This is a genomic window from Daejeonella sp. (genome assembly GCF_030695525.1).
Lineage (GTDB): Bacteria > Bacteroidota > Bacteroidia > Sphingobacteriales > Sphingobacteriaceae > Daejeonella.
In genome coordinates this window covers 1-57,671 of the sequence record NZ_JAUYSS010000009.1, presented here as the reverse complement: position 1 = coordinate 57,671, position 57,671 = coordinate 1, and the positions used below count along the sequence as shown (strand labels likewise).

Below are 57,671 nucleotides of genomic sequence, written 5' to 3'. Positions count from 1 at the left end.
TATCCTGGGTTTTAAAAAGGAACAGATCCGGATAATTCCAACCGATATGGAATTTAAGTTTTCAATTAATAAATTGAAAAATGCAATAGCCCGCGATAAAATAGAAGGATTAAAACCATTCTGCCTGATCGCCTCTTCAGGCACAACCAATACCGGAACGGTAGATCCGCTGGAAGAACTCGCAGCCATCTGCAAAAAGGAAAATATCTGGCTCCATGTGGATGGTGCCTTTGGTGCTGCTGTTATTTTATCAAAAAATGGCAAGAAGCTTCTTAAAGGTATTGATAAAGCTGATTCATTGACGATAGATCCTCATAAATGGCTTTTCCAGCCTTATGAAATCGGTTGTCTGCTGGTTCGCGATCATAAAAGCTTAAGTGGCACATTTACTGAAAAACCAGTGTATCTGAGGGATATTGAAGGGAATGAATCGGAGATCAACTTTTATGATCACGGTATTGAACTGACCCGGCACTTCAGGGCATTGAAGTTTTATATGTCGATTAAAACCTTCGGGCTCAAAGCTTTCAGGGAGGCCATTGACTACAATATTAATCTTGCTGAGCAGGTAGAGACTGAACTTAGAAAGAGTGACAAATGGGAGGTCGTATCTCCTGCTACTCTGGCCATCATCAATTTCAGATACAATCCGGTAAAAGAGAATTTATCTGAAAAGAAAATAGATCTGATCAATCAAAAAATAGCCGCAAAAATGATGGCGTCGGGCGAAGCGCTATTGGTTACCACCATTCTGCTTGGTCAAGTTGTTTTGAGAATGTGTTTGATCAACCCCAGAACGACACTCGAGGATGTTAAAAGTACGATAGCGCTTTGTGAGAAATTTGCTTTGGAATAAGCAAGGGTCTGCTTCGGAGACACTTTAAATCTCCTATATTTATTTGATAAAATTTTAATGGCCTATGCGCATACTAGCTTTTGATTACGGTACTAAACGCATTGGAATCGCTGTAACTGATCCCTTGCAGATCATAGCTACCGGGCTGGATACCATTCATCCCAAAGACATTATTGATTATCTGAAAAAATACCTCTCAGCAGAGCAGGTTGAACTTTTCGTAGTAGGTGAACCCAGGCAAATGGATGGAAGCCCATCACAGTCCACACCCCAAATAAAAGGCTTCATTACTACACTTAAAAAGCATTTCCCGGAAATTCCCATCGAACGGATTGATGAACGGTTTACATCCAAAATGGCCTCAGCCGTGGTGGCTCTAAGCGGATTTAAAAAAACAGACCGCCAGAATAAGGAACGTCTGGATACGATTTCAGCGACAATTATCCTGCAGACATATCTCGAAAAGAAAAGTCTGGGCTAGGCATCCGGCTCCTTCGGCTAAATGCAATTTCTTATCTTTACAGCATGGATTTACTCAGCGATGAACTTAAAAGCTACCTGGAAAGCTCCTGCGATCCTGAAAGTGATTTGCTTAAACAGATAGACCGCGAAACCCATCTTAAAGTTTCCTTGCCACGGATGCTTTCAGGTCATTATCAGGGCCGGGTGCTTAGCATGCTTAGTAAAATGATCTGTCCAAGAAGAATTCTGGAGGTTGGTACATTTACCGGATATGCAAGCTTATGTCTTGCTGAAGGTCTGAGCGAGGATGGTATTCTGCATACGATTGATATTAATGCTGAGTTGGAAGAGATGGTGCGGGCCAGCTTCCTTAAATCAGGGCTGGGACCAAAGATTAAGTATCACATTGGAAATGCCCTGGAAATCATTCCGAATCTTAATGAGGTATTTGATCTTATTTTTATAGACGCCGATAAAAAAAATAATGAAAGCTATTATAAGCTAACTTTTGATAAACTGAGAAGCGGTGGACTCATAATTGTGGATAATGTGCTTTGGAGTGGTAAGGTGATTGGAGATAAGAAAACAGATTCAGCCACCACATTCATCAGTAATTTTAACGAAATGGTGAGCTCTGACCCCAGGGTAGAGAAACTCATCCTTCCGGTACGCGACGGTATATACTTAATCAGAAAAAAATAATAATCAGATGCAAAACCTTAATATTAAATCTTTATTGCTGCTCTTACCATGTATGATATTAATGATGGGTTCATGCGGCATTCTAAAAAAACAGCGCTCAAGTCCACAGGTTCAGACGCCGGTGACAGCTCCAAAAACCAAAGAGGCAGAATCAACAAAATCCAGAGAAACCCAAATTCCTGAAATTAAAAACTATACTGCAATATCCTACATCGAGCGATTTAAACAAATCGCGATTCGCGAAATGAATAATTCTGGAATTCCGGCAAGTATTACCCTGGCCCAGGGAATATTGGAATCCGGCAATGGAAACAGTCAACTTGCACTTGAAGGAAATAATCATTTCGGAATTAAATGTACACCGGAATGGAAAGGAAAAAGAATGCTTAAAGATGATGATCAGAAAGATGATTGCTTCAGGGTATATTCTTCACCGGAAGAATCCTTTAAAGATCATACCGAGTTTCTAAAAAGAAAGCGGTATGCCCCCCTGTTCGAACTGGATAAAAATGATTATCGTGGATGGGCAACAGGTCTTAAGGATGCCGGTTATGCAACAAATCCCCGCTACGCCGATCTGCTGATTAGTCTGATTGAGCGTTATAATCTCAATCGTTTTGACCGGATGGAAACCGAGACAGAGAAGATCATTCGGGAGGATAGAGTACTTACAGAAATTGCCAAAAATATTCCACAGGAAAAAAAGGAAGAAGTTCCCCGTCCACGTGTAATCATGAAAATTCATGAGGTAAAATCGGGAGATACCCTAGCTTCTATTTCAAAGCAATTCGGGCTAAGCATGGATGAGGTCAAACAGCTAAATGGTCTGGAAGATACAAATTTGAAACCCGGACAACTTCTGGTTGTATCTAAATAAGTTAAAATTGTTAAAAATCATATTTCTCCTGGTTGAAACACTTAGTTTTATTGTATGAAAAAAATCACCCTTGTTTTTCTGTTAATCTTCATTACCGGCAGTGGTTTGCAGGCACAGGATAAAACGGTGCAGGGAATTGTTTTTGATATGGATAGCAAGCAGCGCTTAACTAGGGTATATATTTACAATACCCGAACCGGGGATGGATTCTATAATACCACCAAAGGAGAATTTAAAACGAATGCCCGTGTGGGAGATGTTCTGGTTGCCGCATTACAGGGTTATGGTGTAGATACAATAAGTATTCATTCTGAAAACACCGTGCTTTTTTATCTCAAAAGAAACAGCATTCAGCTACAGGAAGTTGTGGTTAGGGATTCGATACAAACACCTGCCGACCAACTCAAAGCGAGTCAGGAAGAGTTTAATACCGCTTACAGTAAGGGTACTGTGAAGGATGTATTGACAACCGGCGGGAGTAATAGAGGGGGCGGGGCCGGATTAAGTATCAATGCATTATATAACCTTTTAAGCAGAGAAGGTAGGAATGCCAGGCTGCTTCAAAAAATTATAGAAAGAGATTACCGGGATGCGATGATCGATTACCGTTTTACCAATACCCTGATCAACAGGGTAACGGGACTGAATGGTGACAAACTCAGGGATTTTAAGCAGCAATATAAACCCGGATATTATTTTATCCTGGAAGCAAACGATTATGATTTAATCGAATATATCAGGAAATCCTATCAATACTATGTTGAAAATCCGGCTGCATACAGACTGGAGCCATTAAAAGGAAATTAAATTGAGTTATTTTAAAATTATTCAAATGCCCAATTTGCCCGTTCAGGGGATGGCATTGTTTCCATTTTTACTTTTAAAAGAGAAAAAGTTCAGACAAAACAAACAGCTCATGAATCATGAACTCATTCATTTCAGGCAGCAAATAGAATTACTAATCATCCCATTCTATATTCTATATTTCCTGAACTATCTTATAAACCTCATTCGTTACCATAACCACATGAAAGCCTACAGGAATATTGTATTCGAAAAAGAAGCGTACGAAAATGATTCAAACCTTTCATATTTATCTGAACGCAGTTTTGCCGGCTGGACTACCTATCTGAGGAGAATAACGTAAACTCGACATAATATTTTAAAAACCACATAGAAACATAGCATTTTATAGCTTCTAACCTACATTTTAGACACAGATAGCCTTAAAGATTCGCTTCAATCTATATGATTTACAATCTATGTTTACTTTAAAGCATTATAAATTCAATCTATGTGGTTAAATATTAATCTTTAGATAGTTTAATATCTAACTCACGTTAGAATATAACGAAAATCAAAAAACATATCAAAAAGAGGGCTTTTTTGTTTTTATTTGCTGAATGCTTTTCAGATTTTTAACAATTTCTTTTTTAATATTCGGATCTGCCTCATTAGCTTATTCACAAAATACTACTAATGAGAGCGATACTCTTATTTTAAAGGACTTAAAGCAATATCCCCGAAGAAATACACTCCCGGTACGCAGGCCTGTACTCTACCCTGAAACGGTAGCATTAAGTGATGCTTCTTCACTCGATTTAAAAGTAAATTACTGGCGAAACCTCACATCCTTTGGATTAAATATCAATCAGGCTGCTTTCAGTGAGAATTGGGGTGCAGGAGGAGTAAACTCTCTGGCATTGGGCGGACAATTTTCATACAAAACAGATTACACCAAAGAAGATAAAAACTTTGCTTCTGAGCTTATATTTCAATACGGAACATTAAATAATAGAGGTCAGCTGGCAAGGAAAACAATTGACAGAATTTTCCTCGATAATAAGGTTGCGCTAAAATTGTCTAAAAGCTGGTATTTTTTCGGATCCCTTAACTTTGAATCACAATTTGATATGGGATTTTCCTTTTCGAAGGATGCTCAGGGCAATGAAATACGAACCCTGCTATCCAAATTTATGGCACCGGGTTATCTGACAGAATCTCTTGGGTTTGAGTATAAGCCTGTAAAACATTTTTTCGTTCGTATTGGTACAGGAACCGCGCGACAAACTTTTGTACTTGATACCGAACTTTATAAGACGAATCCAAAGAATTTTGGGGTAAGCCACGGTAAGAGTTTCAGAAATGAGCTGGCCTTTCAGTTAGTTAGTTCCTATGATAAAGACGTTGCAAAAAACCTGAATCTCAAAAGCCGTTACTCCCTGTTTGCCAATTACGAAAAACTTTCAAGTATTGATAACAGGCTTGATCTGACATTAACCGCAAGTGTAAACCGTCTTATAAATGTATCCCTTGCAGGAATTGTTCTTTATGACGATGATACAGCCAACAAAATTCAGGGAAGTCAGACCATGGCATTCGGACTAGTTTATAAATTTGCGAACTAAGTTATTTTTTTACAAGTTGCAGATAATCAACGTAATAAAGAATCTTCAATGAAATATTGTTATTCTGCGGTATAGCAGTAACCCGGTCAAAGTTTTGGAAATAGCCGGGTCTGTTATCACTTTCCATATCTTCCGAAAGATTCTTATAAGCCATGCTCAATTCACTTCCCGGAGCAAAGCGCCATGAATAAACCAGATCGATGTTAAAGACATTATAATTCGTATGGGTACCCTTGAACTCAGCGCCATCATGGCTCTGCAATTCCCCGTCATCCCTTAGAAAATAAAAAGCTTTATTATTTCGGTTCGACCAATAATGTCTTCCCCTGATCATAATCCCCATATTACTACTAAAGGTATAGGTGGCATCAAACATACTCTCCATCGTATTCCTGTCAAATCTGGAAAAAATGATCTCCTTTTCTTTACTTAGCCCCAACCATGCAGAATAATCATACTGAGGTTGTGTACTGAAATCTACTCCCAATGAGAGCTTGTTCTTAACCCGAAAATTCTGGTAAAAACCGGTCACATATCCTACGCCATGAAATTGTTCTCTGAGTCGGGCAGAAAAGAATACACCGGCATTATATTTCCTGATCGGGTTAGATCTCAATCTGAAATTAGCATAAGTACTGGCCGGAGTATTGAATTCCTTTCCTGCCACTCTGGGTTCATAAAAATCCTTACCCATAAATTGTCTATAGAAATCCAGATTGAGTGTCCAGAAATTTTTAAACTCGAAAAATCCTCCTCCGGATGCTCGGGACGACTGAAAATCATTTGGCAGAAATCGATGGGTTTGAAAGATCCCGAGATAAGTATTGAAACGATTAAACAGCTTCCCGGGAGTATAAACGTTATAACCTACGTCAAAAGCGTTGAGAATGAAATTATTATTGTTAAAATAGCCAAGATCTGTTGGATCAAATTTATTGTCGGTCAGATTAAAATCGTATCCCCAGGTAAAATTTCCACTTTTCTTTCCTGTCCCGAGTTCAAAATTAAACCCGGAATTGTTTGAGCCGCCCGGAACTTCGGCACCCACATAACTAAACTTACCTGCCCCGGAAATATAATACTTGTTATTACGGTCGTTCAGATTCGTTAAAAATGAACTCACATTCGCATCATATGCCGAACCCTGACGTAAGACATTGGTATTCAAAAAGGTGACAGAACTATTATTTTTTAAGGACTGATCCAGCACCAGAATATTGTAATTACTTAAAGGATGAGCTTCAATAAGGCGTTCTTCCCCTAAACTGTTTTCAACTCTTGCAAATCCGCGTTTAGTAACAGCATTAAAGAAACCCAGACCTAAACCATTTTCTGAACGGCCTGAAATTTTAGTGGCATTGAGTAATTTACTTTCAGGAGGATTTTCGCGGATAGTTTCACCAGGCAGGAGCTTAGAACTTACATTTGCAGTAAAGGCAGGATTGGAACCAATCCTTCTGGAGTAAAAAAGATTTCCCTTGTTAAACAATTCGGTTCCTTCGGTAAAGAACTGTCTGTTTTCATTAAACCTTACTTCAAAAGGACTCAGGTTAAGAACCTGATTATCCGAACGAATCTGACCAAAGTCGGGAACCAGGGTCATATCCAAAGTAAAGCTCTGGCTGATACCATATTTTATATCCATTCCACCATTAAAACTACCGATGGTATTACTCTGTCCGATGATATTATGAGGATAATTATTAACCGTAGATGAGAGGTAAGGCGAGAAAGATAACCTGATGGGTGATTTGATCCCTTTTATTCCGCTTAATATACCTTCCTGATTAATAAACCCGCTGATCTTTGGATCAATAACACTCCAGCTGGTTTGCTGATTACTCATATGTCGGCGACGCGTCATATGTAAACCCCACTCCTGAATGTCATTAGAACCAAACCTGAGCGCAGAATAAGGGATCTTAAATTCAGCCGTCCAGCCCAGACTGTCAATTTTTACCTGACTATCCCATACTGCGTTCCAATTCTTGTCCTCATTTCCCGAATTGGAATATTTAGCATCAAACTGAGTACCGGTAGAACTTACATAAAATCCAAAAGCATTAATCCTGTCTAGGTAGGTATCAAATACAATCCCCAGAAAATCAGAATTTGCCAGATTATCCCTGGGCATTAGCTCCCGGAAAATACTATCGGGCACATCATACATTCTGGCACCTATGTAAATAGCTGTATTATCGTAAACAATTTTTACTTCGGTTCTTCTTTCTTCCGGCTCAAGACGTCCGGGAAGTGGCTTGAATTCAATGAAATTGCTGGCTGGTGCCGTCTCTTTCCAAACCCTGTCATTCAAATCCCCATCTATTTTGGGGGAATGATCTGTACGTTCCGCGTTGAATTTTCTGACAACCTGAGCCTCACAAATATTCCCAAACAGCCAGAAAATGCAAACAATTATTATTCTTAATTTCATTCCTAAATTTCAACGCTGCAAAGGAATTAAAATGTTACAAACTTTAAGTCTTAGCAATGGGAATGTTACTCTTATTATGTACAATTTTTTGATTTTGATCCTTTTTCCTTTGGATTAAACAATTATTTTAGTCCAGTAAGCTAGAAATCATACCTTTGCACCTGCTAAAAGCTGATAAATAAGATGTTTGAAAATTTACAGGATAAACTCGACAGAGCATTTAAGGTTCTTAAGGGTCAGGGTAGTATAACCGAAATCAACGTGGCTGAAACCATGAAAGAGATACGTAAAGCTCTTCTGGATGCCGATGTTAACTATAAAACTGCAAAAGCTTTTACTGATGATGTAAAAGAAAAAGCACTCGGACTGAATGTACTCACTTCCATTTCGCCCGGACAGCTATTAACCAAGCTTATGAATGATGAGCTGGCTGCCCTGATGGGTGGAACGGCAGAGGAATTGAATATTTCTGCAAATCCTACAATTATTCTTATCGCCGGATTAAACGGTGCTGGTAAGACTACTTTCTCAGGTAAGCTTGCAAATTATCTGGTCACAAAAAAGAATAAAAAACCGCTATTGGTAGCTGGTGACGTTTACCGTCCGGCGGCGATCGATCAGCTGGAAGTGCTTGGCGGACAGATCGGGGTTCCGGTATTTACTGATCGTGAATCAAAAGATCCGGTTGGCATAGCCAAAGCTGCGATTGCAGAGGCAAAAAAGAACGGGCAGAATGTGGTGATCATTGATACTGCCGGTCGCCTGGCAATTGATGAAGGTTTGATGAAAGAGATTGCCGAAGTAAAGGCACAAACCAATCCGCATGAAATTCTGTTTGTGGTGGATTCCATGACCGGTCAGGATGCTGTAAACACCGCGAAAGCCTTTAACGACCGCCTCGACTTTACCGGGGTAGTCCTGACTAAACTGGATGGTGATACCCGTGGTGGTGCTGCACTCTCTATCAAATCAGTCGTAAACAAACCAATCAAATTCATTGGTACAGGTGAGAAGATGGAAGCCCTGGATGTGTTCTATCCTGACAGGATGGCCAGCCGTATTCTTGGGATGGGTGATGTGGTTTCCCTTGTTGAACGTGCACAAATGCAGTTTGATGAGAAAGAAGCTGCCGAACTTCAGAAAAAGATCCGCAAGAATAAATTCGATTTTAATGACTTCCTGAGCCAGATTCAACAGATCAAGAAAATGGGTAATATGAAGGATCTGATGGGTATGATTCCGGGTGTTGGAAAAGCGATAAAGGACGTGGAAATTGATGATAATGCCTTTACACCAATTGAAGCCATCATCCGCTCAATGACTCCTTTTGAACGTGAAAATCCGGATTCAATCAATCAAAATCGCCGTACCAGGATTGCCAAAGGTTCAGGTACCAATATTACCGAAGTGAACAAGCTGATCAAGCAGTTTGAGGATATGCGTAAAGTTATGAAGCAGTTCTCTAACCCCGCTGCAGCTGCCAAAATGCTCAAGGGTATGCCGAAAATGCCGTTTGGGAAGTAGAGATTGGTGGTGGTTTGGTTGTGATAACACCAAGCACAGGGATATTGCGCCGAAGGGGGGGTTTACAAGCACAACTTTGGATCGCTTCACCTATTTTAACAAAGCTTAACATTTTTGAATTACTATTTTTTGTAAGTTAGGTAACCTAATCTATGAATTTATGTATTTGAAAAAGCTATTGTTCCTGGCTTTATACGTCTATACGTTTTTGCCAGGTTCCTCAGTATTAGCTCAGCACAATGAATTAAGTTTTCAACTCACTCCTCATTGGCTTTCGCCGCTTAAGTTAGATGAAACTAGTCAAATAGTCCAGGGAAAAGATCAGTTTGCCGGGCTTGGAGGGCTAAGCTACGCCCGTTTTACAAGCTCTGGTCTCGGCATAAGGGCGGGGTTTAACCTTGGTTATTTCAGACCAAAGTTTAGTATCAATCGTACTCCAGATGGTGATTTTAGTGAGCAGTTCCTTGGTTCTGTTGTGATGTATAACAGTTTAAGTTTAGAACCCGTTTACAGATTCAAGTGGCTCAGATCAGAATTTGAGTTCTTTGGAGGTGCTGATCTGCGTTATTTTCATAGCAACGGGTATACCAGCTATGGCTATAATTATCAGTCGGCCAATCCATCGGAATTTTCAACTTTTGAAATCAGTGTTGCGCCATACCAAAATAAATTCCAGTCAAATATCTACGGCGGAATAAGCTACATTAAGTCCATCAACACAAAAAGTCGAATTGGTATCAGCCTGATTAGCAATCTCGGTCTATCCAAACCCGGGGGTGGCCAATTTACTGCTACCGCAGATAATGGGAATAAGTTCCAGACCAATTTCAAACCTGTAACGGACTTTACCGGCATCCGTATCCAATATGGTTACAATGTCCGGAAGAATGAAAAACCCATTGAACCTTCTGATGGACTGATTCGTCAGGCAATTTTTTTGGAAGCTCTTGGCAGTGGAGGTCTGCTTTCCCTAAACTACGATCGGAGATTAAAATCTGGTAATGACGGATTTGGCGTAAGGGTAGGATTCGGAATAGGCACAGGTTATGAAAACAATGAAGATGAATTTATAAGACGTGTGGCTGTGCCCTTAATGGTCAACTACATCTTTGGCAGGGGCCGTAACGGCCTGGAAACAGGCATTGGAATTACTCCGGAATATGCTGTCAGTAAACCACATGATGATCAGAGAATGAACGCCTGGGGAAACCTGAATGTCCTTTACCGCTATCAGCCTGTTAAAAAAGGATTTATAATGCGTATGGGCTGGACTCCAATAATAGGCAGAGGAGGCAGTCTTGACCCATACTTTGCAGGTGTTTCTTTTGGGTATAGTTTTACGAAATAGCATCATGCAGGACTCAATACAGTCGGAAGCAAGCATTCATAAATATGAGTAAATTTTCCTTCGGTTGTGGTTATCACCACACCAATTTACACTGATAGGCTCCCTGCTATCCAGCTAAAATACCGTTCCCTCAATCCTTCCCACCTTTTACTAAATTCTTGCCCCCTTTGCAGCAAATGCTTCCATAACTTAGGTAACCATGCCAGCAAAAACCTTTGGAAGCGCCGTTTTTGGAATTGAAGCGATCACAATAACAATTGAGGTTAATATCAGCGGCGGACTCAATTATTTCGTTGTCGGTCTTCCCGATAATGCGGTAAAAGAGAGTATGCTGCGTATAGAAAGTGCCCTGAATAATTCGGTCTTTCATATGCCCAGACAAAGGATCATCGTCAATCTGGCACCTGCTGATATACGCAAAGAAGGTTCTGCCTATGATCTGCCTATTGCCATTGGTATTCTGGATGCCTCCGGACAGATTTTTAGCACAAAACTGGATAAATACCTTATTCTGGGTGAACTTTCTTTGGATGGAGGCATTCAGGCAATCAAGGGAGCTCTTCCGATTGCAATTCAGGGCAAACGGGATGGATTCAAAGGGCTGCTACTGCCAAGAGAAAATGCCCGGGAAGCAGCAATTGTAGATGATTTTGAGGTTTATGGAGTGAGCCAGCTATCGGAAGTGATTGGATTTTTTGATAACAGCCTTGAGCTGCATAGAACCATAGTCAATACCCGGGAAGAGTTTAAATACAATATCAACAATTATGACAGCGATTTCTCGGATGTCAGGGGACAAGAGAACATTAAACGTGCCCTCGAGATTGCAGCAGCAGGAGGACATAATGTGATCCTGATCGGTCCGCCGGGAGCCGGCAAAACCATGCTCGCCAAACGCCTGCCCACTATCCTTCCTCCTCTCGATCTGTACGAGGCACTCGATACCACCAAGATTCATTCTGTAGCAGGAAAGCTCTCTGCATCCGATTCCCTGATGACGGTCAGGCCCTTCCGCTCTCCCCATCACACAATCAGTGATGTAGCCCTGGTTGGCGGAGGCACCAACCCACAACCCGGAGAAATTTCGCTCGCCCATAATGGAGTGCTGTTTCTGGATGAACTGCCTGAATTCAAACGGACTGTGCTGGAAGTGATGAGGCAACCACTGGAAGAACGGAGGGTAACAATATCAAGAGCAAAGCTAAGCGTAAATTACCCGGCAAGTTTTATGCTGGTGGCTTCGATGAATCCCTGCCCCTGCGGCTTCTACAATCACCCTGAAAAGGATTGCATCTGCGCTCCGGGCGTGGTTCAGAAATATTTAAGCAAGATCTCTGGTCCCTTGCTTGACCGCATCGACCTTCATGTAGAAGTCACCCCGGTAAATTTCAACGAACTCTCTTCAGAACGGCTCAGTGAAAAAAGCGAAGCCATCCGCGAAAGGGTAACTGAGGCCAGAAATATTCAGCTCAAACGATTTGAAGAAAAAGCAGATGTGTTCTGCAATGCCCAAATGAGCCCCAATATGGTCAGAAATATTTGCAGGATCAATGAAAGCGGACAGGTATTATTGAAACAGGCAATGGAAAAACTTGGTCTGTCTGCTAGAGCCTACGACCGTATCCTGAAAGTTTCAAGAACCATTGCTGACCTGGCTGGAAGTGAAGAAATACAATTAGAACATCTGGCTGAAGCAATACATTACCGGAGTTTGGACAGGGAGGGATGGGCGGGGTGATATTTTGCCGTATGCTGGTTCGATCATTTAGCTTTTACCAAATTTAACTCCCATATCTAAGGATTACGACCATTAATTGACTTTCTTAAAGAAATTAAAATAGCCTCATAAGTTAGAAGCAAAGATCTGTATAACCAGTTACTCCTATAAAATATAATCAATACTTCGGTTTGTTTATGCCAAATCCCCCATGCTGTTATAAGGGTTTGTTATGTAACTATTTCTTTACATTAACGTATAACTACCTATCTATCAAAGAAAAACATGAAAACAATCAAACCACTTATGACACGCCTCAGTATGGTATGTCTCCTAGTAATTCTCCTAACCGGAGGATGCAAAAAGGAATTGGCTGATGATTCCACAAAAACTAAGAAACCCGATCTCCTATTGAGTAGCGAGGGAGGGCCAGGGAAAAAGAAGGTGCTCCGCCAAAGTCCTGGACTTAAAATTGAGGTAAAAGGTGAAACCATTGAAAGGATTTCACCAACCTTAAAAAGTATTGATAAAATAACATCCATCCTAAATGAGGAACAAAGCAAGAAAAATCAAGGCGGAGTAATGACAACTAAATCTGCAAACTTTACAGCATCATTGGCCGGAACATATTACAACTGCTATGCAGAGCTCAATGACCCAGGACCCTATGACTGGTACGTAATTAATTGGTATACTGGAGTATACACATATGTTGGATCATCAACAGACTATATTAATTTTAATGTTCAAAAGCCTTTAATGTATGGAAGTTACCGGGTTTGGGGTGAGGGACCGTATAGTGCTGGATTTACGGGGTACCAGTATATGGGTGATCCGTATACTGGTGTCAGTATTAGTAACGGAATTTTAACCTTCGCAGACTATGCAGTATTCGATGCTTTACAGGAGAGAATCAAAAACGCCTACGAGGTCCATCAAACAGTAATTGATCAGTGGGATTCACTTACCGACGACCAAGCTGACGCAGCAGCAATTACTGCCGGATTTGATCAATTCCTTCCATACAAAGAATTTGAATCATATTTCGGATTTAGTTCTCTGCGAGCGAAGATTCAAAGTGAGGTAGATTATTGGCTCACTCAACCCCACGACAACATGGACGATTTCCCGGAAGACAACTATTTCCCATACACCGCTGCAAAGCAAACCTTAATGACAGCTGGAGGTCAAATAGATTTTACCGGCTCCGAGGGCCCAGTCAGTTTATTTACAGATTGGCATTGGACGAATCCTTACAATCCTGGTTCAAACTCTTGCATGTTTCAGGCGAAAAAGAAAGGTCAAGATTCGTACGGATCTAACAGACAGCTAAAGAAAAAGGTGGTTATAGACTCCGAACCGGGCAAAACACTTTTCGTGGGACAAAGTAAAACCTACAAAAAATACTTAGGTTTGTGGAGTCCTGCACTCCAACGCCAACGAACCAAGGTTCATGGAAATCAGTATAGCGGCAATTGTACCCTTGTTACCACTGGCTTCGATACAGGGTACACCAATAGCGGGGATAAAAGACGATATTCAGAAGAACCTCACTTTAAGGTGGGGGCAGACCAAACTTCGAAGTCAAACGAATTACATATGGCAACAGTAATAAGTTCGGTCAGTTCAACACCGTTCACACTAACTTATTCCCATTAATTAGAATCTTGTAGCTATGATAACAAGATGTAAAGCTATATCAGTAATGATAACATTAGCCGCTTTTTTTGCGGCTAATGTTACGTTAGTGGACGCACAAACAACTTCTTTCGGTATTCGGGTCACTCCAACTCTCTTGCCATCTGTCGAGGTCAACAATCCCTCACCATCAAATATTTATGGCCCCCATAAACTGGGTATAAATGCAGGCATTTACGCTTTGAAATATTTCCGGTCTGGTCGTGTCGGAATGAAAGCTGGTCTGGAATATGGTGCACTGCCCTTTATTGTTGGAGTAGATGCACCGAGAAGTGCGTTCGGTTCAGGAGCCGGCGGCGATAGCCAAATCAACGTAAGCTTACAAACGTCTGATCTCGGGTTCGTCGCGTTAACTTTGTCACCGTCTTATAAGCTACCCCTTAAACACAGATTTCTAGAGTTTTCCGTGGGCCCGAACGTCCGATTTTACAATTATCCGCAAGACGGATTCAGTGAAATTGCATTCGCTTTTAATAGAAATGTACCTTATGATCCAGATGACCCTGCAGCAGGGCCACCAGATGTCAGAGCGCGTGTTGTAAATTTGGATAGATTATACCTCAGTCTTCCTATTTCTGTAGACTATGTAGTGCGAACCAGCATGCTTGGCCAAGTGAAATTTGGAATTATGTACAACATCTCGCAACCGCTTCGTGGTGAACTTGATGTTATGATGAATGGAAACATGTTCCGAGGGGCTTATAATCCTCGAACAGGCTTTTGGGGTGTTAATATACAGTACGAACGATTATCAAAAAGGTCTGTAGGATCTTATCAAAAGCGTGTTTTTCCTGCTGAACTAGAAAGGCACAGAAAAGCCCTGTTTGTGGAGGCGTATCTCGAGGGTGACTTTCTATCTGCCAATTACGATATGCGGCTAAAGAAAAACATCAATCATGGCTTTGGATTTAGCGCGGGTGCAGGAATGGGAGGGCACTATAGTACGGAAGTAATCAATAATAATAAAACAACTGACCGACGGATGCTTGCTCTGCCAGTTGCAATCAATTATATCGTCGGAGCAAACCGCCATGGAATTGAGCTCGGAATCGGTATTACACCGCAGATAGCGTTAGACAACGCTAGCGATAATTCATCTAAAAACAATGGGACATTTATCCCTTTACGAATAGGATATCGACTCCAGCCTAAAAAAGAAGGATTTACCGCCCGAGCGGCCTTAATTCCTATTATTAAAAATTCAACCGTTTCTTCAGGTGCATTCAACCTTCTCAATTTCGGGGTGTCATGTGGATATAGTTTTAGGTAGCTAAAATTAGAAATACACACCAATCCTCTTAAACCAAATGTTGTATTCGAGTTTCGTTACAGATCTAATCAAAGGGAAATCCAAGACATATGCGGATAATATAAAAGTGTCAGAGGTTGCTGATTACAACAATAAACGTCCAATCATAGTCAGTTGTATGGATTATTAAAAAAGCTCATCACTAGACTCGCTGGTACGATCCTTTGACTCCGAGCTGGTAAAGGAATTATAAAACAAGGTTATTATTAAACAGTTACCCCATGAGTGGCTTCTTATCTTTTGAAAAAAATAGTAAAGCCGCTCCAATTGAGCGGCTTGCTTGTTTATGAAATACAGATATTTATATCCCTGAGAGTGCTTTCATTCGGCATTGTCTTTCGTGCTTCCCAACTAGCAACCGTTGAGCCATCAACGCCAAGGCGTTTTCCCAGTTTTTTATAAGTCAGTCCGTGGAGGTGCCGGTATTTTGTGAGCTTGCCACTGAATGTATCAGCTTCCTCAAAAGGATAATACCCGAGAAAGGAAATGACCTTTGGAAAGAAGTGAATTTGCGGCTGTGACCTGCCATTTTCCCAAAAGGTAATACAGTCGATGCTTGTGCCGACTATTTCCGCAACATCTTTTTGGAATAGTCCTAAGTCCATACGCCGTTTCCTGATGTGCTGCCCCAGTGTTTCAGGAAATGTGGGATAGCCTGCTTTAAAGGCACTTTTTAGCGTTGTTTTGCCATACTCGGAAATAGGCAACGCAAGAATGCCCCTGCGGCTTCTACAATCATCCTGAAAAGGAATGCATTTGTGCCCCTGGCGTGGTTCAGAAATATTTAAGCAAGATCTCCGGTCCGCTGCTTGACCGCATCGACCTTCATGTAGAAGTCACCCCGGTAAATTTTAATGAGCTCGCTTCTGAGCGGCTCAGCGAAAAAAGCGAAGCCATCCGCGAACGGGTTACTGAAGCGAGAAATATTCAGCTCAAACGGTTTGAAGAAAAAGCAGATGTGTTCTGCAATGCCCAAATGAGTCCGAATATGGTCAGGAATATTTGCAGAATCAATGAAAGCGGACAGGTATTATTGAAACAGGCAATGGAAAAACTTGGTCTCTCTGCCAGAGCCTACGACCGCATTCTGAAAGTCTCAAGAACTATTGCAGACCTGGCTGGAAGTGAAGAGATTCAACTAGAGCATCTGGCTGAAGCGATACATTACCGGAGTTTGGACCGGGAAGGATGGGCAGGGTGATTGGGGTACGAGCCACAGGCTCGAAACAATAGAATATAACACAATAAAAGACGCTACCTGAAAATTTCATGTTCAATTATCCATGGAAGAAGTTGAAGATATGGTATCGCAAAATGCGATACCATCCCGACAATCATCAGGCGGAACCTTACCTTATGCATTTATCCACATGCAATTCTTATGTTTTCTATGTTGTTAAAAAATCATAACATAATTGCATTTATCAATAATTATTATTTACTTTGAAAATCAAAGTACTTTTAAATGGAAGAAAAAGATATACATTCTGAGCTGGCTTCTATCAGAACCCTGATGGAGCGCTCATCCAAATTCCTTTCCCTCAGCGGATTATCTGGAGTTATGGCAGGAATATATGCCCTGCTTGGTGCATTTATCGGATACAGGATCGTTTACGAAAAGTATGGTAGCTTAACTATAAGTAATTCGTATACAGACGATTCTAAAATTTACCATGAGTTGATTTTGATTGCAGTATTAATATTATTCCTCTCAGTAATAAGCGGCATCTTGTTGTCTATCCGCCAGGCAAAGAAAAAAGGCGAAAACTACTGGAATCCGGTAAGCAGGCGTTTGATCAGCAGCATGGCTATTCCGTTATTTACAGGCGGACTTTTTATAATTATTCTATTTTTACGGCTGGAATATGCCCTGATTGCATCTGCCTGCCTGATATTTTACGGATTGTCCTTAATATCAGCTAGCCAGTACACCTTTTCGGATGTGAAATGGCTGGGCTTTTGTCAGATTATTCTGGGTTTACTGGCGGCTTTAATTCCGGCATCCGGACTTTTGTTCTGGGTAATTGGATTTGGCCTCCTGCATATTATTTATGGTACTGTCATGCATTTTAAATACAACCGGTGAAGACATCCCTGGAACAATTTGATAAAGCTTTTGAAAACCGGATACGCCTGCAGATCATGAGCGTATTGCTTGCCAATGAGCATTATGATTTTAATTCCCTCAAAGACTTATTAGATGTAACTGACGGGAATCTTGCATCCCATATAAAAGCGCTCGAAAAAGAAGAATATATCATTGTGAATAAAACCTTTATCGGAAAGAAACCAAATACACAATATTCAGTTTCTGAAAAAGGCCGGAAAGCCTTTATTAAACATCTGGAAGCCCTTGAAAATTTAATTAAACAACAGAAACATTAATATTTTTTTATTCATTTACTTTGAATTTCAAAGTACTTTTAAACAATTAAAAATGAAGATAGAACTAACAACAGAAAACAAGGGATTTAACAACTGGTTCGGCGGATCAGTATTAATCAAATTAGGCCTGATCGGCTTTCTGACCATTCTATTATTAATCCCCTCTTCCCTGATACAGGATCTGATCGCTGAGCGACAGAACAGACAGGAGGAAGTCAACAGGGAAATTTTCGACAAATGGTCGGGCAGCCAGCTTGTACAGGGACCGGTTTTAGTGCTGCCCTATAAAACTACGGTCATCGCAGAAGATCCCAATACCAGCAAAAGCAGTACCAGGGAAATTCTGACCCATATTTATATACTTCCCGAAACCCTGAATATCTCATCAAAAGCAAATCCTGAAATGCTTCACAGAGGGATCTTTGATGCGGTGGTTTATAACAGCAAGATTCAGGTCAATGGTAAGTTCAGTGCGCTGGAACTGGTAAAATCAAACATTAATCCTGCGATGATTCAATGGGATCAGGCAAAAGTAGCTATCGGACTGAGTGACTTAAAAGGGCTTAAAAATAATCCGATCATCAGGCTTGGAAATGAAAATTATGAAGCGGAGCCCGACCTTACCTCACTTAAATTATTCAGCAATAACCTGATCATCCTTCCCAATCTGAGTACAGGGAAGAACACTGCAATAAGCTTTAGTTTTGATCTCGACCTGCGGGGAAGCGAGAAGCTCAGCTTTCTGCACCTTGGAAAGAGCACATCAGTAAAAATTGAGGGTGAATGGAATAATCCAAGCTTTACCGGAAGGTATCTGCCCGATGAACGTTCGGTTTCGGGCAAGGCCTTTTCAGCTACCTGGAAAATGCCCTATTACAACAGGCCCTATCCTCAGCAATGGATCGAAGAAAATACTAATTTTAATAAGGCAGATACACTTGTTAAAGGAAAGAATAACCCTGACACCCGGGCAGTTTTTGGGGTTGATTTTCTCCTACCTGTAGATCAGTATCAAAAGACCACCCGTGCAGCAAAATATGCCATACTGGTTATTTTACTGTCCTTTTTATCCCTGTTCTTTACAGAACTGCTGATCAAAAGAAATGTTCACTTCCTCCAATATATGCTGATCGGAGCCGCAATGACCATTTATTATACCTTATTACTTGCTCTTAGCGAACAAATGGGCTTCAATACGGCTTATATCCTTGCTTCAGCAGCCACAATAGGCCTGATCGGAACATTCATCTGGTCACTGCTTAAAAATAGCAAGGCAGCACTTCTCTTTGCCGGCATACTTAGCATGTTCTATGGATTTATTTTTGTAATTCTTCAGCTGCAGGATATGGCTCTTTTAGTGGGAAGTGTGGGTTTATTTGTCATTATTGCCGCATTGATGTATTTGTCGCAAAAAATTAGCTGGGAGAGTAACAAAGAGGAAGAACTAAATACCATAATTTAATTATGTACAGGTTTCACAAAGGCTATTTTGGATTGACAGCAGGACTATTTTTGACTGAAATACTGATCGCGATGTACGTTCGCGATGATTTTATCAGGCCTTATTTTGGAGATTTTTTGGTTGTTATTTTGATGTATTGTTTCCTCAGGACTTTTACCAAAATTGGAGTGAAACCAACAGTGCTGGCAGTCCTGCTGTTCTCTTACCTGATAGAAGTTTTACAATATCTCAAATTCGTTGAAATCATCGGACTGGGAAATTCTGAACTTGCCCGCACGCTGATTGGAACATCCTTTGCCTGGATGGATATTGTAGCCTATACAACAGGTTGTCTGACCATACTCTGGTTTGAAAAAATGAAACCAATAGTATGGAATTTTAAAGACCAAAGAGTATGAAGTATTTTGTGAGCAAAGATTCGATAGTCCGCAGGATTTGGGGGAATGGCGACACCATCCTGCTGATCTTTGCCGGGGCCTCTGCAGAGTTTGCTTTGAATAAAGCGGTCGATTGGCTTTACTTCACCGGGCGGCTACCTTCCGATCCCCTTAAAAGGTTATTCTCCACAGTAGCCTATGCCCGTCAGATTGTTTTTTATGAACATGATGAAGCTATGCAGGCAATTGATAAAATTTCAGCTATCCATAAGGGTGTAGAACATTCCCGTGGCAAAAACATTCCCGATTGGGCCTACCGGGATGTTTTGTTCATGCTGATTGATTATTCCATACGTTCCTTTGAGTTACTGGAACGGAAATTAAGTGCAGGCGAAAAGGAAGAAGTTTTTAATGTTTTTTACAGGATGGGATCGCGTATGGGTATTAAAGATCTGCCCTTAAACTATCAGCAATGGCTGCAAATGCGAAATTCATCCCTTAATGAAAATTTGCTCAATGGTGATTTCACCAAAGATCTTTACAAACAATATAAAAAACATCTGGGATTATTCAGATACCTGATCTTAAGACAGGCTCAAATTCTGCTTGTTCCTGGTAAAGTAAATCAACTGCTAGGACTTGGTAAGAACCCCCTGTCTGCTCCCATGCTGAATTTGTACAAGCTCAGCCGGATAATTCGATTAAAATCACTGTTAAAAAATGTGATCCTGCCATCAGCATATAAAAAAGAGATTTTGGCTATGGATACCTATACCGGCTAAAATTTGTAATCCCGCATGAATCGGATTGGGACCCGGAGCTCTGGCTCGCACCTTCAGAATGGCCACACAAAAGCTATTAACAATTGCGTTCGAAATTTTATGGACCGGGATTTGCAATAAAAATATCTGATTACCAATTAGTAAAATATAAGAGATAATCTCCTGACATCAGCCTAGAGAAACTCCTATCATTTAACAATAAAGTTCAATTGGGAAAATAAATCTAAATTTGCAAGGTCTTAAAAAGCCAAAATCAAGATTAATCAATACTCATATTCTTAAAGCGAGTTGTCCCGGAATGCATCATAAATATTTTATAACCCTACTTTTTTTCTTTGGTATCCATCAAGCTGCAAAAGCAAACTTTGTATTCAACTCCAATTCAATAACAGCATATCAGGCCATATTTGATTTACGGTTTAATGATGCAAGGAAATACATCCGGGACGAGAAAGTTAATAACCCTCAAAACGGCATTCCGGTCCTGCTCGAGAATTATATCGACTATTTATTCCTGCTTACTTCGGAAAACAAAATTGAATTTGAAAAGTTTAAGAACAGGAAATCAGGCAGGATAGATGCAATCAAAAAAAATGATAAAAATTCGCCCTATTATCTTTTTGCCCAGGCTGAGATTTACCTTCAATCTGCAATGGTTAAGGCTAAATTCGGAGAATACATGTCTTCTACCTATGATTTCAAAAAGGCGAAAGACTTATTAAAAGAGAATAATGAGAAGTATAAAGACTTTTTGCCCAATCAAAAAAGTCTGGGATTGATAGAAGTGATCTTTGGAGCCATCCCAACAAATATGAAAGGAATAGCCAGTGTTTTGGGTATTGAGGGAAATATTACAAAAGGGAATAAGCAATTGGAAAGATTCAGACAGCAGATTCCCAATAGTAAGTTTAGCTACTACAATGATGAAATTGTCTTTTTGCTTTGTTTTACAAATGTAGATGTGATTCAGAGCAGGAATAGTTACAGCTACGTAACACCGCTCTTGAATAGCATGAACGATAAAAGTCTCCTTAAAGCTTATTTACAAGCTTACGCTGCTTTTAGAACCGGGCATGCAGATGCAGCAATTAAATTTATTGAGGCCGCACCCAAAGGCAGTCAGTACGCTGATTTACCACTTATGGACTATCTGATGGGCAATGCTAAACTTTGCAGCATGGATTCGGATGCGAATCAATACCTCAGCAAATTTGCAAATGAGACCCTCAGTACGAATTACATAAAGGATACTTATCTAAGGCTTGCATTTTATTATCTGATAAGAAATAATATTTCGCAATACAATTATTATTTAACATTGGTAAGAATGAAAGGTTCAGTAATTAATGAAAAGGATAAGCAGGCTTTGAAAGAAGCAAATGACGGCAAGCCTAATCTGATTTTATTGAAAGCAAGATTATATTTTGACGGCGGCGATTATAATAATGCACTGGCTCAATTAAAATCAATACAGGTCAACGATTTAAAAAACCTGAAGGATAAAATTGAGCTCTATTACCGATATGGAAGAGCCTATGATATGATGAACAAATTTGATGATGCCATAATGAATTATCAGCGGGCAATTAATTTGGGGAAAAATCAAAGCTATTATTTTGCGGCAAATTCAGCTTTAAAATCGGGTAATATTTACGAGTACATAAAAGACAATAAGAAAGCTGCTGATTATTACAATATGGCTCTGGGAATGAAAAATCATGAATATCAAATTGGTATTGACACTCATGCAAAGGAAGGTTTAAGAAGGCTTAGTGAATAAGAATATTATTAATTTTTTAATCCGGCAGAGTATCTATAATTTAAAAATTATATTTGATTTTATACTTTTACAGGTTTCAGGATCTGTTCAATTCATAAAGAAGAGAATATTATTAAAACTTTAGCTTAATATGCCGGAAAAAAAGATACTGATAACCGGAGCAAGCAGGGGTTTGGGCCTGGCAATATCGAAGGCCTTATCAAAAGAATATACATTGATCTTACACGCCACACGCAAGGAGAGTTTTACCAATGTTGATCCTAAACACCACCTGCTTTGTGCTGATCTCAGCAATACAAATGAACTCAATGAATTTTGTAAACGCTTAAAAAAAGAACACGGAGATACACTTTACGGGGTCATCAATAATGCGGGCATAACATTTGATAAATCCCTGGTTTACCAGCCGGAAAATGAAATAGACAGGATGCTGCAGGTTAATTTGAAAGCACCAATCATGATCTGTAAGGCTGTCATGAAACAATTCCTTTTAAATAAACGCGGGGTAATTATCAATGTAAGTTCATGTGTTGGTGAAAGCGGAAATGCTTTTCAGGCGGTTTATTCGGCCACCAAAGCAGGTTTGGCAGCCCTGTCAAAATCTCTGGCCCGCGAAGTTTCGGCTTTGAGCGAAGAACATTCCATCAGGATCTTAAGCATAGCCCCGGGTTTTATTGAAACCGAGATGACCAATTCAGTACCTGAAAACTTCAAACAGGATTATTTAAAAGCCATACCTGCAAACCGTTTTGGTAATGTGAATGAGGTTGCAGATGTGGTTGCTTTTCTGATGTCAGACAAGGCATCATACATTAACGGAACTAACATAAATATAAATGGTGGGATATTATGATAAGGGCGTTCTTATAGAAAGCCTGTGTTCAATACATCCGAGAGAAATACTTATTGCCTACGGTCCTAAAAAGCTGCTTGTAGATAAATATCATTGGCACTCGCCCAAAAAAGGCGTTGTAGCGAGCTATACTCCCACAGATTATGATGTAGAGGACCATTTTGACATTTTCAGAGGAGTTGACCAGATAGAATCATTTGTTCAGGCTACCGCTGCTTCTTTATCCATGTTTTTGATTTGTCAGAAACATAATTGTGCGCCAATTGATTTGAAAGAAAAATCTGTCCCAAGCTTTATTAGCGTAGGCAATGTCAACTTCATGTCAGCACTTGAGAAGGGCGATACTTTTGTCATTCTGGGTAAAATAACATTTTATAAATTCAGGCAAATGGTTTGCGATGGAAGGATTTTCAGATGCCCTCCGGGATTGAACCTTGATGAGTATTTTGAAGATTTTAGCGAAGAACGTTTACTAAAATATGATCTCTCACCCGATTTTAAACTTATTTCTGATCTCTATGATATAACAGGGCGGGAAATTGACATAGAATATTTTAGAGCAAAAACAAAAAGTAAAATTTAAATGGAAAGACAAGAAATTATTGACGGTTTGATAGAGGTACTTAAAACTGTGAGAATGATAGACCCCGAAAGATTAATTGGAGTTACAGAGGAAACAGATTTTTTAGCAGATTTAAACACACCATCATCTCAAATGATCGCTATCGTCGCAAAAGTCGAGCAAAAATTTGATATTGAATTTGAGGATGATGATATTGATGATATGGGCTCAACAGTTAAGGATGTTGTTGATCTGATTTTAAAAGTTAAAGCACGTGGATAACATCCCTGGCAGAAAGGTGGCAGTAGTAGGTATGGGGGGAGCGTTTCCCACCTGCAAGGATATTTCTGAATTTAGCAGCAAGCTATTTGCTAACAAAAGTCTGATCCGCACTTTCGATGATGCTATGGCTTATGAGAAGCAGGTCAGATCCACTGTAGCAGGTTTTATCACCGAGCCAGAGATGGATCTGGAGGTAATTTGGGACTCTCTTGAAGGTATCTATCCGGAAACCTATGTGGATAAATTGAACCGGATCCCGGATGGGAACCTGGCTACTTCAGACGTAGGCAGCATCTGGTCAATGCTTGCAACACAGAATGCAATAAAAATGGCTGGCTGGTCAACAGATCTGGTCCAGTCAGAGCGAACCGGTGTGGTAATTGGCTCCGGCGGTTCAGCTAATTTGATTCTGAGAACCGGTTGGCAGAATTTTTATGTAAGTGGCAGAAAAACACGGCATTCAGGTGGTCATACTGTCGACCGAACCATGACCTATCGGGAAGCGGCCAATGTCTCGGTTCTGATAAAAAACAAAGGTGTTTGCGAAACCATTAGTTCTGCCTGCGCAACCGGACTCGGAAACATTGGCTACGCCTATCGGCTAATCAAATTCGGGCTGCAAGACCGTGCAATCACAGGCGGGGTAGAAAGCACATCACTTGAAACCTTTATTGGCTTTGATGGAATGATGGTTTTAAGCCGGGGTTTTAGTCCTGAAGAAAGCTCACGCCCATTTGATATGGCCAGAAACGGGTTTGTATGCTCATTTGGTGCAGGAATAGTAGCCCTTGAAGAATATGAACAGGCGGTAGCCCGTGGTGCTGATATCTTAGGGGTGATTGACGAATATTTTAACAATTCAGACGGCGATGGAGATATGTTCTATCCATCATTTGCCGGACAGCAAAGGTTATGGAAAGGAGTACTTGCAGGAACAGACGAAAAACCCGACGTAGTAAAGGTGCATGGTACATCTACCCCTTCCGGAGACGCAATTGAACTATTGAGTGTAGTAGATGCCTTGGGTGAAGAAGGCTATCACATATCTGCTCCAAAATCACAATTTGGTCATATGTTAGGTGGTGCCGGTTCTGTGGAATTTATAACTGCTTTACTGATGCTTAAAGAGCAAAAGGTATTGCCCTGTTTAAATTCTCCAAACCTCAACCCTGAATTGGAAACTTTCCAGAAAAGTCAGGAATGGACAGGTCCGATGAAGCCCCTGGCTGCTTACCGGCACTTACTTCCGCAAGAAAGTTTTTCAAAACCAATTAATAGCATTGTTTGTCTTAATTATGGATTTGGTGGCACCAATAGTGCCTTAAAATTGTCAAGATATGATAAATAATACTGGTAAAGTTGCAGCAATTTTTGGGGTGAGGAATGAAGAATCCATTGCTTATGATATTGCTGTGAAACTGCATCAGTCGGGTTGCAAAATTGCCTTAAGCTATGTTGAAGATACGCGTGATGAGGTGCTGTATCTGCTTGAAAAATTAGGCCTTGATACCCAACTTGCCATGCAGGTTGACGTAAGGGACGAAAATCAAATCAGCAACTTTCTGAATGCGGTATACCATACCCATGGCCCCATTGATTATATATTACATGGCGTAGCATTCGCTAACACCAAAGTACTGTGTTCGAATTTTCTTGGCAGTACAGAGCCTGTACCTGCTTACATTGATATTCCTTTCGAGGATCTGATGGATTCTTTTAATATCAGTGCATATTCCCTATTAAGGATAGCGCGGGTGGCTGAAAGTTTGTTACAGAAAAATGCATCGATCCTAACGCTTACCTATAATGCGGCTAACAGAGTTATTCCACAATATGGAGGAATGGCGATCAATAAGGCAGCTCTTGAAAATATCATGTTATACCTGGCAAACTATTTTCGCAATAAGCAGGTTCGGGTTAACGCCATTTCTGCTGGCCTGGTTATGACTACTTCATCAGGTGGAATCAATGGTGTACGCAAAATGCGTAAATTAGGCAAATACATGGCACCATTAGGGAATATTGATGCGGGTGATGTTGGGGATGCCGCTCTTTACTATTTTTCTGATCTTTCGAAAAAAGTAAGCGGCAATATTCATTTTGTGGATGGTGGATTTAATATCATGGGAGTACCAGTTTTAGATGCAGAGTGAGTTAGAAATATCTGTGAATCAAATCACTGCACAGCGAACTTTTGCTGTGGGCAATGATTTGGTACACATAGAAAATTTTAAACATTCACTATGCGATCTTTTCAAAAAAAAGGTTTACACCCCGGCAGAAATTGCCTATTGCGAAAGCTTTAGTGATTCTTTGCAACGTTATGCATCAACCTGGGCAGCTAAGGAGGCTGTGTATAAAGCCATTAAACAATTAGACGCTTCACCTCTGAGATGGAAAAAAATCGAAATTAGCAGAGCCAAAAAAGCAGGAATGCCGACGGTAGTATTACCGTCACATCTTAAAAAATTCGAGCTAAGCCTGACCATATCACATGATGCAGAGTATGCCTGGGCTTTGGCATTAATTAATGCAATAGTTTAATCCATTGACCTCACATTTTTATAATTCCGATTTTGTTGATCTCCATTATTATAAATATGGAACAGGTGAGGAGCATATGCTCTGTTTTCATGGTTTTGGCATGCATGGTAAACAGTTTCGGGAATTAGAGCCGGAATTAGGGAATAAATATACTTTTTGGGGCTTCGATCTGTTTTTTCATAAAGCCACCAGACTGAAGGATCAAAGCCTGGATGCCGTGAAAACCGGATTAACAAAAAGTGAGTTGGCCGGCCTTATTGTTGAATTTTGCAATGCACACAACATCAATCGCTTTTCGGTAATTGGCTATTCTATGGGTACCCACTATGCCACAACAGTTGTTGAAGAACTTCCCGAAATGATTAATGAATATATCGTAGCGGCGCCATCATCCATTAAACCGGGAAACATTATTAGGTTTTTTAGCAGGAGTAAATTTGGGAATAGGATCATAGAGAAAGTATCTTTGAGTAAAGATGCGATGCTTAAGCTCTTAAATATGTGCAGACGGGTTCGATTTATTGATGCCGAAGGCCATGCAATTCTTTTAAAAGAAATTGAAACACATGAATTAAGGTTTAACCTTTACGCAAGCTTAACTTATTTACGGTTTTTAACAACAGATGAAACAAAACTCATCTATTCGTTAAATAAGTATCCTATACGAAGTATTTTTATTTTTGGGCAGCGTGATAAATCATATCCGCTTAGCATTGGTAAAGCCTTTTTACCCCAAATTAAAAATGCAGAAATATTAAATTTAAATGAAGGGCATGAAATGATCAATAAAGGTTTTGCCAAAGTTTTAGGAGATTTGTTATCATGATCATTAAATCAAAACCCTTATCGCTTTTCTGGTTAAAGGTGGGGGGGTATTGCCTGACGATAATTTTCAGGATTTTTTTCTTCAATAAACTGATTATCAAGCCAGCAGATATAAAATCAGGCCATTCTTATATTTTATCAATCAATCATTTCAGTTTCGGTGATGGTTTTTTAGGGTTTTATCTGGCTTATCAGGTACTTATTAAACAGGGCAAAATGAAACGGCTCTACATAATGTCCTTAAAAAAGCAGATGGAAATGAAGTGGTGGCTAAGGCATCTTGGTTCCTTTTCTATTGAGCCCGGAAAATATTCTGTGAAAGAAAGTATGGCTTATGCTGCAGAAATATTGAATGAGCCGGGGAATTTATTGCTGTTTTTCCCACAGGGGAATCTGGAAAGCTGCCATATCAGGACCATAGAATTTCAAGATGGCATATCAGAAATAGTACCACAGATAAAAGGCAATTGCCAATTGTTATGGAGCAGCAATATTGCTGAATATTTTGAAAGCATAAAGCCATCGGTTTATTTTAATATGCTCGATTGCGGTACCGCAAAGGATTTTGATTTTGACCGGTTTAAACAAGAGATAAACCTGCATCATAAAGAATCGCTTAAAAAAAATGTACGATTCACTAAGGAAAAGGATTAACAAATTATTAAGTATAACGTGAACTCGAGATAATATTTAAAAACCGCATAGAAACATAGCATTTTATAGCTGCCAACCTTCATTTTAGAAACAGATAGCCTTGAAGCTTTGCTTCAATCTATGTTTCCTTTAAAGCATAATATAATTCAATCTATGTGGTTAGATAATTATATATCGAACTAAGGTTAAGTATTGACTTTGTTCAATTAATTAAAATCTATAAGGCTCCCTGTTACGTATCTTTAAAAAAGCAATAAAATGAACCGATATCTAAATATTTTCCCTGCACTTTCACTCATTCTGGTTTTATTCTCATGCGATGCAATTTCCCAGAAAAAAACGGATGTCAGAAAAGTGAAACTGACAGCGCCTCAGGGTAAAGCCATCGCTGCTTTTGCTGAAGGCTGTTTCTGGTGTTCTGAGCATATATTTGAGGCTGTTGTGGGTGTAGATTCAGCAGTTTCTGGGTATGCGGGAGGAAATGTACCGAACCCAACCTACGATTTGGTAAATACAGAGACAACCGGGCATGCAGAAACTGTTTTGGTATATTACAACCCTAAAGTTATCTCCTATGCAGAGCTTTGTAAGGTATTCTTTGCCTCACACGATCCAACCACACCGAATCAACAAGGTCCTGACAGAGGTTCATCCTACCGTTCCATATTGTTTTATACTGGTGCGACGGAGAAAGCTGCCGCTCAACAAGCTGTAAAAGATGCCACCAATTCGGGCAGATTCAAAAAATCAATTGTAACTGAGCTAAAACCGCTAAACGAATTCTATCGCGCAGAGGGATACCACCAGGATTATATCGAACACAATCCAAGTCAGGGATATGTTAGGGCGGTTTCTATTCCGAGATTTGAGTTGTTTAAGAAGACTTATAAGGGGAAGCTGAAGTAGGAGGACGGAAAACTGAGGTAGGAGGACTGAGGTCTGAACTCCGAAATCAGACTTCGGACCTCAGTCCTCAGACATCCCATTTGCTCATTTTCAAATTTACTAATTGATTTCTCTACCTTTGCTGAATGGATTACCAGGTACATCAGTTGCAGAACGGAATACGTGTTTTGCATAAACCAAGCCCTTCCAATATTTCACATGCCTGTATTATAATCAATGCGGGTTCCCGCGATGAAAATCCTTCCAAAGATGGCCTCGCACATTTCATTGAACACCTGCTTTTTAAGCAAACTGAAAAAAGAAATACCAATCAAATCCTTAATCGCCTCGAATTGGTTGGAGGCGATCTGAATGCCTATACCACCAAAGAATATACCTGTATTCATGCTTCTTTTTTGAAACCTCACCTGGAACGATCGCTCGACTTATTTGAGGATATTGTATTTCATTCCGTTTTTCCTGAAGAAGAAATGAAAAAGGAAAAGGAGGTTATTCTTGATGAAATATCTTCCTATCAGGATCAGCCCGACGAGGCCATCAATGATGATTTCGAAGACCTGCTTTTTGAAGGACATCCGCTGGGACGTAATATTCTGGGCACCCCGTCTACAGTACAAGGTTTTGAAAAAAAAGATATAGTCGAATTCCATAAGGCAAACTACCGCACTGATGAAATCATCATTGGTATCTGCGGGGATTATGATTTGAAAACAATTATCCGCCTCAGTGAAAAATTTTTTGGGGGAATCCCGGCCAACCTGCCTGAAAGAAAACGCGAAAAAACAGGAAAATACTCGGCGAAAAACCTGGTTTTCACTAAACCCATCAACCAGTCGCATTGCGTGATCGGTAATCGCTCCTACTCTATGCATCACAAGCATAAAACTGGCTTTCTACTACTCAATAATCTGCTGGGAGGTACCGGAATGAGCTCCAGGCTAAACCTCGAAATCCGGGAAAAATATGGCATCGCCTATACCATCGAATCAAACTACACTCCAATGAGTGACACCGGTATTTTTTCTATCTATTTTGGTACCGACAATGAAAAAACAGGAAAGGCAATAAAACTACTTGAAAAGGAATTGAGAAAACTCAGAGAGCAAAAATTGGGGCCTGTTCAACTAAGACAAGCAAAAGATAAATTTATTGGGCAGATTGCACTTGGTGAAGAAAACAGAATGGGACTGCTGATTTCGATGAGCAAAAGTCTGCTGGATTATGGCCATGTAGATTCACTGGAAGAAATATTTGCGAAAATAAATGCAGTTAGCGATTCTCAGATACTTGAAATTGCCAACGAGATGTTTGATCCGAAAGTACTGAGTTCTATGATCTTTAATCCGAAATGAAACGTACCAGATTATTTAATCATATTCAGATTGATGGGTATTCTGCGACACCGAAATATCTTCAATTAACAAACTCTATTAAAGATGCAATCCTGGCCGGTAAAATTAAAAAGGATGATCTCCTCCCTTCAATAAATGAATTAAGCTGTATTCTCGAAATTTCAAGAGATACGGCTGAAAAGGGTTACAAACACCTGAAAAGCCTGGGTATAGTCAATTCGGTTCCGGGCAAAGGCTATTACATCAGCAATGTTGATTTCAGGCAAAGACTTCGTATCTTTCTATTATTCAATAAGTTAAGTTCGCATAAGAAAATTGTTTACGATGCTTTCGTAGCTGCACTTGGTGAACATGTTGCCATCGACTTCTATATCTATAACAATGACTTTGCCCTGTTCAAAAAACTGCTTGACAATAAAAAGGAAGATTATTCACATTATGTGATCATTCCGCATTTTATTGAAGGAGGTGAAGAATCATACCGTTTGATCAATGAAATCCCTAAAGATAAACTGGTCCTCCTGGATAAATTGTTACCCGGTGTTGATGGTGAATATGCAGCAGTATATGAAAACTTCGAAAAGGATATTTACAATGCTCTGGAACAAGCAAGAGATCAACTAAGCAAATACCATACACTAAAGATCATTTTCCCGGATAAAAGCTATTTTCCCAATGAGATAATCAAAGGCTTCAACCGCTTCTGTCAGCAATATGCATTTTCCCATAAAATTGTAAATGATATCAGCACTGAACCGATTCAGGAAGGAGAAGTGTTCATTAATCTGATGGAAGCAGATCTGGTTACATTGATTGAGCGAATCATCTCTTTAAAACTCAAGGTTGGGAAGCAGGTCGGGGTAATATCCTACAATGAAACTCCCCTTAAAAAAGTTATTCTAAACGGAATTACTACCATTTCAACCGATTTTTCAAAAATGGGTGAACTGGCTGCACAATTAATTTTAAGCAATTCGCATGCTCATGCCGAAGTTCCCTTCCATCTTACGCTAAGGCCCTCACTTTAGAATATTTTAGCCTTATTAAATAATTGTCTAATCTTAACGTTAACTCGACATAATATTTTAAAACCGCATAGAAACATAGCACTATATAGCCTCAAACCTTCATTTTAGACGCAGATAGCCTTGAAGCTTCGCTTCAATCTATATGATTTACATTCTATGTTTCCTTTAAAGCTTAATATAAGTCAATCTATGTGGTTAAATATTTATATATCGAACTAGCATTATATAATTAAAGCTATCCCACTTGCATGACAGTGCATGACAGCTGGGCACTAACTATTCAATAATTTTAGATAAAATCACAATTCCTTAAACCCGATTCATGCAAGCAATTTTAGGTGTTATTTTTCATTTAATTGGGGGAGCCGCATCCGGCAGTTTTTACCTTCCATTTAAGAAAGTTAAAGGCTGGTCCTGGGAAAGCTACTGGATAATTGGCGGTCTTTTTTCATGGCTTATTGTACCCCCGCTCGCAGCCTACCTCACCATTCCTGCATTTGCTGAGATTATCAGCAATACCGAAAGCTCCATTTTAAAGGTTACCTTCATTATGGGTTTGTTATGGGGAATTGGTGGTCTAACCTACGGACTTGGTGTTCGTTACCTTGGTATGTCCCTCGGAAACTCTGTTGTTCTGGGATTCTGTTCCGCTCTGGGTTCATTACTGCCACCGGTATTTTATGATTTGTATCCGCAAGCCGGAAAGGTCAGTTTTACCCAAATGCTTAATGATGAAGGTGGCCGCATCGTACTACTTGGTGTTCTGGTCTGTCTTTTTGGAATTTTCCTATGTGGCCGTGCCGGGATGCTGAAAGAACGGGAATTAAGTGAGGAGACCAAAAAAGAAAGTATTCAGGAGTTCAATTTGGTAAAAGGTCTGATTGTTGCGATCATTTCGGGAGTTTTAAGTGCCTGCTTCAATTTCGGAATTGAAGCCGGAAAACCAATGGCAGATGCTGCAAACACCCTATGGAAAAGCGCCAATCCAACTGAAACAACTGAGTTCCTCTTTCAAAATAATGTAACCTATGTGGTGCTTTTATGGGGAGGTTTAGCAACCAACCTGATCTGGTGTATGATTTTGAATACCCGAAACAAAACATTTGGTGATTATGCCAATAAAAAGACTCCACTCCTCAAAAATTATTTATTTTCGGCAATAGCAGGTACAACCTGGTTTTTACAATTCTTTTTTTACGGCATGGGAGAAAGCAAACTGGGAAACGGAGCAAGCTCCTGGATCCTGCACATGGCCTTCATTATCCTGATTGCAAATATGTGGGGGCTGTTGTTAAAAGAATGGACCGCAGTCAGCAAAAAAACATTTTCAACCTTTATTATGGGAATTATCACGATCATTCTTTCAGTATTACTGGTAGGATATGGAAATTCCATATAATTAAAACCAATTCAATATGGACCAATCAAATTTTAAACACGTCAGTTACCTCTGGGATGATGCTGTAGCAGCTAAACTTGCAGGAGATGAAGTAGGATTACTTATTTACAGATCCAATATTTTAGGTGCAGACCTGCGATTAACCAATTATGGAGGTGGAAATACATCCTGCAAAGTGATGGCTAAAGATCCGCTGACAGGGATAGAAACAGAGATCATGTGGATCAAGGGATCGGGCGGGGATATCGGAACTTTAAAGAAAAGTGGACTTGCAGCACTATATAATGATCGTCTGCGTAATCTGAAAAATATCTACCGCGGACTAGAGCATGAAGATGAGATGGTAGAATTGTTTAACCACTGCATTTATGATCTGAACTCGAAAGCGCCGTCCATTGATACACCCCTGCATGGCTTTCTTCCATTCAAACATATCGACCATCTACATCCTGATGCGGCGATCGCAATTGCTGCAGCAAAAGATGGAAAGAAGATCACTGCAGAGCTTTTTGACAATAAAATTGGCTGGGTTGACTGGAGAAAACCGGGTTTTGAACTGGGTTTAGAGCTTAAAGCCTGCCTGGATAATAACCCTGGAATTAAGGGAATTATGTTAGGTTCTCATGGCTTGTTCACCTGGGGTGATACCGCATACGAATCTTATATAAATACCCTGGAGGTGGTTGAAAAATGTGCAGAATTCATTGAGGAAAGCGTAAGAAAAAATGGAAGTGTTTTTGGCGGGAAGAAAATTGATGGCCTTGCCGGACAGCAAAGGAAAGAACAGGCAGCGAAAATTGCTCCTGTTTTACGCGGACTCTGTTCTTCAGAACGCTCCATGATCGGACACTTTACAGATGATCCGAGAGTTTTAGAATTTATCAATTCCAATGATCTGGATCGCCTGGCTCCAATGGGAACCAGCTGCCCTGATCACTTTTTAAGAACGAAGATCAGTCCGTTGATACTCGATCTTAAGCCTGATACAGACCTTAGCAATCCGAAGGAACTCATCACAAAGCTTCAGCCACTTTTTGAAGCTTACCGAAAAATGTATGCAGAATACTACAATACATGCAAGCATCCAAACTCACCGGCAATTCGGGATTCAAATCCGGTAATTATTCTTTACCCGGGAGTCGGACTATTCTCTTTCTCCAAAGACAAGCAAACAGCCCGAGTAGCTGCAGAATTCTATACTAATGCAATCAATGTGATGCGCGGAGCAGAGGCAATTTCTGAATACACCTCACTTCCAAGACAGGAGGCATTCAATATTGAATACTGGTTACTCGAAGAGGCAAAATTGCAGCGAATGCCAAAACCAAAATCATTAAGTGGCAAAATTGCATTGGTTACAGGAAGTGCAGGCGGCATTGGGAAAGCAATCTCAAGAAAATTTGTTGAGGAGGGGGCAGTAGTCATTCTGAACGATCTGGATCAGGATCGATTGGAAGGTGCGGGAGCTCAGTTCATGAAAGAATTCGGCCGCGACAGCTATACTACAGTACAACTTAATGTTACTGAGGATAGCGATATAAAAAATGCTTTTGCCCAGGCCGCTCTGAGCTTTGGAGGAATAGATATCGTGGTAAATTGTGCCGGTTTGTCAATTTCAAAACCAATCGAAGAACATACCGACAAGGATTGGGATCTGCTTTATGATGTGTTGGTGAAAGGTCAGTTTAAAATCACTCAGGAGGCCGTAAATACAATGAGAAAACAGAGTATGGGCGGAGATATCCTCAATATTGTGAGTAAAAATGCATTGGTTTCAGGCCCGAATAATGCAGGTTATGGCTCAGCAAAAGCAGCTCAATTACACCTGAGTCGTTTGAATGCTGCAGAACTTGGCCCGGATAAGATCCGTGTCAATGTGGTAAACCCGGATGCAGTGATCGCCGACAGTAAAATCTGGGAGGGTGCATGGGCCGAGGGAAGAGCAAAAGCCTATGGCGTTACTGTTGCTGAACTCCCTGCATTTTATGCAAAGCGTACCCTTCTGAATGAAACCATTTTACCAGAAGATATTGCCAATGCATGCTACGCCTTTGTGGGAGGTTTGTTAAGCAAATCAACAGGAAATGTCTTGAATGTGGATGGTGGGGTAGCAATGGCTTTTGTGAGATAAGAGCATTAATAAATAGAAAACATGAAGCTTGACGACCGCATAATTGCTCAGCACAATCAAAAATCAGTAGATATTCACAAATCAAAATTTGAGTTTTTAATAACACAAGTTGATTATAGTGAGTCTATTATATCAAAATTAATCGATTTCCAAATTGCCATTCCAAGCTGGGCATTAGGAAATGGGGGTACCCGTTTCGGAAGATTTGCCGGAGGTGGTGAACCCAGAAACCTGGAAGAAAAGATTGAAGATGTAGGTTTGATGCATAAGCTGAACCGATCAGCAAATGCGATTTCACTGCATATTCCATGGGATATTCCTAAAGACTATCAGGCGATCCGGGATCTGGCAAAAGCACATGATTTGCGTTTTGATGCGATGAACTCCAATACCTTCCAGGATCAGAAGGGACAAGAGAAAAGTTATAAATATGGTTCATTGCAGCATGTAGATACCGCCGTGAGAAAGCAGGCCATTGATCATAATATTGAGGTCATCAAGCATGGCATCGAGCTGGGCTCAAAATCCTTAACTGTTTGGCTGGCTGATGGTTCCTGCTTCCCGGGCCAGTTAAATTTCAGAACTGCTTTTCAAAATACGCTGGAGAGTCTGAAAGAAATTTATGCTGCTTTGCCATCCGACTGGAAAATGTTTGTGGAATACAAAGCCTATGAGCCAAATTTCTATTCAACTACCGTTGGCGACTGGGGTCAATCACTTTTATATGCCAGTAAATTAGGGCCAAAAGCTTATACATTGGTCGATTTGGGTCATCATTTACCAAATGCAAACATTGAACAGATCGTTTCCCTACTCTTAATGGAGGGAAAACTGGGAGGTTTTCACTTTAATGATTCCAAATATGGGGATGATGACCTCACTGCTGGCAGTATCAAGCCTTACCAACTTTTCCTGATCTTCAATGAACTGATTGAAGGAATGGATGATCGTAAAATGAACCATGCTACAGATCTGGGCTGGATGATCGATGCATCACATAATGTTAAAGATCCGCTCGAAGATCTTTTGCAGTCAGTTGAAGCAATTATGATCGCCTATACTCAGGCATTATTAGTAGACCGGAAAGCACTCAGGGAAGCACAGTTGAAAAACGATGTAGCCCGTGCACAAGAAATTTTACAGGATAGTTTCCGTACGGATGTTAGGCCATTGGTCGCTGAGGCACGCTTACGCTCCGGAGGAGCATTAAACCCAATTAGCTTATTCCGCGAACTGAATGTTCGTGCAGAACTGATCAGGGAAAGAGGCATGAAGACTGCCGCTACAGGATTATAATCTATATTAATCAGGAAAATAACATTCAAACATGCAGTTACCGGTAATAGCCGTATTTGATATCGGAAAAACGAACAAAAAACTGCTCCTTTTTGATGAACAGCTAAAGATCGTTTTTGAACATGCTGATCAGTTTGCCGAAAGCAAAGATGAAGATGGATTTCCCTGTGATGATCTGGAGAAACTGAACAATTTTGTGTTCGAATCGCTTCATAAAGTTCTGTCTAAGTCGCAATTCAAACTGAAAGGGCTCAATTTCACCGCCTATGGAGCCAGTTTTGTCTATATTGATGAATCCGGAAAACCACTCAGTCCATTATACAATTACCTGAAACCTTATCCTGAAGAGCTGCTGGAGCAGTTTTATTTGGCCTATGGAGGCAAGACTGAATTCGCAAAAGAAACCGCATCACCGGTACTTGGAAGCCTGAATTCGGGCATGCAGCTCTATCGCATCAAATACGAGCGCAATGACTTGCTGAAACAGATCAGATACGCTTTGCATTTACCTCAATATCTGAGTTTCCTGATCAGCGGAAAATGCTATTCCGACATAACCAGTATCGGTTGCCACACCAATCTCTGGGATTTCAGCAAAAACAATTACCATTACTGGCTTGAGAATGAGGGCTTGATTGATAAACTCGCACCCATTTTACCTTCAGATTCGGTAATTAAAACAAGTTTTGAAGGTCATAGTTTTGATGTGGGTATCGGATTGCATGACAGCTCGGCGGCATTAATTCCATATCTGGTAAATTTTAAAGAACCATTCCTGCTGATTTCAACAGGTACCTGGTGCATCAGCTTAAACCCTTTTAATGCGAGTCCTTTAAGTACTTTTGAACTTGAATCAGATTGTCTTTGTTACCTGCACTATCAGGGTAAACCTGTCAAGGCCTCCCGTCTTTTTGCTGGGAATGAGCATGAACAGGAACTGAACAGAATTTCCCAGTACTTTTCAAAGCCAAAATCAAGATATAAACAGATGAATTTTGATTCTGCTTTTTTAACTCTCTTAAATCAGGAAGAGGTTTACTCAGGAAATGATCTCGCATCCTATGCATCTGATACAGAAGCTTATCACCGGCTGATGATTCACATCATTAAACAGCAAAAAATATCCAGCGGGCTGGTCATAAAAGGTTCGGACGTCAAACGAATTTTTGTGGATGGGGGATTCAGTAAAAACTCTATCTACATGAATCTTTTGTCTATTGTTTTTCCCGGGATGGAAGTCTTTGCTGCTTCAATGGCACAGTCGACCGCAATGGGTGCCGCACTGGCAATTCATCATAGTTTTGGTAATAAGGATATCCCTAATGACCTGATCGAATTAAAATTTTATTCAGCAAAATAAATCAGCATGAAAAATATTGTTTCCTTTAAAATGAAACTGAAACCGGGTTATAAAGAGGAGTATAAACGCCGTCACGACCAGATCTGGCCAGAACTCAGCGCTCTTTTAAGCGATGCAGGAATCAACAATTACTCCATCTTCCTGGATGAAGAAACCAATATACTGTTTGCCGTTCAAACCCTATCCGGTAATAATAACTCACAGGATCTGAGCAAAACCGAAATCGTTAAGAAATGGTGGGCTTATATGGCCGATATCATGGATACCAATGAGGATAATTCGCCTGTAAGCAGGCCTTTGCAGATGATGTTCCACATGGAGTAGACAAGCCCTGAAGCTCCTTTATCAGCTAATTAGACCGGCCTGAAACACTGTAATTTGCTATATAGGGGAAAGAAGGCTATTTTTGCAAAATGAAATTGCCCATCATCGCCTACGGAGATTCCGTTTTACGTAAGAAAGGAACAGAAATCACAAAAGATTATCCTGAATTGAACAATCTTATTGAGAATATGTTCGAGACCATGTATGGCGCTCATGGGGTAGGACTTGCAGCCCCGCAGGTTGGTTTATCGATTCGTCTTTTTGTAGTAGATGCCACCTCATTTGCTGAAGATGAACCGGCTTTAAAAGATTTTAAGAAAACTTTTATCAATGCTAAAATCATTGAAGAAAGTGGTAATAAATGGTCATTTAATGAAGGTTGTCTCAGTATCCCGGATATCCGCGAAGATATCGACCGACATGAAAGCCTGACCATTTCCTATTATGATGAAAATTGGAATCATTACGAGGAAACATACAAGGGATTAGCTGCCCGTATCATCCAGCATGAATATGATCATATCGAAGGAAAACTCTTTGTCGATAAATTAAGCCCGCTTCGCAAAGCCATGCTTAACAACAAACTCAGTTCCATATCAAAAGGAATTGTAAAGGTGGAATATAAAATGAAGTTTCCTGCGTTAAAGAAAGGTAGGAGATAGGATGATAGGATTAATGGATGGTAGGATTTTAGGATTAATGGATTATTCTGGAATCAAAGCGTAACAATTGAAATTAAATTTCCTTCATTCTCAACTCTCCATTCTCCATTCTCAACTAACTTACTGCTCCCTACTCCTATCCCCCTGCATAATCTGCTGAATAAGAGCACCCCAGGCAAAAGGGTTCAGCAAAGGATTGGCTAAGCGCTGGTTGATATTTTTATTGACGAGTTGGTTATGATTATTCTGAAAATTGAAACTTTGCATTTCTGCCCCATCCCGTGGAAGCGTAGCGATCATAGAAGCCAAACTCTCCCGGGAAAGATTCTTTTTAGCTATTTCCAGGTCATCATCCGCAAACTTCATGGTCATAAATTCCCTTTTGAACTCATCTGTACTTGCCCAGGGATAGACTCTTACCATTGGAAGATTAATTGATTCCTGCTGCATTTTCATCAATACGGTATACTTGCTATCATCCAGCCCGGTAGGTATGATAAGTGCCTCCCTTCTGTAACCTACAGCTGTAAAAGCAAGTGTATCACCCTCATGGGCCACAAATGAAAAATATCCTTTATAATTTGCCGAATAATACTGATCCCTTCCGGTCAGGTTGGTAATGGTTACATAAGGCACTACCGTATTACTGTCACGGTTCATTATTATCCCAGAAAACTGCACGATTTTCCTCTCCCTAACCTGGGAAAACCCGGAGAGGCTGCAAAGTAAGCATATGAGGAATAACCAGTTTCGCATCAGTCAAAGTTAATAAAATCGTACCTCAGTGGTGTTAAATTATGTTAAATCATACAATTTTTACAGAAAAGAATCTGTAATTATTGTAGTCTTTCGGGTAAAACAGCAGCAGGATCATCCATGTCTGTCAGGTTTACTGCTTCAACAGCAGTAATTTCAGGAACTGCCCGTTTAATCGCCTGCTCAATACCTGCTTTAAGTGTCATGATACTCATCGGGCATGAGCCACAAGATCCCAAAAGACGTAATCGCACAATATTTTCAGGAGTTATTTCCTCAATTGATACGTTCCCGCCATCTGTTTCAAGATAGGGTCGGATAGTGTCCAATGCAATTTCAACTCTTTTCAATAAATCCATGATATCGTATTTATATAAAGATACAAAAAATTTAAAAAATGCTATTTAACAGCATTCAGAATAGCTACCTGCTGAGCTACCCTTTCTGCAATCTGCATAAATACCGGACCCAGAATATTATCATCTTCCAGAATAACCGGTTTTCCAACATCCCCCGCATCACTGATACTCTTCACCAATGGTATTTCTCCTAAAAACGGGGCATTAAACTGTTCTGCCAGTGTCCTCCCACCATTCTTTCCAAATATATAGTACTTGTTTTCAGGCATTTCGGCAGGGGTAAAATAGGACATATTTTCAACCACCCCGATCAAAGGAATCTTGATAGAATCCATCAGGAACATTCCAACACCCTTGCGTGCATCGGCAAGTGCCACATTCTGTGGGGTTGTCACAATCACCGCACCTGTTACCGGGAATCCCTGAGAAACGGTAATATGAATATCACCGGTACCCGGGGGAAGGTCAACAATAAGATAATCCAGCTCTCCCCAGTCGGCATCATTGAATAACTGTTTTACAGCCGTTGAAACCATCGGTCCACGCCATGGCACAGGTTGGTTCGGATCAGTAAAAAATCCGATCGACAATAATTTTATTCCATATTTTTCAATGGGTTCAATTCTGGTCTGACCTTCCGCATTCTGAGATGCCTTTGGACGTGCACCTTCTACACCAAACATAATCGGAATAGAAGGACCATAAATATCTGCATCAATAAGTCCGACACTGGCCCCTTTCTTTGACAGACCGAGAGCCAGATTTACCGCTACTGTTGATTTTCCTACCCCACCTTTACCCGAAGCAACAACAATAATATTTTTAATGCCTGCCAGGCTTCTTTCGGGCCTGCTGGTTACCCTGGATGTCATATTGATCGACAATTCAACATCTTTGCTCACAAAATGACGGATTGCATTCTTACAGGCATTTTCGAGCATAGCTTTCATCGGACAAGCCGGGGTGGTGAGAACGACCGAAAAGCTAAGCTTATTCCCATCGATCTTGAGATCTTCAATCATATTCAGACTAACCAGATCTTTTTTAAGATCCGGATCCTCAACATGACGCAACGCATTGTATACTTGTTCCTGTGTGATCATTTTTGAATATAAAGGAGAGATTATTTTTACTAAGTTTATCGCAAATCTACTAAAAGCGGAAGGCTTATTGCTATAGACTTGAGGTTTTTACAGTTAACTGACCTGTAAGACCGGTGTTTCAAACTTTAATACCTTATCTTTCCATTTAGTGGAGAATTCAGCCCATGCAGATACCCGAAAAATACTATAAAATAATCAGTATTGCTTCAATCAGCCTTCTGGTACTACTATTGATTGGAGGTGCGATTGCCTATACAAAACGTGAGGCATTACTTAGCACTGCGATCAAAAAGGCAATCAGCAAGGCTGATAAAGAGTATGATCTGGAACTCAAAATAGAGAGTGCGGGCTTTGTCGGATTAAGCAGTGTTAGTTTTAAGAATATTACCCTGGTTCCCCGTGGCAGGGATAGCCTGGCCCGAATCCTCAATTTGCGGATAGGCGTAAAATTATTCCCTTTAATTTTTGGGGATATCAAACTTTCGGAAATTAAACTCGACCGGGGTATGATCAATCTGATAAAAAGAGATACCGTTAGTAATTATGATTTTATTTTTCGGAAAAAAAAATCGGATGAACCCAAAGAAAAAGCCGAACTGGATATCGCCAGTCTGGCGAACAGCCTCATCAACCAACTGCTATATAAAATTCCTGATGATATGGATATCAGGGATTTTGAGATTAAATTCAGGGATGATTCAGGTTCGGTTAGTTTATTCACCCGTAGTGCAACTATTGATGGCGGGGATGTCAACTCGACCATTCTTGTAAATCAAAATGAGTCAGTCTGGCATGTGGAAGGAACTGTGGATCCGGGCGATAAACAACTGAATGTGAAGCTTTTCGCTGATAATAAAAAAGTTGAATTACCCTATCTTGAGAAAAAATTCGGGCTTAAACTGAGCTTTGATACTGCAATGACTGAGATGAGAGGGCTTACCCGAAGTGGGAGTCAACTAGAAGTAAACGGCTCCTGGAGAGTTAAAAATCTTCTGGTAAATCATTCGAGGATTGCGGGGAATGATATAATTGTTCAGGATGCATCTCTGGATGCAGATATGGTGTTTGGAAAGAACTTCGTTGCAATTGACAGCACATCGACCTTTCATCTCAAGAAAATTAAGATACACCCCTTCATAAAATATACGCTTAGCCCATCAAAAATTTACGAGCTGAAACTCCATACAGAAGAGATTGATGCACAGGAGTTAATGAATTCATTCCCTCAGGGTCTCTTCGAATCGCTGGAGGGAATACAAGTGAAGGGAAAACTGCAATACGACCTCAATTTTCATCTTGATTCTCAAAATCCGGACAGTGTGATTTTTAATTCTAGATTAAGGAATGATGGATTCAAAGTTCTCAAATGGGGTAAAACCAATCTTCAAAAGATTAACAGTACCTTTGTCTATACCCCCTATGAATATGGTAAGCCCATGCGGGATATTATTATCGGTCCCGAAAACCCCAATTTTGTCCCGATCGATCAGATTAGTCCAAATTTAAAGAATGCTTTATTGACTGCAGAAGATCCTTCGTTCTATAGTCACAATGGTTTTGTCGAGGAATCTATCCGAAGTTCCATTATTACTAATTTTAAAGCCAAGGCCTTCAAAAGAGGAGGAAGTACAATTTCGATGCAGCTTGCAAAGAATGTTTACCTGAACAGGCAAAAAACTCTGGCCAGAAAGATTGAGGAAATCCTGATTGTCTGGATCATGGAAAGCGGCAAGCTATCGAGTAAGCAGCGAATGTTTGAAACCTATCTTAACCTGATCGAATGGGGAAGAAATGTTTATGGGATTGGCGAAGCATCACGTTATTATTTTGACAAGTATCCTTCAGAACTCAACATCGGTGAAGGAATATTCTTAGCAAGCATTGTTCCAAGGCCTAAATCAGGTCTTTACAGGTTTGAAGGCGATGGCAGCTTGAGGTCGGGACTTTCTTCTTATTTCAACTTCATTGGAGGAATAATGGCCAGACGAGGCTTGACAGAACCGGATAGCACCGGCTATGGTTTCTGGAATGTCAGGTTGAAGGAAAGCCTGAGATCGGGACTACCTATGGCTGACTCACTTATTGTAGATAGTCTGCTGATTGATGATGAATCGGAGGATAAAGAAACCTTCCTGCATGAGATCTTTGGCAGAAAACAGCCGGATACAATCCATGTTAAAGAACTAAATAAATTAAGGATAATACCCAAAGACACGACTGTAATAAATACACCAAGCCGTAAAGAAAGAAGGGAACAGCGAAAAAATGAGCGGGATTCCAAAAATAATAATCAATAATCACTAACCTTATATTTAAATTTATACCATGAGGATAGAAATTGATGAGAAGAATTTTGAGCTGATACTGGGATTGGATCAGATCGAAAAGAGAATCCGTTTATTGGGTATCCAGTTAAATGTTGATTTTGAAAACCGGATTCCGGTATTTGTTGGTGTTTTAAATGGAAGTTTCATCTTCCTCGCTGATTTGATGAAGGAAATCAGTATTGCTTCTGAGGTTACTTTTGTGAAAGTATCTTCCTATAAAGGAACTAAGAGCAGTGGAAAGGTTAAAGAAGATATGGGACTACAAATGTCATTAAAAGACAGGGATGTGATCCTTGTGGAGGATATCGTTGATAGTGGTACAACCCTTAGTTATCTTCTGGACATGATCTACAAAGAAAAACCGGCCTCCATCAGTGTCTGTACCCTACTGATGAAGCCTAAATCATTAAAAATGAAATTTAAGGAGATCAGCTATATAGGTTTCGAAATACCTGATGATTTTGTAGTTGGGTTCGGGCTTGATTACAATGGATTAGGCAGAAATCTTAATGATATTTACCGGGCAGTTGGACCAGGAAAATAATCAAATCACTAAAGCCCTTTAATTCTAAAATCGTAATTTCGCTGCGAAATGAGCTATAAAAAAATGACCATACACAAGGAGGGCTATACGTCAATAGCACTTTGTATTCTATTTATATTCGTCTTAAATGCTGTTGTAAACTTTCTTCTTCCGGAAACAGTATGGTTCCGCTGGATCATTTATATCCTTTCATTTGCCTTGTTTGTTATTATTCTTCAGTTTTTTAGGAACCCCTATATCGAGGTCTTAAAGAATGAAGAACATGTCATTTGCCCTGCGGATGGCAAGGTGGTGGTCATTGAGGAAACTGAAGAAACCGAATATTTAAAAGACAGAAGAATCCAGGTATCTGTATTTATGTCGCCAATAAATGTTCATGTCAATAGAAATCCAATTTCCGGGATCGTGAAATATTTCAAATATCATCCAGGTAAATTTCTTGTAGCATGGCATCCTAAATCATCCACAGAAAATGAACGTACTACTGTAGTTATTGAAAATAAGCAGGGAGTGTCTGTTTTGTTCAGGCAAATAGCAGGAGCATTAGCAAGAAGAATTGTATGCTATTCTCAGGAAGGCCAGACCGCAGAACAGGGAGAGGAGTTCGGCTTTATAAAATTTGGTTCAAGGGTTGACGTTTTCTTACCTTTGGGAACAGAAATAAAAGTCGGATTGGGAGAAGTGGTAAAAGGTGGAATCACCGTTCTGGCTCATTTAAAGAAATAAATTAACCAATATAAACATGAAAATTTATCAGGATTTTTAGCAATCGCATTCCTTGCAGGAACATTATCTCTAAGTGCTCAGGACCAGCCAAAACAAGACAAAAAAACGGCAGATAAAAAAGAAAGCAAAATGTGTGGTAAGGATTGTAAAATGAGCTGTTGCAAATCTAAATCAGCAGAAAAGGGTTCAAAAGCACCTGAGAAAAAGAATTAATTTTAAATCAGTCTTTTTAAAACGTAAAACGGCAATTTTTTAATAAGAAATTGCCGTTTTAATTGTTTGGTATTGTTAAAATTGAGTGATTTTCTCTCATTTTGGAAAGCAAGGTCTGTATTTCTTCGGTCATAGCAGTCCCGTGTTCTGCCGTAGTTTTTGTCCATAAACTTCTTTGTAATATTAAATTCTGCCCGGCCAAAAATCTACAGCAGCCACCCGGGTTTATTTCAAATAGCAAATGGTCCTTTTGCCTGGCTGCCCTTCCCATGAAATGCATCTCCGGGTAAAATAAACCTTACCGGAGGAATAGCTTCCAGATAATTGGAAGTTTGAGAAATAACATTTCCCTGTGGTTGGTGTTATCACCACAGGTGTTCGGAAGACTTGAAGTTATCCCCTTAAGTGGGAAAAAAGCGATATTTTCCATTGTTAAGATGGTTGATTTTTGTATTGTGGAAGTCAATCAGGTAAGCTTCTCAAGGTAGGATATCACCTGCAAGCCGGTGACACGGCGCATCTGCGGCAATTGAAATTCACCGTAGGGCTTTCAAACCTTCTCATCGCTGTGCATTTCTTTAATGACCAAACCCATAACAGCGAAAATGTAGCTTTAAAAGAGGCGATTTTAGCTCTGGAACCTGAAAATACGGAAAAAATAAGAGTGTTTGACCGCGGTATAACAGCTCGGAAAACATACGATGAATTTATAGAAAAGAACATCCCTTTTGTGTCACGTTTTAACATAAAGAGTAAGAGGCAGACCGTGAGTGATAATCAAGTACTCCAACCCATTGATACAGATACATTGTCTATATATAGCGATAGTTGGGTCTATCTATTCTCAGAAAGAGCAAGGGCGAAGTATCCTTTAAGATGTATTGAGTCAACCCGTAAAGAGACAAATGAACACCTCGTATTTATAACAAATATCAAAAAACTACCTGCACAGGATATCACATTACTGTATAAGCGCAGGTGGGATATTGAAGTCTTCTTCAAATTCCTGAAGCAGGAACTGAACTTTGCACATTTAATCAACCGAAGCTAAAATGGCATTAAAATCATGCTGTATTGTACCCTTATTGCATCTATCTTACTCTTGGTTTACAAAGAGATGAATCATCTAAAGGGATACAAAATCATGAAACAACGGTTTGTCGACAACCTGGAATAATGCTTATTAAAAGACTTCGTACAGATGTGTGGTGGTGACCCCGATTTAGTAGAAATAAACTTAAAATCACCTCCTTCCTGATCTTCCGAACACCTGTGGTGATAACACCTACCAATGTGATATGTTCGTGCTTGGTACGGAGAACACCGACCAGAGGGGAACAATAAACAGATTGTTTCTACCTTGAATATGTGGAACTCAATCAGGATTAAAGTATACTCGACATCATGTTTTTAAACCACATAGAAACATAGCATTTCATAAACGCTAGCCTTATTTGTAGACACGCATAGCCTTGAAGCTAAGCTTCAACCTATGTGATGCAACATCCTATGTTTCCTTTAAAGTATAAAATAAGTCAAACTATGTGGTTAGATATTTATTTGTCGTACTCATATTAAACTATCTCAGCTCCACCAGGAGGTTTTTCACCAACATATTCATGAAAAACCGTTCGGGATGGGAAAGCAAAATCAGCTCCATTTTCGGCTACAATTACCATGATCTTATAATTTAGATCCTGCCGGATACGCATATACTCATTGTAATCAACAATTTGAATAAAATAGAGCACCTGTATGTTCAAAGAGGACTCTCCAAAAGAATCGAAAGTTACCAAAGTATCATCACTCGTTGCCGGATGATCATTCACAATCTGTTGCACCTCATCCGATATTTTCTTCATCACTTCAACAGAAGTATCGTACCTAAGGCCAATATTGAATTTCATCCGCCGGAGATTCCGAAGACTTAAATTTTCCAGGGGACTATCTACCATTTTCTTATTGGGAATAATAACCAGGGTTTTATCCAGGGTACGAATAATTGTACTTCTAAAGCCAACCTTCTCAACTGTTCCTTCATAGTTTTCAATTCTGATCAGATCCCCCACCACAAAAGGCTTGTCAGCAAAAATGGTAAAAGATCCCAGCAGATTCTGAAGGCTATCCTGAGCGGCCAAAGCCACCGCAATACCACCAATACCAAGACCAGCAATAATCGTGGCCACATTGAGGTTGAACACAGAACCCAATACCACAAAAAAAGCAAAAATAACGGTTACGATCTTAGAAAGTTCCTTAATAAAAGGAACCATTTGATCATCAGATTTGGATAAAGTTAATGAAGCTTTATATTTATAAACATTTGCGATAAAATCTATAATCCTTAACAGGATCCAGAAGGCTGAAATAACAAAAAGCAGTAAAAAGAGTTTATCTACAACTTGTACAAACTTTAACTCATATAGCGTTGCAACGTTATTAATGAGATTTGTCCTCCTGAATATTACTTCATTGAGTGGATAATCTAATTGATTAATAGACAAATATATGATAACCAGTATGATGAGGACCTCTACAGGTTTTAATAGCATTTCAATAAACACTTTTGGTTCTGTATTCGGTTCAAGCCTTTTGAATAACATGAACATTAATCTGTTCAATAATTTGGAGAACACGCGCTTCAATAATAACCCCAAAAGCAGGATAGCAGAAAAATACAGATAGTTTCTAAGGCTGTTACCAAAAAAAATTTGTTCAAGAAACTCGGTATTCATGATATATAAATTAGCAAATGAGAGAATGAGTTAATGAGCAAATTGATATCTCGTTCCATTTAAAAATAATAGAATAAAACGGGATATAATTAATATTCGCCTTTTTATAGCATTCAAAAAAGCTTACAAACAAAAAAGCCTCCCGAAGATTATTCGGGAGGCGATAATATATTAAAAAATTACACTCTTTTAGACTTGATACGAGCTGCCTTACCGGTAAGTTCACGCAGATAGAACAATTTCGCTCTGCGAACTTTACCATGACTATTTATGTCAATTTTATCGATGTTAGGAGAATTAACAGGGAAGATACGCTCTACACCTACTCCGTTTGACATTTTACGTACAGTAAAAGTTTCATTCACACCCACACTATTACGCTGGATAACAACACGCTGATAGATCTGGATACGTTCTTTATTTCCTTCGCGAATTTTATAGTGAACACTAACTGTATCACCAGCTTTGAATGCAGGAACCTGCTTTTTAACTGCAGCCTGCTCTTCAACAAATTTTACTAAATCCATGATTTTAAGCTCTTAATTCGATTTTTAGCCCGTAAAAATCGGAGTGCAATATTAGGAAAAATTTTTTACTTAAAAAAGTTTGTTATGATATTTTTAGATTTTAATTTATCTGAGTGAATCGCCAAATAGTAAAGCCTGTTTATTCCAGCAAATCAGGCCGGCGCTTTTTAGTGCGCTCCAGAGCCTGCTCATGCCTCCATTCATTTATCGCAGATTCGTGTCCGCTCAATAGAATATCAGGCACCTTGTGCCCCTGCCAGTCGGCCGGACGGGTATAAACCGGCGCATCGAGCAGTTCTCCCTGAAATGAATCGGATAAAGCTGATGTTTCGTCATTCAATACACCAGGCAGTAACCTGACAATGCTATCCACCAAAACCGCAGCAGGTAATTCACCTCCCGAAAGAACATAATCCCCGATCGAGATTTCCCTGGTCACAAAAATATCCCTGATCCTCTGGTCGATACCCTTATAATGACCTGCCAGAATGATCACATTTTTTTTATCTGAAAGTTCATTGGCCATACTCTGATTGAGCGTCTCACCATCGGGTGTCATGAAAATAATCTCATCATAATCACGCTCTGATCGTAGTTTTTCTATACAATTAGCAAAAGGTTCAATACTCATCACCATTCCGCTGCCACCACCATACTGATAATCGTCAACCGATTTTTGCTTGTTGTTTGAATAATCACGAAGATTGTGAACATGAATTTCTGCAAGTCCCTTTTTCTGAGCCCTCTGTAAAATTGAATGGGCAAACGGGCTTTCAAGCAGGTCGGGCAATACGGTAATGATATCAAAACGCATAAGGCAAAGATAGGAAGGAGAATTGAGTATTGAGTATTGAGTATTGAGATATGGGAACTTAGTGCAAATACGAAATCGTGTCAAATTGGGAGAGCAAAATTAATTTGTTTCGGCTTTGTGTTTACTGGCCTGAGATAGATTTGTGTGTGTACCATCTTTGCGAGTAAAAAAATTTTAGAAATTCTAACAGAGAAATGACATTGAGTTGTCCCCGCGTTGTGCGGCCTTCACTTGTATGTGCTTTTTGCCTGTGACAGGTATAAGGTCGTGGCATCCGCCACGATGACAATCAGTATTAATTATTGAGGAGATTGCTTCACTACGTTCGCAATGACAAAATGCTTTACCCATTACCCGAACAATTGTAATTTAACAGTATTTTCATTTCGGATGTCATTGCGGCAGGCCTGTCAGCCCAATTAGGTGAGCCTCCTCCAAAATGAATTACAATTAAGTCATTTGATCAAAATCCTATAGCTTTAAGCTCTTTTCTTCAGCTTATTAATCCAGATCAGCGTACCCGTTACCGGCAGACTCGTAGCAATTAAACATGCCAGAAAATAAATGATCTTAGAGAACTTCCCATAAACATCCCCCACATGCAAAGCTTTTATGGAGTTAGAAACGCGTTCATTAAATGGTTTTTCGGAAAAAATCTCTGTTTTTATCGGTGCTGAAGTGTATTGATCGAGATAGATTTTATCTGCTGCTACAGGAGCAAAAAATCCGGTCTTCGTTTTATTAATCAGTACTGCATCTGCTGAGTCGGCTGGAATACTGATAGTCAGATCACCCTGATAATCAAGGGTTTTATTCGCTGATTTAATATAATCTATAAGTAATACCTGTTTTAATCCATTATTGTAAGTAGTATCCGATTGGGGTGTTTCAGGTTTAGGGGCATCTGCTGATTGGTAGGTACCTAACGTCTTTCTCAGACCGGTTCTATACCATTCGAAAGACCATTGCGGGCCGGTTATACCCATCAGAAACAAAAAAAGGCAGCTGTAAAAACCCAAACTATTATGAATATCGTGATTCACCCGCTTCCAGTTTGCATTCCATTTTATTTTCAAACCCTGTTTCCAGTTTCTGATTTTTTGAGGAAACCAGATGATGATACCAGTTATGACTCCCAAAGTAAACAGTATTGTTGCGGTTCCGCTGATATAGCTGCCCAGCTTCTTGTTTGGTAATTCTCCGATAAGTGGTTCTTCTATCCTGTCGAGTAATAACCAGCGATGCAAACTGAACATCGTTTGCATAAATTCAGAAACAGCGTTTTTGTCAGCGCTGCTTCCCAATATTTTTCCGGAATAGGGGTTAACCCAATACTGAATTCGAGGAGAAGGTGGGGTTGATTTTTCATTACCGCTCGGTCCGGTATTTCCTGTAGATTCCTCCGGCTTCATGACAGTCAGTACGTAGCTTCTTTCAGGATCAGCAGGAATCTTAATACTGATTACCTTCCCGCCAGTTTCAACACTCACAATCTCACTCAATTTATCTGCTGAAATTCTTTGTGAATCCCCAACTCTTTTAACCTTGTAAAGTTCCGGACTGGATAATTCCCTGATCTCCGTATTAAACACATAGATAGTTCCTGTCATACAAATCAGCAACACAATGATACCGCTTGGTAATCCGATCCAGAGGTGGATATCATTCAGAAATTTGCGCAATTTAGGCCAGGCAGCTTCGGTTTTTTGTTGTTTCATTGATTGTTTGGATCTATCCTGTTTCAGAACTTTAAAAGAATAGTAGGAAAAGCCACATAGCTCGTGAAAATCTTAATGTCACTATTCTTATTTAGACTTGTTCTATATTGGGACAAAAATAGAAATAGAAAGTGGGTTTCAAAATTTATTTAGAATAATTCTAATTAATAATATTGACAAAAACTCAAACGTAAATTTGGCCTAAGCCACAGTTAGACTACTGCATGGAAGGAAATGGAAGCTTCGAATATTTAAAAACACTTTCTAATCGAAATGTTTGATATATAAATAAAAAAGATATAGCTCAGTTACAAGAAATTAAAACTCAACATGGCAGAACCCGACTGAACCCTGCCATGTTAAATCTTAGAAGCCAGTTGTCGTAGTAATGGTTGTCGTATCTACAGTACCACCGCTACATGGAGTAGCCGATCCATTCTTTTTGAACAAAACGACCATTTTCGATTTGATCAGTCTCGTTGTTTTTTTTCTTTTTTTCATGATTTCATGTTTAGTGTTTCAGAAGTTAAAAAGACCTTTTCAAAACTGAAAATTTATTACACCAGGGTAGATTTACTGTAGATGAACTAGTATATTGCAGTGAAATGGACGAAAATTCAGCTCTGAATTCTAAGAGGTTTTGGAATAATACTTCAAAACACCTATTGGGATGGTCAATTTTTATTACCTATGAGATAACCTATATATACCTAATGACTGGGGTAGCCGATCTCAATAACTATGCCCTGAATTATACCTTAAACATCATCCTCTTTTATTTTAATGCCCATGTTCTCTTTAATTACTCTACGCGTAAATTTAAAAGAGCAGCCTTTATAACTATCCTTCTTGTAATGGCTGAGATTGCGCTCTTCGTTGCGCTTAAATACCCTATCAATTACCTGGTTCTGGGGGATGAGTTCATGCCAAAATCTGTTGATGAGTTTAAAAAATCTGTTTTCAGTAATGCGATGCGAACCTTCTATATTTTGGGTTTTAGCACTGCCTATTGGTTTGCAATGCAAACCAATAAACGAAACCGCAGAATCAGTGAACTTGAAAACCAGAGACTTATTGAACAAAACGAAAAAATAACCTTGCAGAAAAACCTGCTCCAGTCCCGCAATGCATACCTGCAGGCACAGGTTAACCCCCATCTCCTATTCAATACCCTCAACTTTATGTACAATACCTCGGTAAAGGTCTCCGAAAAACTAGCTGAAACAGTGATGAACCTTTCCGATATGATGCGCTATGCACTTACGAGTATTGATGAGGACGATAAAGTACCTTTGGAAAAAGAAATTGAACATATTCACAATTATCTGCGCTTAAACCAAACCCGCTTTAATGATAAGCTTTGTGTCGACTTTATTGTTATAGGCAGTCCTCAAAACCTGAGAATTATTCCCTTGGCCCTGATCACTCTGGTGGAAAATGTATTCCAATATGGTGATTTACAAGATCCCGAAAACCCTGCCTTTATCAACATTAATATTCATGATGGCAGGTTGGAGCTAGAACTGAAGAACAATAAGCGGACTAACCGCCGTAGTCACGGTCATGGAACCGGTATCCGGAACCTCAGGGAGAGACTGGATATCTACTACCCCGGTATGTACTCCTTTGATATACAGGAAAAAGAGAACAGCTACGCTTTAAAACTTATATTAACCCTAAATCAATAAATTATGTTTACATGCTACGTTGTCGATGATGAGCCTCATGCTATTGAAACTTTGGTATCGTATATAGAAAAGGCTCCCGGACTGGAATTACTGGGCTCTTCAACTAACCCACTGGAGGCTCTTAACCTGATCAACACCTCTGTTCATCCGGATATTACATTTCTGGATGTGGATATGCCCCAGCTTTCAGGGCTGGATCTTGCCGGATTGATCAGCGATCGTACTGCGGTAATTTTTACTACTGCATTCCCCAATTATGCACTGGGAGCATTTGAAAAAAATGCAGTCGATTATCTGTTAAAACCTATTTCCTTCGAACGCTTCTTAAGCTCAGTAAAAAAAGTAAGCGGGCACCTAAGAGCTCATATTCAGGATCCGGTAAACGACCATATTTTCATTAAGGCGAATATCAAAGGCAAGGTCACGCGGCTTAATTTTACGGATATTGTTTACGTTGAATCCATCAAAAATTACGTGATCATTTATACCGAAGAAGGAAAAATGATTACCTACTTAACCATGAAGGAACTGGGGGCAGCGCTCCCACCCGAAAAGTTTTTCCGGGTCCATAAATCCTTCATGGTGAATTCAGAAAAAATTAAAACGGTGAATGGCGTTAACATTCTGCTTCAGAACGATGTGACGATTCCCCTTGGGCAAATGTATAAAACCGCATTACAGGATTACATTAATGCAAAACTGGTACGCTCATCGCGTCTGCCCTGATACCGTTTCTGGCTTGTTCTGACAAATAATGGCGAAGGCAGAGATAGTAAATTACGAGTTCCTTTTTACGCTGTTCAGCACTGAATATTCGATTCATGTGCATATGAAGTAAATCTGAGGCAAGTTTTGCTTTGCGCGAATATTCAGTTCTGTTCAATTCTTCATTCAATAAACTGAGGTTTTGTTTGAAAGAACCCCATTTACTTTTATCGGCACTGCTTAAAAAGCAAGGCCCTTCAACTTTTAGTTGCCTGATCATGCGCTGGTGTTCACGGTATTTTTTGTTCAGATCTTCCCGCAGCTGTTTTTCAAAGCCATGTTCAGCCATCAGGTTAGTACATATATTTTCCAGAAGGATAATACGTGATGTTAAACTGATCCTGAATGCATTGAGCAGCAGATCTGTGCTAAGCACAGCAAAGCCAACAGTACGGAGTTCATCAGCACCACCCTTAAGATGTGCTGTTACCAATTCACTGCTGCTCATGAATGCCCGTTCGGCACTCTCCATAGTTTTTGCACCATAACGTTCAATCTCGCGATTATAAGTGTCCAATAATACACGATTGATCAATCCAATCTCAACTAAAGGCTTCAACACGCGATTAAATGTGCCCGTGATATCCTTTATAACCTCATTTTTCACCTTCAGACGAATACGAAGGTGATGACCCTGCTCATAGTACCTTATAAAGAACCACTGCTCAATTTCACCACACCTTATGTATTTTTTTATTAAAGGATATATTTTTCCCAGTAACAAATCATTAGCATTTTGCGGCGCACAATAGATCTTAAAATAAAGCCACTCATCCCCTGGTATAAAACCCCTTCGAATATTTTTTGAATTTTGATAGGACGTGACTGAATATGTATAACTTCTCTCCTTACAGCTAAGACTGGCTACAAACTGGTGGACAAATACTTCTCCCTTTTCATTTCTGAGAATTGCAGATTCCTCATCGGGCATAAAGAATTCTTCCAGTTTAATACGTGCTAAATTTCCTACTTCAGACAGAAATATAGCTATTCCGGCAGGGTCATTCATGTCAAATACCAGATATCTGTCGGCACTGCTCAATGCGAAAAATCTGCTGATACCCCTTGTTTCTGCAATCAGTTTGAATGTTTCATAAGAAGCCAGTCCTTTAAGTTTGGGAAGTTCTTCCTGCTTTAAGATCCAGGTTGCCGGACTCAGGATACATCTTTTATATTCAATTCGGGGATAGTACTCAAGTCCGGGTAAGAGGCTCTACACATGTAGACCCCAATTGACGGCAAGGCCCTGGTATTGCAGATCACAGAGAAACCTGAATACAGGAAGTTCACTTCGGTGATGATTATAAGCAGTACTCAAACGCGGTATAACCCGTTTATTGAGACGTGCAGAGCGAATGATCACTTCGCCACGGTAAACAGACACATAGAGATCATTCAATGCGATTACCTGCTCAGGTGGGAGAGTAGAATGAACCAGAACAGGGATCTCATAATCCCGGGTATGTTCACGTGTATTAATATTTGCGGCATGCTCATCCGAAAAACAGGCTATTTCTGCAAATATCACCTCTTTATTCTGTTCCTGCTCTGTATCAGCCAGAGCATTCACCTGTTCCCTTAGTTCCTCATCAAATGCGGTAAACCTGCCCGTTAATGTGCTACCACATGCGCCTCCAGCCTCTTCAATAAAAACCTTATCCTGAAAAATCCTGAACATGATTGAAATACCCGGTGGGTATTTCCCTTTCAAGGAAATGGGTAATCCTGCAAGATCCTTATCCGAAATTAAAATAGTCTGATTTTCTTTGACCGCCATACAGATTTTTCGCATCAGGAGTTCCTGCAAGGGGCCCCATAGTATCTGCTTGTTTTCTATAGCTGCTGTAAAGCTTATTCCTTTTAACAAATCACTTGCATCCATACTTTGTTCAAGCTGGCCGTAACCGATGCCTCCTTCAGGATCAAGCGCCAAAAGGAGTGGGATCTCACGGTCTTCAAAACGTGCGATATATTCCTTTTTAAACTCACTTATTGCGCTGGCTACCCCATTCTGCTGCATCCTGTCGAGGCAATAGAGCCCTTCAAGCAGGATTCCCTGATAATCATTGTTCAAAGATCCTTTCACAGTGCGTTGGAAATTGACATAAAAGGGATGTCTTAAATTTTCACACTCCTTTAGATAAGGATTTACAAGCCTATCGAGTCCTGCTACATCCACATCTGCAGGAAGTCTAATCTCATCAAGGACTCTGGTAAAAGTGCTCAGGTCAGCATTTTCTGACAGTTTAGCCAACCGCTTCAGATAAGCTTCTCCTGTGACATTTGGCTGAAAAGAGTTTGATATCAGTTCCTCCGCTATCATTTCCCGGAAAAGTTCCTCTGCCTCTTCCTCTCCGATAAGTTCCGTTAAAAAAGAATAAAATTCATCCTTACTTACCCCATTTTGACTTAAACGCATCAGTCTGCTTAACAGATGGTTCTTTTCGATAGCAGCAATGCCCTGGCTCTGCTGATCCTTTTCTCCACTGTTTATCGTTTTAATGTATCTCAATTCTTTCCCAAAGGTATACAGGCTTGGATTCGAATAATAGATCATACGGTCACTTTCTTCACTATTGGCAAAGCTCCCGGCCAGTCTGACGCTCAAGCGAAAATCGGCCCGGACATGCAGCTTCTCTTCAGCACTTATACAAATACCATTCTTATTCCCGGACCAGAAAACAGTAGAAAATGCAGAACACATTCCAAACGGTGTAGAACGGTAACACATTCTGTTAAAATATTTAAACAGACTCTGACGGCTGCGTTCATTCATCCTTTCACATCGAAAATCTTTTACCTCAGCCTGCCTGTAGAGGTCCACGCTGGCAAAATATAAAGCCGAACGAAAAAAGTGAGTATCCAGTACTTCCTGTAGCTTCTCCATTCCAAAAGTCTTGAAGCTGAATACGGGCGCTCTTAAAAATAATAACGGACCAAACTTGTATGGAAGCATGTCCTAATATAATCTATCTGGAAGGGAAAAAGCAAATCATGAAATTTAAAAAACCGCTCTTAAGATATCAAAAATGGGCTTTTTATCACTGGAATACCAGAGTTCATCTAGGTGATGAGACTGTGTAGATAGAGAATAAGATTGTATGGAACTATTTTTTGCTTAATAAAATTCAAGGCTATACATTTTTGTCTTATGCCCCTCCAAAAAAGGGGCAGCTTGATGCCTGAGAAATTTGAAGTTCAATGGAAATCAAATCTTTCCCAGGTCTATTCAAAAAACACTAAATACTTAATTTATATACTCCATCCTCCTTTGTGAATATACAATAAGCCCATTGGTGTAATATCCTTAAATGTGTCCTGATGGGCTTATAATTTCGCCCTCGTCTTATGAACAGTCTCTTTTACAGGTCAGACTGAGCTTATAAAGCTATTTAAAGACATGGATTTTCAAAACGCCGAATGAGCGCGAAGGCTAATGATTACATTTTTTCAGCATGAACTATCCATTTTATGGCTCAATGCTTTACCTGATAAAATTTAGTCCCTCAAACCCAACTGACGTTTCTCTTAAAAACAATACAGCTATCATGGATTATGAAACCTACCTTGAAAAAACAAATTATTTGCTTGAAATGTGCAGTAAAGGGCGCCTGATATCCTTGGAGGAAGCCGCCAATAAATTCGGATGCGCCACCCGAACCATCAGCCGGATGCTGGCCCGCCTGCGAAGGCAGGGTCATCCCATCCATTACGACCGGACTATCAAGAGATTTGTTCTGAAAGAGGATTTTCTGCCATAAACCCATAGTCGGTTTATGTTCGCTTGCTGGTGCGCACGTGTCGTGCGTTCCACTAAGCAATCCCAATCTTAAACAATTACGGTTCTCCAATATAAATGGCACCTAACACCTTTGCCGCAATGGGCTTGGGGTGATAGGCTTAGGGCCTTTAATAGTTTGTTTAAAAGAAAATTTTGCTATGAACTTTTCATTATTCTAATTTCTTAAGCCCTAATGCCTATAACCTAACCCCCACCTTCATTCTACCAAATATACCTCGCCACCTTATAAACAGATCTTACCAATCGCCGTTTTCTGTATACCCCATCACCCTCTCTGCTGCCTTCGATATTTGTATTCCCCTCAACCGTAATTAACCAGGTTTCCCCCCACTGATCCACAAAACCAGCATGCGCAATGCGATTCTTTTCGGGAAAGAATATACCGAAGATATCCCCGGTACCGGGAGTTGTCAGTTGCCTGTTGCCAGTTATCTGTCTGGTAGGATAGGCGTATGCTTTACTCCAGATTATTTTAGCAAGCGGAAACAATTCCGGCGACCATGCCGTGCGCGGATTCTCAATCTCTGCCTGCCCAAAAACCCAGCAGATAAAAGCCGCGCACCAGGGCTGACCTCTTCCCAAATTCACATAGTGCAGATATTCTTCAACATGCGGACCGGTATTAATGCCTCGTTCACGGACACCAATTTGCGAATCGTAGATTTTTTTTAAGCTTAGTTGCCGGAATCTGAGGCCTGTTACCAGTTGCCTGTTATCCGTTGTCAGGAAGGCAGATTTCGCTCCAAGTAAAACTCCTTCCTGATACCCTTTCTGCATTGGGCCTAGGGTGATGGGCGTTGAGCTTTGAGTGGTTTGTTTAGAAAATTCCGCTTCCCCCTTTCTGCTTTCATCTTTCAGCTTTAAGCTTTCCCCTTCCCAGGCAACTAAATAATCCCTGCCAGCGTAGCCACAAATGAATACAGCAGCAGCAGATAAAATCCCAAATAGATAATTACTTTTTGCCATGGTAGTAAAGATTTAAAATTCTGTTCAAAATGTTCTTTGGAGTATTCAGCAAATACCGGCCAGATGATATTGATGAGCCACCAGGTCACTGCCTTAAAAGCAAGCAGTGACAGAATAGCCATGATCACCGCACTCAATGCGCCGGGATCGATTGGAGCAGACGTTATGTCGATCCACCTGGATAAGCCGGGAAAATACAGGAACAGAAAGAAGGCTGAAAAAATAAGCAGATGTTCCTTTTTTAAAATGTTTTGCGGTATACGCAAATTGATGAGCTGGTTCATAATTGTTCTTCTTTAGGTTTAACAAATTCCCTTGTACCCGGGTCT

At 40.0% G+C, this 57,671-nt stretch carries 54 protein-coding genes and 2 pseudogenes (1 of these 56 running past the window's edge); 43 read left to right on the top strand and 13 right to left on the bottom strand.

What is annotated here, in order from left to right; translation table 11 throughout:
- The 7 genes from Q8S11_RS01445 to Q8S11_RS01415 form a co-directional block, all read left to right on the top strand.
- Positions 1–856, top strand: partial view of an aminotransferase class V-fold PLP-dependent enzyme gene (locus tag Q8S11_RS01445; protein ID WP_305660295.1) — the 3' portion only. Its footprint begins 572 nt before the window's first position; only the last 856 of its 1,428 coding nucleotides appear in the window; the start codon falls outside the window, past its left edge; the stop codon is at positions 854–856.
- 64 nt (positions 857–920) lie between these two features.
- Positions 921–1,337: a Holliday junction resolvase RuvX gene (gene ruvX, locus Q8S11_RS01440; RefSeq protein ID WP_305660294.1), complete on the top strand. Its 417-nt coding sequence runs from the start codon at positions 921–923 to the stop codon at positions 1,335–1,337.
- 44 nt (positions 1,338–1,381) lie between these two features.
- Positions 1,382–2,020: an O-methyltransferase gene (locus Q8S11_RS01435; RefSeq protein WP_305660293.1), complete on the top strand. Its 639-nt coding sequence runs from the start codon at positions 1,382–1,384 to the stop codon at positions 2,018–2,020.
- A gap of 7 nt (positions 2,021–2,027) precedes the next feature.
- Positions 2,028–2,897, top strand: coding sequence for a glucosaminidase domain-containing protein (locus tag Q8S11_RS01430; RefSeq protein ID WP_305660292.1), 870 nt, complete (start codon positions 2,028–2,030; stop codon positions 2,895–2,897).
- Positions 2,898–2,951: 54 nt separating this feature from the next.
- Positions 2,952–3,704: a hypothetical protein gene (locus tag Q8S11_RS01425; protein WP_305660291.1), complete on the top strand. Its 753-nt coding sequence runs from the start codon at positions 2,952–2,954 to the stop codon at positions 3,702–3,704.
- Positions 3,705–3,729: 25 nt separating this feature from the next.
- Positions 3,730–4,044, top strand: a complete 315-nt coding sequence (locus Q8S11_RS01420; protein WP_305660290.1) for a hypothetical protein — start codon at positions 3,730–3,732, stop codon at positions 4,042–4,044.
- A gap of 256 nt (positions 4,045–4,300) precedes the next feature.
- The gene (locus Q8S11_RS01415) at positions 4,301–5,305 is read left to right on the top strand and encodes a DUF3078 domain-containing protein (protein ID WP_305660289.1); all 1,005 of its coding nucleotides are present in this window, start codon (positions 4,301–4,303) and stop codon (positions 5,303–5,305) included.
- Position 5,306: 1 nt separating this feature from the next.
- Here the strand turns inward: Q8S11_RS01415 and Q8S11_RS01410 are convergent, their stop codons facing one another.
- Positions 5,307–7,739, bottom strand: coding sequence for a DUF5916 domain-containing protein (locus Q8S11_RS01410; protein WP_305660288.1), 2,433 nt, complete (start codon positions 7,737–7,739; stop codon positions 5,307–5,309).
- Positions 7,740–7,922: 183 nt separating this feature from the next.
- Between Q8S11_RS01410 and ffh the strand changes: the two genes are divergently transcribed.
- The 5 genes from ffh to Q8S11_RS01385 all read left to right on the top strand — a co-directional run bounded on the left by ffh (position 7,923) and on the right by Q8S11_RS01385 (position 15,296).
- Positions 7,923–9,263 carry a signal recognition particle protein gene (gene ffh / locus Q8S11_RS01405; protein WP_305660287.1) on the top strand — a complete coding sequence of 447 codons (1,341 nt, stop codon included), beginning with the start codon at positions 7,923–7,925 and terminating at the stop codon, positions 9,261–9,263.
- A gap of 160 nt (positions 9,264–9,423) precedes the next feature.
- On the top strand, positions 9,424–10,611 hold the full coding sequence (locus tag Q8S11_RS01400; protein WP_305660286.1) for a hypothetical protein: 1,188 nt from the start codon (positions 9,424–9,426) through the stop codon (positions 10,609–10,611).
- A 199-nt stretch (positions 10,612–10,810) separates the two neighbouring features.
- Entirely contained in the window at positions 10,811–12,349 is a 1,539-nt protein-coding gene (locus tag Q8S11_RS01395; protein WP_305660285.1) for a YifB family Mg chelatase-like AAA ATPase, read from the top strand.
- Positions 12,350–12,613: 264 nt separating this feature from the next.
- A complete protein-coding gene (locus Q8S11_RS01390) occupies positions 12,614–13,987 on the top strand; it encodes a hypothetical protein (RefSeq protein ID WP_305660284.1) in 1,374 nt (457 codons plus the stop codon).
- A gap of 46 nt (positions 13,988–14,033) precedes the next feature.
- A complete protein-coding gene (locus Q8S11_RS01385; RefSeq protein ID WP_305660283.1) occupies positions 14,034–15,296 on the top strand; it encodes a hypothetical protein in 1,263 nt (420 codons plus the stop codon).
- 323 nt (positions 15,297–15,619) lie between these two features.
- On the opposite strand, the gene Q8S11_RS01380 is transcribed toward Q8S11_RS01385, so the two are convergent.
- Complete coding sequence (locus Q8S11_RS01380) at positions 15,620–16,042, bottom strand: helix-turn-helix transcriptional regulator (protein WP_305660282.1); 423 nt, start codon at positions 16,040–16,042, stop codon at positions 15,620–15,622.
- Positions 16,043–16,050: 8 nt separating this feature from the next.
- On the opposite strand from Q8S11_RS01380, the pseudogene Q8S11_RS01375 reads away from it, so the two are divergent.
- The 24 genes and pseudogenes from Q8S11_RS01375 to def all read left to right on the top strand — a co-directional run.
- Positions 16,051–16,536, top strand: a pseudogene (locus Q8S11_RS01375) (ATP-binding protein); the annotation flags it as partial.
- Between the two features lie 264 nt (positions 16,537–16,800).
- Entirely contained in the window at positions 16,801–17,421 is a 621-nt protein-coding gene (locus Q8S11_RS01370; RefSeq protein ID WP_305660281.1) for a hypothetical protein, read from the top strand.
- Positions 17,418–17,720, top strand: coding sequence for a transcriptional regulator (locus Q8S11_RS01365; protein ID WP_305660280.1), 303 nt, complete (start codon positions 17,418–17,420; stop codon positions 17,718–17,720). The genes Q8S11_RS01370 and Q8S11_RS01365 overlap by 4 nt, the downstream gene beginning before the upstream one ends.
- Before the next feature lie 52 nt (positions 17,721–17,772).
- A complete protein-coding gene (gene creD, locus Q8S11_RS01360; RefSeq protein WP_305660279.1) occupies positions 17,773–19,182 on the top strand; it encodes a cell envelope integrity protein CreD in 1,410 nt (469 codons plus the stop codon).
- 2 nt (positions 19,183–19,184) lie between these two features.
- Positions 19,185–19,580: a DUF2809 domain-containing protein gene (locus Q8S11_RS01355; protein WP_305660278.1), complete on the top strand. Its 396-nt coding sequence runs from the start codon at positions 19,185–19,187 to the stop codon at positions 19,578–19,580.
- The gene (locus tag Q8S11_RS01350; RefSeq protein ID WP_305660277.1) at positions 19,577–20,341 is read left to right on the top strand and encodes an oxygenase MpaB family protein; all 765 of its coding nucleotides are present in this window, start codon (positions 19,577–19,579) and stop codon (positions 20,339–20,341) included. The genes Q8S11_RS01355 and Q8S11_RS01350 overlap by 4 nt, the downstream gene beginning before the upstream one ends.
- 298 nt (positions 20,342–20,639) lie before the next feature.
- Positions 20,640–22,121, top strand: coding sequence for a tol-pal system YbgF family protein (locus Q8S11_RS01345; protein ID WP_305660276.1), 1,482 nt, complete (start codon positions 20,640–20,642; stop codon positions 22,119–22,121).
- 130 nt (positions 22,122–22,251) lie between these two features.
- A complete protein-coding gene (locus Q8S11_RS01340) occupies positions 22,252–22,974 on the top strand; it encodes an SDR family NAD(P)-dependent oxidoreductase (RefSeq protein ID WP_305660275.1) in 723 nt (240 codons plus the stop codon).
- A complete protein-coding gene (locus Q8S11_RS01335; RefSeq protein WP_305660274.1) occupies positions 22,958–23,557 on the top strand; it encodes a hypothetical protein in 600 nt (199 codons plus the stop codon). The genes Q8S11_RS01340 and Q8S11_RS01335 overlap by 17 nt, the downstream gene beginning before the upstream one ends.
- Positions 23,558–23,818 carry a phosphopantetheine-binding protein gene (locus tag Q8S11_RS01330; protein WP_305660273.1) on the top strand — a complete coding sequence of 87 codons (261 nt, stop codon included), beginning with the start codon at positions 23,558–23,560 and terminating at the stop codon, positions 23,816–23,818.
- The gene (locus tag Q8S11_RS01325) at positions 23,811–25,166 is read left to right on the top strand and encodes a beta-ketoacyl synthase (protein WP_305660272.1); all 1,356 of its coding nucleotides are present in this window, start codon (positions 23,811–23,813) and stop codon (positions 25,164–25,166) included. The genes Q8S11_RS01330 and Q8S11_RS01325 overlap by 8 nt, the downstream gene beginning before the upstream one ends.
- Positions 25,156–25,971, top strand: a complete 816-nt coding sequence (locus tag Q8S11_RS01320; RefSeq protein WP_305660271.1) for an enoyl-ACP reductase — start codon at positions 25,156–25,158, stop codon at positions 25,969–25,971. The genes Q8S11_RS01325 and Q8S11_RS01320 overlap by 11 nt, the downstream gene beginning before the upstream one ends.
- A gap of 13 nt (positions 25,972–25,984) precedes the next feature.
- A complete protein-coding gene (locus Q8S11_RS01315; RefSeq protein ID WP_305660270.1) occupies positions 25,985–26,362 on the top strand; it encodes a holo-ACP synthase in 378 nt (125 codons plus the stop codon).
- A gap of 4 nt (positions 26,363–26,366) precedes the next feature.
- The gene (locus tag Q8S11_RS01310; protein ID WP_305660269.1) at positions 26,367–27,188 is read left to right on the top strand and encodes an alpha/beta fold hydrolase; all 822 of its coding nucleotides are present in this window, start codon (positions 26,367–26,369) and stop codon (positions 27,186–27,188) included.
- Positions 27,185–27,841 carry a 1-acyl-sn-glycerol-3-phosphate acyltransferase gene (locus tag Q8S11_RS01305; protein WP_305660268.1) on the top strand — a complete coding sequence of 219 codons (657 nt, stop codon included), beginning with the start codon at positions 27,185–27,187 and terminating at the stop codon, positions 27,839–27,841. Before Q8S11_RS01310 ends, Q8S11_RS01305 begins: the two co-directional genes overlap by 4 nt.
- A 258-nt stretch (positions 27,842–28,099) precedes the next feature.
- Positions 28,100–28,747: a peptide-methionine (S)-S-oxide reductase MsrA gene (gene msrA, locus Q8S11_RS01300; RefSeq protein ID WP_305660267.1), complete on the top strand. Its 648-nt coding sequence runs from the start codon at positions 28,100–28,102 to the stop codon at positions 28,745–28,747.
- Between the two features lie 125 nt (positions 28,748–28,872).
- Positions 28,873–30,099, top strand: a complete 1,227-nt coding sequence (locus tag Q8S11_RS01295; protein ID WP_305660266.1) for a pitrilysin family protein — start codon at positions 28,873–28,875, stop codon at positions 30,097–30,099.
- Positions 30,096–31,127 carry a GntR family transcriptional regulator gene (locus Q8S11_RS01290; RefSeq protein ID WP_305660265.1) on the top strand — a complete coding sequence of 344 codons (1,032 nt, stop codon included), beginning with the start codon at positions 30,096–30,098 and terminating at the stop codon, positions 31,125–31,127. The genes Q8S11_RS01295 and Q8S11_RS01290 overlap by 4 nt, the downstream gene beginning before the upstream one ends.
- 322 nt (positions 31,128–31,449) lie before the next feature.
- The gene (gene rhaT / locus Q8S11_RS01285) at positions 31,450–32,526 is read left to right on the top strand and encodes an L-rhamnose/proton symporter RhaT (RefSeq protein WP_305660264.1); all 1,077 of its coding nucleotides are present in this window, start codon (positions 31,450–31,452) and stop codon (positions 32,524–32,526) included.
- 16 nt (positions 32,527–32,542) lie between these two features.
- Positions 32,543–34,657: a bifunctional aldolase/short-chain dehydrogenase gene (locus Q8S11_RS01280; protein ID WP_305660263.1), complete on the top strand. Its 2,115-nt coding sequence runs from the start codon at positions 32,543–32,545 to the stop codon at positions 34,655–34,657.
- 21 nt (positions 34,658–34,678) lie between these two features.
- Positions 34,679–35,953: a sugar isomerase gene (locus Q8S11_RS01275; protein ID WP_305660262.1), complete on the top strand. Its 1,275-nt coding sequence runs from the start codon at positions 34,679–34,681 to the stop codon at positions 35,951–35,953.
- A gap of 31 nt (positions 35,954–35,984) precedes the next feature.
- Positions 35,985–37,313 carry an FGGY-family carbohydrate kinase gene (locus tag Q8S11_RS01270; RefSeq protein WP_305660261.1) on the top strand — a complete coding sequence of 443 codons (1,329 nt, stop codon included), beginning with the start codon at positions 35,985–35,987 and terminating at the stop codon, positions 37,311–37,313.
- A gap of 6 nt (positions 37,314–37,319) precedes the next feature.
- The gene (rhaM, locus tag Q8S11_RS01265) at positions 37,320–37,637 is read left to right on the top strand and encodes an L-rhamnose mutarotase (protein ID WP_305660260.1); all 318 of its coding nucleotides are present in this window, start codon (positions 37,320–37,322) and stop codon (positions 37,635–37,637) included.
- An 89-nt stretch (positions 37,638–37,726) separates the two neighbouring features.
- On the top strand, positions 37,727–38,299 hold the full coding sequence (gene def / locus Q8S11_RS01260; RefSeq protein WP_305660259.1) for a peptide deformylase: 573 nt from the start codon (positions 37,727–37,729) through the stop codon (positions 38,297–38,299).
- A gap of 120 nt (positions 38,300–38,419) precedes the next feature.
- Here def and Q8S11_RS01255 read toward each other — a convergent pair whose 3' ends face one another.
- From Q8S11_RS01255 to Q8S11_RS01245, 3 genes are all read right to left on the bottom strand, one after another.
- On the bottom strand, positions 38,420–38,959 hold the full coding sequence (locus Q8S11_RS01255) for a hypothetical protein (RefSeq protein ID WP_305660258.1): 540 nt from the start codon (positions 38,957–38,959) through the stop codon (positions 38,420–38,422).
- A 176-nt stretch (positions 38,960–39,135) separates the two neighbouring features.
- Positions 39,136–39,414, bottom strand: a complete 279-nt coding sequence (locus tag Q8S11_RS01250; RefSeq protein ID WP_305660257.1) for a NifU family protein — start codon at positions 39,412–39,414, stop codon at positions 39,136–39,138.
- A gap of 41 nt (positions 39,415–39,455) precedes the next feature.
- Positions 39,456–40,517, bottom strand: coding sequence for an Mrp/NBP35 family ATP-binding protein (locus Q8S11_RS01245; RefSeq protein WP_305660256.1), 1,062 nt, complete (start codon positions 40,515–40,517; stop codon positions 39,456–39,458).
- Between the two features lie 164 nt (positions 40,518–40,681).
- Between Q8S11_RS01245 and Q8S11_RS01240 the strand changes: the two genes are divergently transcribed.
- From Q8S11_RS01240 to Q8S11_RS01225, 4 genes are all read left to right on the top strand, one after another.
- Positions 40,682–42,814 carry a transglycosylase domain-containing protein gene (locus Q8S11_RS01240; protein ID WP_305660255.1) on the top strand — a complete coding sequence of 711 codons (2,133 nt, stop codon included), beginning with the start codon at positions 40,682–40,684 and terminating at the stop codon, positions 42,812–42,814.
- A gap of 28 nt (positions 42,815–42,842) precedes the next feature.
- The gene (gene hpt, locus Q8S11_RS01235; protein WP_305660254.1) at positions 42,843–43,388 is read left to right on the top strand and encodes a hypoxanthine phosphoribosyltransferase; all 546 of its coding nucleotides are present in this window, start codon (positions 42,843–42,845) and stop codon (positions 43,386–43,388) included.
- A gap of 63 nt (positions 43,389–43,451) precedes the next feature.
- A complete protein-coding gene (locus tag Q8S11_RS01230; RefSeq protein ID WP_305660354.1) occupies positions 43,452–44,114 on the top strand; it encodes a phosphatidylserine decarboxylase family protein in 663 nt (220 codons plus the stop codon).
- Positions 44,115–44,856: 742 nt separating this feature from the next.
- The gene (locus tag Q8S11_RS01225) at positions 44,857–45,378 is read left to right on the top strand and encodes a transposase (protein WP_305660253.1); all 522 of its coding nucleotides are present in this window, start codon (positions 44,857–44,859) and stop codon (positions 45,376–45,378) included.
- A 523-nt stretch (positions 45,379–45,901) separates the two neighbouring features.
- On the opposite strand, the gene Q8S11_RS01220 is transcribed toward Q8S11_RS01225, so the two are convergent.
- From Q8S11_RS01220 to Q8S11_RS01205, 4 genes are all read right to left on the bottom strand, one after another.
- A complete protein-coding gene (locus tag Q8S11_RS01220) occupies positions 45,902–47,062 on the bottom strand; it encodes a mechanosensitive ion channel family protein (RefSeq protein ID WP_305660252.1) in 1,161 nt (386 codons plus the stop codon).
- Between the two features lie 179 nt (positions 47,063–47,241).
- Positions 47,242–47,589, bottom strand: coding sequence for a 50S ribosomal protein L19 (rplS, locus tag Q8S11_RS01215; RefSeq protein WP_305660251.1), 348 nt, complete (start codon positions 47,587–47,589; stop codon positions 47,242–47,244).
- Positions 47,590–47,728: 139 nt separating this feature from the next.
- On the bottom strand, positions 47,729–48,403 hold the full coding sequence (gene trmD / locus Q8S11_RS01210; protein WP_305660250.1) for a tRNA (guanosine(37)-N1)-methyltransferase TrmD: 675 nt from the start codon (positions 48,401–48,403) through the stop codon (positions 47,729–47,731).
- Between the two features lie 479 nt (positions 48,404–48,882).
- Entirely contained in the window at positions 48,883–50,121 is a 1,239-nt protein-coding gene (locus Q8S11_RS01205; protein ID WP_305660249.1) for a PepSY domain-containing protein, read from the bottom strand.
- Between the two features lie 713 nt (positions 50,122–50,834).
- On the opposite strand from Q8S11_RS01205, the gene Q8S11_RS01200 reads away from it, so the two are divergent.
- A complete protein-coding gene (locus Q8S11_RS01200; protein ID WP_305660248.1) occupies positions 50,835–51,809 on the top strand; it encodes a sensor histidine kinase in 975 nt (324 codons plus the stop codon).
- A 3-nt stretch (positions 51,810–51,812) separates the two neighbouring features.
- Positions 51,813–52,535 (top strand): LytTR family DNA-binding domain-containing protein, encoded by a 723-nt coding sequence (locus Q8S11_RS01195; RefSeq protein WP_305660247.1) that lies wholly within the window; start codon positions 51,813–51,815, stop codon positions 52,533–52,535.
- Here the strand turns inward: Q8S11_RS01195 and Q8S11_RS01190 are convergent.
- Together Q8S11_RS01190 and Q8S11_RS01185 are read right to left on the bottom strand one after the other, a co-directional pair.
- Entirely contained in the window at positions 52,498–53,505 is a 1,008-nt protein-coding gene (locus Q8S11_RS01190) for a thiopeptide-type bacteriocin biosynthesis protein (RefSeq protein ID WP_305660353.1), read from the bottom strand. The genes Q8S11_RS01195 and Q8S11_RS01190 overlap by 38 nt on opposite strands.
- A 66-nt stretch (positions 53,506–53,571) precedes the next feature.
- A pseudogene (locus Q8S11_RS01185) lies at positions 53,572–55,461 on the bottom strand (lantibiotic dehydratase family protein); the annotation flags it as partial.
- Positions 55,462–56,029: 568 nt separating this feature from the next.
- On the opposite strand from Q8S11_RS01185, the gene Q8S11_RS01180 reads away from it, so the two are divergent.
- Positions 56,030–56,335, top strand: coding sequence for an HTH domain-containing protein (locus tag Q8S11_RS01180; protein WP_305660246.1), 306 nt, complete (start codon positions 56,030–56,032; stop codon positions 56,333–56,335).
- 242 nt (positions 56,336–56,577) lie between these two features.
- Here the strand turns inward: Q8S11_RS01180 and Q8S11_RS01175 are convergent, their stop codons facing one another.
- Positions 56,578–57,342, bottom strand: coding sequence for a hypothetical protein (locus Q8S11_RS01175; RefSeq protein ID WP_305660245.1), 765 nt, complete (start codon positions 57,340–57,342; stop codon positions 56,578–56,580).
- Positions 57,261–57,626: a hypothetical protein gene (locus tag Q8S11_RS01170; RefSeq protein WP_305660244.1), complete on the bottom strand. Its 366-nt coding sequence runs from the start codon at positions 57,624–57,626 to the stop codon at positions 57,261–57,263. The genes Q8S11_RS01175 and Q8S11_RS01170 overlap by 82 nt, the downstream gene beginning before the upstream one ends.
- Positions 57,627–57,671 lie beyond the last annotated feature (45 nt).

Bases quoted from the DNA above. Each gene is read 5' to 3' on its own strand.
- Q8S11_RS01420 (WP_305660290.1), top strand. From the start codon at position 3,730: ATGCCCAATTTGCCCGTTCAGGGGATGGCATTGTTTCCATTTTTACTT.
- Q8S11_RS01305 (WP_305660268.1), top strand. From the start codon at position 27,185: ATGATCATTAAATCAAAACCCTTATCGCTTTTCTGGTTAAAGGTGGGG.
- Q8S11_RS01410 (WP_305660288.1), bottom strand. From the start codon at position 7,739: ATGAAATTAAGAATAATAATTGTTTGCATTTTCTGGCTGTTTGGGAAT.
- Q8S11_RS01430 (WP_305660292.1), top strand. From the start codon at position 2,028: ATGCAAAACCTTAATATTAAATCTTTATTGCTGCTCTTACCATGTATG.
- Q8S11_RS01340 (WP_305660275.1), top strand. From the start codon at position 22,252: ATGCCGGAAAAAAAGATACTGATAACCGGAGCAAGCAGGGGTTTGGGC.
- Q8S11_RS01205 (WP_305660249.1), bottom strand. From the start codon at position 50,121: ATGAAACAACAAAAAACCGAAGCTGCCTGGCCTAAATTGCGCAAATTT.
- Q8S11_RS01350 (WP_305660277.1), top strand. From the start codon at position 19,577: ATGAAGTATTTTGTGAGCAAAGATTCGATAGTCCGCAGGATTTGGGGG.
- Q8S11_RS01335 (WP_305660274.1), top strand. From the start codon at position 22,958: ATGGTGGGATATTATGATAAGGGCGTTCTTATAGAAAGCCTGTGTTCA.
- trmD (WP_305660250.1), bottom strand. From the start codon at position 48,403: ATGCGTTTTGATATCATTACCGTATTGCCCGACCTGCTTGAAAGCCCG.
- Q8S11_RS01255 (WP_305660258.1), bottom strand. From the start codon at position 38,959: ATGAACCGTGACAGTAATACGGTAGTGCCTTATGTAACCATTACCAAC.
- rhaM (WP_305660260.1), top strand. From the start codon at position 37,320: ATGAAAAATATTGTTTCCTTTAAAATGAAACTGAAACCGGGTTATAAA.
- Q8S11_RS01390 (WP_305660284.1), top strand. From the start codon at position 12,614: ATGAAAACAATCAAACCACTTATGACACGCCTCAGTATGGTATGTCTC.
- Q8S11_RS01280 (WP_305660263.1), top strand. From the start codon at position 32,543: ATGGACCAATCAAATTTTAAACACGTCAGTTACCTCTGGGATGATGCT.
- Q8S11_RS01435 (WP_305660293.1), top strand. From the start codon at position 1,382: ATGGATTTACTCAGCGATGAACTTAAAAGCTACCTGGAAAGCTCCTGC.
- Q8S11_RS01400 (WP_305660286.1), top strand. From the start codon at position 9,424: ATGTATTTGAAAAAGCTATTGTTCCTGGCTTTATACGTCTATACGTTT.
- def (WP_305660259.1), top strand. From the start codon at position 37,727: ATGAAATTGCCCATCATCGCCTACGGAGATTCCGTTTTACGTAAGAAA.
- Q8S11_RS01275 (WP_305660262.1), top strand. From the start codon at position 34,679: ATGAAGCTTGACGACCGCATAATTGCTCAGCACAATCAAAAATCAGTA.
- Q8S11_RS01345 (WP_305660276.1), top strand. From the start codon at position 20,640: ATGCATCATAAATATTTTATAACCCTACTTTTTTTCTTTGGTATCCAT.
- Q8S11_RS01295 (WP_305660266.1), top strand. From the start codon at position 28,873: ATGGATTACCAGGTACATCAGTTGCAGAACGGAATACGTGTTTTGCAT.
- rhaT (WP_305660264.1), top strand. From the start codon at position 31,450: ATGCAAGCAATTTTAGGTGTTATTTTTCATTTAATTGGGGGAGCCGCA.
- rplS (WP_305660251.1), bottom strand. From the start codon at position 47,589: ATGGATTTAGTAAAATTTGTTGAAGAGCAGGCTGCAGTTAAAAAGCAG.
- Q8S11_RS01180 (WP_305660246.1), top strand. From the start codon at position 56,030: ATGAACTATCCATTTTATGGCTCAATGCTTTACCTGATAAAATTTAGT.
- Q8S11_RS01395 (WP_305660285.1), top strand. From the start codon at position 10,811: ATGCCAGCAAAAACCTTTGGAAGCGCCGTTTTTGGAATTGAAGCGATC.
- msrA (WP_305660267.1), top strand. From the start codon at position 28,100: ATGAACCGATATCTAAATATTTTCCCTGCACTTTCACTCATTCTGGTT.
- Q8S11_RS01415 (WP_305660289.1), top strand. From the start codon at position 4,301: ATGCTTTTCAGATTTTTAACAATTTCTTTTTTAATATTCGGATCTGCC.
- Q8S11_RS01250 (WP_305660257.1), bottom strand. From the start codon at position 39,414: ATGGATTTATTGAAAAGAGTTGAAATTGCATTGGACACTATCCGACCC.
- ruvX (WP_305660294.1), top strand. From the start codon at position 921: ATGCGCATACTAGCTTTTGATTACGGTACTAAACGCATTGGAATCGCT.
- Q8S11_RS01175 (WP_305660245.1), bottom strand. From the start codon at position 57,342: ATGGCAAAAAGTAATTATCTATTTGGGATTTTATCTGCTGCTGCTGTA.
- ffh (WP_305660287.1), top strand. From the start codon at position 7,923: ATGTTTGAAAATTTACAGGATAAACTCGACAGAGCATTTAAGGTTCTT.
- Q8S11_RS01220 (WP_305660252.1), bottom strand. From the start codon at position 47,062: ATGAATACCGAGTTTCTTGAACAAATTTTTTTTGGTAACAGCCTTAGA.
- Q8S11_RS01425 (WP_305660291.1), top strand. From the start codon at position 2,952: ATGAAAAAAATCACCCTTGTTTTTCTGTTAATCTTCATTACCGGCAGT.
- Q8S11_RS01385 (WP_305660283.1), top strand. From the start codon at position 14,034: ATGATAACATTAGCCGCTTTTTTTGCGGCTAATGTTACGTTAGTGGAC.
- Q8S11_RS01320 (WP_305660271.1), top strand. From the start codon at position 25,156: ATGATAAATAATACTGGTAAAGTTGCAGCAATTTTTGGGGTGAGGAAT.
- Q8S11_RS01270 (WP_305660261.1), top strand. From the start codon at position 35,985: ATGCAGTTACCGGTAATAGCCGTATTTGATATCGGAAAAACGAACAAA.
- Q8S11_RS01370 (WP_305660281.1), top strand. From the start codon at position 16,801: ATGGAAGAAAAAGATATACATTCTGAGCTGGCTTCTATCAGAACCCTG.
- Q8S11_RS01190 (WP_305660353.1), bottom strand. From the start codon at position 53,505: ATGCCCGATGAGGAATCTGCAATTCTCAGAAATGAAAAGGGAGAAGTA.
- creD (WP_305660279.1), top strand. From the start codon at position 17,773: ATGAAGATAGAACTAACAACAGAAAACAAGGGATTTAACAACTGGTTC.
- Q8S11_RS01330 (WP_305660273.1), top strand. From the start codon at position 23,558: ATGGAAAGACAAGAAATTATTGACGGTTTGATAGAGGTACTTAAAACT.
- hpt (WP_305660254.1), top strand. From the start codon at position 42,843: ATGAGGATAGAAATTGATGAGAAGAATTTTGAGCTGATACTGGGATTG.
- Q8S11_RS01290 (WP_305660265.1), top strand. From the start codon at position 30,096: ATGAAACGTACCAGATTATTTAATCATATTCAGATTGATGGGTATTCT.
- Q8S11_RS01170 (WP_305660244.1), bottom strand. From the start codon at position 57,626: ATGAACCAGCTCATCAATTTGCGTATACCGCAAAACATTTTAAAAAAG.
- Q8S11_RS01245 (WP_305660256.1), bottom strand. From the start codon at position 40,517: ATGATCACACAGGAACAAGTATACAATGCGTTGCGTCATGTTGAGGAT.
- Q8S11_RS01200 (WP_305660248.1), top strand. From the start codon at position 50,835: ATGACTGGGGTAGCCGATCTCAATAACTATGCCCTGAATTATACCTTA.
- Q8S11_RS01240 (WP_305660255.1), top strand. From the start codon at position 40,682: ATGCAGATACCCGAAAAATACTATAAAATAATCAGTATTGCTTCAATC.
- Q8S11_RS01195 (WP_305660247.1), top strand. From the start codon at position 51,813: ATGTTTACATGCTACGTTGTCGATGATGAGCCTCATGCTATTGAAACT.
- Q8S11_RS01230 (WP_305660354.1), top strand. From the start codon at position 43,452: ATGACCATACACAAGGAGGGCTATACGTCAATAGCACTTTGTATTCTA.
- Q8S11_RS01355 (WP_305660278.1), top strand. From the start codon at position 19,185: ATGTACAGGTTTCACAAAGGCTATTTTGGATTGACAGCAGGACTATTT.